Here is a 57,671-nt window from a genome sequence, read left to right on the forward strand (position 1 = left end):
TATAATTTGAAGGGAATGAGAGAATGGCGAAAGATCTAACTTTTCAGTAAAACCGGTCACTTATATGTATTTTCATCCTCAACCCAAACCGCTTTTCCACTTGGTGTCCGACGAAACATTTTGCACACCTCAATTTTTGTTTCTTGATGAGTTTTCTTTTTCATTAGATCTACTGTTGTCCATTGATTTACATAACTAGCAAGACCCGTTAAATCTGGGAACAAAGTAAATTGATTAATGCCGCTAAGCTCCAAAAACATTTCAACATCGTTTCTAAGGTCTGGACCAATCGATATATGTTTTAACACATGTTCTTTTAATAATATACCGTTTTCTTCTTCCTCAAGTCCTTGTTTAGTGTTGCCTTGTAAAGTAAAAAACCCTTTTTGAAACATGCTGCGATATGTATTCATCCGCGGACTTAGTGCCATCGATTTTGTAAAATTTTTTCTTTCCTCCAAGAACGAACTCGTTTTAGACATGCTTTTTAATTCATCCAAATTATGAAAAATTTCATTTAATCGGAGAGGATCTAACAGCCAAATTGAACAAGGGTTCTGACACTGCCAATTTCTTGTAGCAAAATATAAAGCAACTGCAAAGGATTCTGACCAATCCAACAATCTTGTTTTCACACCATATTGCTGCATTAAATAGAGAAGGTCCCATTGATTGTCCGTTTTATGTAGATCATAACCATTTTCTAAAAATCTTTTATAACTAATTTCTTCCCACTCCAATATTTCTTCCAATGAAAATGGCTGGCGAAAAAGACCGGAAAGCAAAGGGTAACGTTCATTACTGGCTTTATTATTGTTTTGCCCACGATACCAAACGAGACGACTTTTTTTCGAAAAAAAAGTGACTTCATCAATAATTTTCAACCATCCTTCTGAAAAGAAATAATGCGTAATATCTAACTCTTTTTCCATTTTTTCACCCACGATCTAAAAATCTACTACAAATTATTACCGAAAACGTTTGGGCTATACATAAAAAGAAAAACAATGTAATGTTTCTCTAACCTTTTGCTCATACTGAAAAAATAGAGGTGACTTCGATGAAAGTATCTAAAGAAGAAAATAAAAAATTGAGCGACGCCATTGATCAAATGCAATCGGCATTAGATGTTTTTATTGAAATGTACAACGATTCAGAAGAAGACAAATTACATATACAACTGGATGCAGATGTTATTGAATTAATCGAAAAAGCAAAAAATGTATATGGTTCAGAGGTCGTTAATGAAAAAGTGAATACAATCATTAAAGAAGTACTCACCTTTTTACCACTAGAAAATTTTGAAAGTCAAATTGAAGAACAGGCAAATTGAACACGTTAGCACTACTCGTTAAATACGAATAATAAAAGCCTCTAAGCAAAAAAAACACGAATAAAGTCTTCACCATTGAAATTGACCAATTCGTGTCTGCATAGAGGCTTTTGTTGTTTGGCATATTAATTTCAGCTTAAGAATCGTTTCAGACGTTGATCAAAAACTAATTACTCATTTGCCAATTTAACTATTTTAGCATTTTTGTTAAAGAATTTAAGTCTGTAGGCATATTATTATTTAAAATAGCTTTTACGATCATATCTTCTTTTTCTTTTGGTACTCGTTTTCCAGCTAACTGAGCTACTTGTTGTATGACTCTGCGAACAGTTTTTTCATCTTTAAAATTTGCGTTCGATAAGGAGTTTGCCAATCTTAAAATATCATTCATTTTGACGCCTGTTTTCTTTTCAATATTGCCAAACAAAGGATTTTGATTATTAGAATTTCGCATACATGTACCTCCATTTCCACTGCGTTACTAGCATTATATGGAGGAACATGTTATACCGTGTGGGCACTTTAAAATGTGTATGAAAGATCTTCGTTTTAAAATACAAAATTGGCATTGCATTTTTGTGGTAAACATACTGAAACTATAATAAACTTATGTTATGAAACTATTAAAGGAGCAGAAATTGTTTATGGTAAACCATTTGATTTTTGATTCATCAATTGGTGCACAAAAACCGAACAGCTTGCATAATAAAGATGCGAAATGCCCTTTTTGTGATCGAGAAGCGCTGACGGATCTCTTAGATACAGATGGACCAATCATATGGCTAAAAAATAAATATCCAACTTTGGAAGATACGTTTCAAACAGTTATAATTGAAACAGATCAATGCCAATCTGAACTTTCTGAATATAATAAAAATCACCTTTACCGGGTAATTTCGTTTGGACTTAAGCATTGGAAAGCGATGATTGAGAGCAAAAAATATAAATCTGTTATATTTTTTAAAAACCACGGACCATATTCTGGCGGTTCCCTTCGCCACCCTCATATGCAAATTGTCGGCCTCAAAAATATCAATTATTTGGATATGCTAAAAAAAGAACAGTTTATTGGAATGCCAATTGCGAAAAAAAATGGAGTTGAATTTAATATTTCGAAGTTTCCAAGAGTAGGATTTTTTGAATTTAATGTGTTGATGGATAATGAAAAAGAGGTAACGACATTTGCTGATTTTATTCAAATTGCTGCACACTATACGTTGAATCATTTTTATAAGAGTTGCAACAGCTATAATTTGTTTTTCTATGAACTCGATGAAAAAATTGCCGTTAAAATTGTTCCTCGCTTTTCAACATCGCCTTTATTTGTCGGATATTCGATCCCACAAGTATCCAATCGTATTGAACATGTCGTAGAAAAAATTAAAGACATTTATTTTTAAGAATTGTCTAATACATTCTACCAGATGCGCTTTATTGGGACACGCTGTAAATAAAAATGCGCAATCCCATTAAAGCGCCTTTTTTACAAACCAATTACATCTTGTTCATACATGACCCATAATTCGTCAAATAATTTTACAGCTTCAAGGGAGGTATTATTCATTTCTATATAACTACTGATTTCATCATAATCAGATGAATGTTTTGGAAAACTAAGATCTTGATAAATTTCTTCAGCAAACAGCCCAAACCTGTCACCTTTTTTTCCATCTCTAAACTTCAATACATATTGATAAAATGATTTTGTCATGAAATACTTCCTTTCTTCACATACTAATGATATTCTCTAATTTTATCACATAAACATGTTGTCTAATCGAAATATTGGGGTAATATAATAGTGTGATTAATATCACACTAAATGGTTATTTTATCTGATATATTTTAAATAAAAAAGTTTAGTTAGGTGATTTATGATGGAATTTAAAACGCCATACGAATTAATTGGCGGAGCAGAAACGATTCAAAAATTAGTAGAAGCATTTTATCCAAAAGTTTTTTCTCATCCTGATTTAAAGCCGCTGTTTCAAGGTGATATGAGCGAAATTATGAGAAAACAAAAAATGTTTTTAACACAATTTTTAGGTGGACCAACTTTGTACAGTGATGAATTTGGACCTCCTGCAATGCGGGCAAGACATATGCCATTTGAAATAACACCAACAAGAAGAAAAGCGTGGCTAGCTTGCATGAGGGAAGCGATGGATGAAATTGGATTAGAAGGACCAATTCGCAATGCTTTTTATGAGCGTTTAGAACAAGTGGCCACGATAATGGTAAACACGCCTGATCCGTCTTGATCAGGCGTGTTTTCTTTTAACTATATTCTTCAGCATACATTTGTTCCTTTTTCAATTTTTTTCGATAAACAATTTTTGATAACTGAATGCTTGCTTCATATAAAATACACAAAGGAATCATCACAATAATTTGTGACAAAAAATCAGGCGGTGTCACAGCTGCTGAGACAATCGCAAGCACTAGATAAGCATATTTACGTAATTTCCCTAATTTTTTCGGATCAATGATGCCAAGGCTTGTCAAAAACATGACGATCACCGGCAACTCAAATAAAATTGCAAAGGGCAAAGTCATTTTAAAAACAAAACCAAAATATTTCTCAATTGTAAACAAGTTTTGCATATTGTCGTTTGCTAAGCTTAATAAAAATTGAAAGACAAAAGGAAAAATAAAAAAATAACCAAAACAAAGACCTGCAATAAATAATATGAATAATGCCGGAATATAAGAAAGCGTCACCTTTCTTTCATTCGGCTTTAAACCAGGTTTTATGAATAGCCAAAGTTGCCAAGCAAAGACCGGAATGGTCAGGGCAATTGCTGCCACACCTGCAAGTTGAAAATAAACCCAAACAATTTCAGTCGGACTAAGGACTGCAAGCTTAAAATCTAGATCTTTCACGAAAAAATCATAAATATGTTGTACAAAAACGAATGCCGTTATAAAAAAAACGACGAAAGCTAAACCTGTAATAATTATGCGCATTCTCAACTCTTCTAAATGTCCGACGAGGTTCATACTTTTTTCTTCTTCCAATTTATTCCCTCCCATTCCACGAATGGTTTCGATATGTTCTATAACTAGAAAGAAGATGTAAGAAAGAATCTTACACCTTCTAGGCACACGTCAAACTATATAGTATCTTTCTTTTGAGTTTCAATTTTCTTTGATTCTTCTTCATCTTTCGTTAACTCTTTCGTTGCCTTTTTAAACTCTTTTAAAGAACTTCCTACCGCTCTGCCGATTTCAGGTAATTTCGAAGGACCAAAAATAACAAGTGCAATAATTAAGATTAATATCAAGCCAGGGAAACCTATATTTGAAAGCATAGTAATTCCTCCTAAATATCAATCCAGCAATAAAAAGCCTGTTTTCTTTTCCCAACTCTTAAAAAACGTTTATTTTTTAAGTGACTTTACTTCCTCTTTAATTTCATCAAACTCTTCAACAACATCACTAGTCAATTCTTTTGTAGACTTTTTGAATTCCCGTAAAGTTTGTCCAGCCGCTTTTCCAATTTCCGGAAGTTTCTTAGGACCAAATACAATAAGAGCTATAATAAGAATAAGGATTAATCCGGGAATTCCGATATTTGATAGCATTTCAGTTTCCTCCTACTTCAGTTTGTACATGTGCTTCATTTTTACATTAATCATTATAAAACATTTGTGTCTATTTTTGTATGAATTCTAAAAACTTCATAGTTATTTAACATATTTGCATTGGATTTTCTTACAAGAGGTATTATCCTATATTCTAAAAGCTAATTTTTATTTATGATTCCTAACCAACTTTTCACCTGTTCATAATCTGTAGGTTCGTTCATATTATAAAATATTTTTTCAATATTACCAACATAAATATTAGAAAGCTCTTTCTCATTTATATAATAAACGTTGAGTTCACCAAGCAAATCTCTCACGCGCAAATGGTCTAATTGTAAATATTGTTCGATCTTCAATAGAGTTTTTTTTCGGAAAACAGAAAATAGTGGATGCAATTTGTCGTTGATCTGCGGTACAACTGCTTCATAGTGGCCTAGAGCACATATTTGAACGAAGTGATGCGCCAATTTTCCTGAAATAAATGGCATATCGCAAGCAACAAAAAAATTAAAATCCGTGCAGCTTTTTTTTAATCCTGTATGAATACCGGCAAGAGGCCCTTTCCCTTGAAACTCATCTTTGATTAGTGGAACTTTTAAGAAATCGTAAGTTTCAAAATCATTTGTTACAATAAATAGATTAGGAAAAAATGGGATTAATTCATCTATAATTACCTCTATAATCCTTTTTCCTCTTATTGGCAATAGGGCTTTATTCACCCCCATTCTACTAGATTTACCACCTGCAAGAATAAATGCAGTTGCTTGCATCATTGCCACCTCTAGTTTCTTTAATTTATTAAGGCGAAAAGAAAAGCAAGCAGTGAAAACATCTTATTGCACTACTTGCCTCAATCTATTAACAATTATACAACTGATTAATTTGTTTCTGCAAAAACTTAAATAAATAAATGGAATAAATCCATATCCTTATTAATTTCTTTATATTTGAATCCTTTTTTATTCATTCGCTCAATTAGAGGTTCATAATCCTCACGGTGTTTTAATTCAATACCTACAAGTGCAGGACCGTTATCTTTATTATTTTTCTTTGTATATTCAAAACGGGTAATATCATCTTCCGGTCCTAATACTTCATCCAAAAATTCTCTTAATGCACCTGCACGTTGCGGGAAATTGACGATGAAATAATGCATTAATCCTTCATAAATGAGCGATTTTTCTTTCATTTCTTGCATTCGACTAATATCATTATTGCCACCGCTCACAACGCAAACAACGTTTTTCCCCTTAATTTTATCCTTGTAAAAATCAAGGGCAGAAATAGATAAAGCCCCTGCTGGCTCAACCACAATAGCACTGTCATTGTATAGTTCGAGAATTGTTGAGCAAACTTTGCCTTCTGGAACAATAAGAACATCTGATAAAATTTCCTTACATATTTCAAATGTGCTTTCACCGACTGTTTTCACGGCAGCACCATCAACAAATTTATCAATTTTATCTAGGGTGACAATTTCTTGTTGATCAAGAGAAATTTTCATTGAGGGAGCTCCTTCTGGCTCTACCCCAATAATTTTCGTTTTTGGGGATATTCCTTTCACATACACTCCAATGCCAGAAATCAAGCCACCTCCACCGATCGAAGCGAAGATATAATCAATGTCATCATCAATATCATTCATAATTTCCATTCCGACTGTTCCCTGACCAGCGATAACATGTGGGTCATCAAACGGATGGATAAAGATTTTCCCTTCTTGCTTGCAGCATTCCATCGCATTGTCAAAAGAATCATCAAAAGTATCACCAATCAAGACAATCTCCACATAATCCCCGCCAAATCGCTTTACTTGATTTACTTTTTGTCGAGGTGTTGTAGAAGGCATGAAGATTTTTCCTTTTATTTTTAAAGTATTGCAAGAATAAGCAACTCCTTGGGCATGGTTGCCTGCACTTGCGCAAACTACACCTTTCTTGCGTTCTTCTTCAGTTAAGCTTTGAATTTTATTGTAAGCGCCGCGGATCTTAAATGATCGAACCACTTGAAGGTCTTCTCTTTTTAAATAGACGTTGCATTGATACCGTTCGGATAAAATATCATTTTTTTGTAATGGAGTATGCGTGATAACATCTTTTAAAGCATAATTGGCAATAATGATATCTTCAATTTGGACTTTCTTCATTACCTTTAAACCTTCCATCTAGATTATCCTTCTTTCTAAATACTTAGTAGTCATCACTTATGTTATCTAATTATAACATGTTTTTCATTGGTGAAAATAATATTTTCAAAACTATTAAAATTTTCGGTAAAGTTGGGAGCGCTTACATTATTGCCTCATACCAAGTTTAATTTTTTTTTGGAAAAAACTAAAATATTACACACTATTGAAGCTTTTGTGTAGAGTGCTCAAGCTCCCGTCTCCACAACATCCAGCAATTTTTTTATCCTGATTCTTCTTCCATAGGAATAGTAAAACGAGGCCATAGTGGAGGCCCCGATTTCCTTAATATGCATTTCTTACTAAAGGTGTTGAAATATAATCGTCTCCAATAAACCTCCATGTTATTTGAAACAGATACTGATTAGATGTTTCCGGTACCTGAAACATTAAGCAACCCTCATGGTTTTTAAACCTTTCTTCTTTCATAAATCGTGAAATAATATTCATATGGGTTTTTCTCATTCTTAGGTCCTTTTTCTTTTGAAATAACTGTCCAATCTCCTTCATTAATTAGCGGAAAATATGTATCCCCGTCAAATTCATGGTCGATAAAAGTAATATAAAGTCGATCTGCATAGGGTAAAGCATCCTTAAAAATTTCCGCACCACCAATTACAAAAACTTCATCGTATTCTTTCTCAAAAGCAAATATATCTTGAATATTATGGATAATCGTACATCCTTCAGCTTTGTAATCTTTATTTCTTGTTATAATAATATTTTCACGACCCGGTAAAATTCTACCAATTGATTCATGAGTTTTCCTTCCCATAACAATCGGCTTCCCCATAGTTACTTTTTTAAAAAAAGCAAGATCAGCCGGCAAATGCCATGGGAGTGTATTATTTTTCCCTATTAATCGATTTTTATCCATTGCAACTATTATTGAAATCAACGAAGGTCACCGCTTTCAATGTATTTAATACTTTTTTATACAGCGACTGGAGCTTTAATCGCTGGGTGTGGATCATAACCAATTAATTCAATATCTTCTAGCTCAAAATCAAAAACAGAATTCACCTTGTCATTTAATTTTATAGTTGGGAAAGGTCTTGGGGTACGACTTAGTTGGGTTTGGACTTGTTCAATATGATTTAAATAAATATGAGCATCACCGAACGTATGTACAAAATCTCCAACGGAAAGCCCACATTCTTTAGCAATTAAATGGGTTAACAAAGCGTAGCTTGCAATGTTGAATGGAACACCAAGAAATACGTCTCCTGATCGTTGATAAAGCTGACAGCTTAGTTTTCCATCAGCAACATAAAATTGAAATAAACTATGACATGGAGGCAATGCCATGCCGGAAATTTCACCCGGATTATAAGCGACTACAAGCAAGCGGCGGCTATTGGGATTTCTTTTTATTTCTTCAATCACATTTTTCAACTGATCAATCGTCTCTCCCCTCGATGTCTCCCAAGAACGCCACTGCTTCCCATAAACAGGACCAAGTTCACCATACTTTTTCGCAAATTCATCATCATTTAGCACTCTTTTTACAAACTTGTCCATCTCTTTTTGATAAAGCTCATTAAATTGTTCATTCTCCAAACTTCTAAGACCAAAATTTGTCATATCGGGTCCCTCATATTCATCGCTTTCGACCCAATTTTTAAACGCCCATTCGTTCCAAATATGGTTATTATGTTGTAGTAAATAACGAATATTCGTATCTCCTTTAATAAACCAAAGCAACTCGCTCGCAACTAGTCGAAAAGGTATCCGCTTTGTTGTTAACAATGGAAAACCTTGTGATAAGTCGAATCGCATTTGATAACCAAAGATAGAAATAGTTCCAGTACCTGTACGGTCTTGTTTTTTTATCCCATTTTTTAAAATGTGCCTGCACATTTCTAAGTATTCATTCTCAGGATGAACCAATTTTTATACAACCCCTTTTCGTAGTCATAAACAATCAATATAGTTTATATTATCACAAATCCTAAAACGCTGTGACAGAACTAATTTTACTTCGTAAAAAATGGAAAAAACAATCAATTTACTTATTAATAACGAACATTCATAAAAAAAAATATAATTTTGTTCGACTTTTTTTAATAAACCCCTTTTCAATTATGTTTTTCTGCGCTATAATCCAAAGTGCCTTTATTAAATTATGTTACGATAATAGATATTGAAAATATTTTTTGCTTTACTTTCAAAATTTCATAATGAAACTCGATATAATCGCTGGAATAAGGCCAGCAAGTTTCTACCGGGAAACCGTAAATTTTCCGACTATCGAGTAAGCTTCGTTTGGATTTATATGTATGATTGACAATTTCGGTCGGTCATTTCCAAATAATTATTTTCCATTCTCCCAAAACTGTTGCTTGCTCGTACATAGAGACAACGGTTTTGGGTTTTTGTTTATTCATTTCATCAATTTTAGTCTTTGAAAAAGAATGTAAAATTTTTCCCTCAAATTATGAAAGGAGACGAAAAATGCAATTATTATTAGAAAAAATACGGCAACAAGGAATAGTATTACCGAACAATGTATTAAAAGTCGACTCATTTATTAATCACCAAATGGATCCACAATTAATGAAAGAAATAGGCAAGGAATTTGCACGTAGATTTCAAAACGAAGGTGTTACAAAGATATTAACAATTGAATCTTCCGGAATAGCTCCGGCCATTATGACAGCATTAGTAATGAATGTACCTGTCATTTTTGCTAAAAAAAGAAAACCATTGACTTTAACTGAACATGCGTATACCTCAAGTGTTTATTCCTATACAAAACAAGAAACAAATATAATTTCCGTTTCAAAAGACTATTTGAAAAGCAATGATACCGTTCTAATAATAGATGATTTCCTTGCAAATGGTGAAGCCGCTCTTGGTTTGATCAACATCGTAAACGAAGCTCAAGCAAAGGTTGCAGGAATCGGCATTGTCATTGAAAAATCATTTCAAGAAGGTGCGAAAAAAATTACAAATAAAGGATATAGACTGGAATCATTAGCAAGAATTGCATCTTTAGAAAATGGCACTGTTACATTTTATCATGAACATAGTTTAAAGGTATAGGCAAAAAATTGCATATGTTTACTTGGTTGGAGGTTAAATTATGAACAATCCTTTAAAAACATTTTCACTAGGTTTTCAACATGTATTAGCAATGTACGCTGGTGCTGTCATCGTACCCCTGATTGTCGGCGGCGCTTTGGGCCTAACGTTCGAACAATTAACTTACCTTGTATCTATTGATTTATTAGCCTGCGGAATTGCAACACTATTACAAGTTTGGAAGAACCGCTTTTTTGGCATCGGCTTGCCAATAATGCTCGGTTGTACATTTACAGCAGTTGGACCAATGATTGCCATCGGAAGCCAATTCGGAATATCTTCTATTTATGGAGCAATCATCGTATCAGGATTAATCGTCGTAGCCATTGCTAAATATTTTGGTAGTTTGCTTAAATTTTTCCCTCCGGTCGTCACAGGGTCTGTTGTTACGATTATCGGAATTACTCTTATCCCAACAGCAGTCAACAATATGGCGGGTGGTCAAGGTAATCCTAAATTTGGAGACCCTTCCTACTTGATGCTTTCATTTGGAGTTTTGGTCATTATTTTATTATTGAATAAATTTTTTACTGGTTTTGTCCGTTCGATTTCAATTTTATTAGGTATGATTATCGGTACCATTGCTGCTTCTTTTATGGGTCTCGTCGATTTCTCTAAGGTAAATGAAGCATCATGGTTCCATATGGTACAACCTTTTTATTTCGGAACACCAACATTTGAAATAACACCAATTTTAACGATGACTTTAGTAAATATAGTAAGTTTAATTGAGTCTACAGGCGTATATCTTGCATTAAGCAATATTTGCGGACAAAAATTAACCCAAGACGATTTAGCAAAAGGATATCGTGCCGAAGGATTGGCGATTTTTTTAGGCGGTGTATTTAATGCCCTTCCTTATACAGCTTATTCACAAAACGTTGGTCTTGTTCAATTATCTGGCGTTAAATCAAGAAATACAATTGTGATGGCTGGTATCATTTTAGTTGTACTAGGTTTGGTACCAAAAATTGCAGCAATCACAACGATTATTCCTGAACCAGTTCTTGGAGGAGCAATGGTTGCAATGTTTGGAATGGTCGTTGCTTATGGAATTAAAATGTTAAGCAATGTTAGTTTTGATACAAATGGCAATTTGCTAATTATCGCTTGCTCAATCGGCATGGGCTTAGGTGTGACGACAGTGCCTGAGTTATTTGGCCAACTACATCCATCTGTACAAATTATTACTAGCAACGGAATTGTTGCTGGAAGTTTAACAGCTATTCTATTAAACATTATTTTTAATGTTATCCCAAGCGGAAAAGCTAGTGAGAAGAAAAAGATGCTTGGGTTGGAGCAAACAAAAGTCTCATAAAGGAAAAATGATTGGCCAAAAATTACACCCCTTCCCTCCATCCACTTGAAATGGAGGGTATTTTCTTGTAAAATACTATAGTTTTTTGATAGAGTAACTTTATGACAATTTTGAAGGTAGATGGAGGATTTTATGGATTATCAGCAGTTTAAAGAAATCATTTTAGGTAGAAGGAGCATCCGAAAATATGAAGAAAGAGAAGTATCTAATGAAGATATTTTCGAATTAATCGATTGTGCAAGGTATGCTCCAAGTGATACAAATTCACAAACATGGGAATTTATTGTTATAAAAAATAAGGAAAAAATAAAAAAGATTGAAGAAATGACATGGGAAGCACTTCATGAAAAGGCAAAAGATGCAGAAGAACGCGGATTTGATAGACCTGCGAAAATGCTTGTGAAATCTTTTGGGCCTTATGCAACTGCTTTTTCAGATGCACCCGTACTCGTTATATGCTTGGCTACCCCTTATGAATCAAAATTCAGGGAAAAAGTGTTCGATCCAATTCAACTTGTTCCTGATGAAATATGGCGTGAAGAAGGGATTAAAAGCAGTTGTTTAGCTGTGCAAAATTTTATGCTCGCTGCACATGCCAAAGGATTGGGAACATGTCCAATGACTGGACCTGTGCTTCTTGCTGAAAAAAAATTACGCGAATATTTACAAATAGAAAATGAAAAAACGATTAATATGGTTGTTGCTTTAGGATATCCGAAAGAAACACCAAAAAAATTGAGCCGAAAAGAAGTTTCAGAAATAACAAAGATCATAGAATAAAAATAAATGCATTAAAGCGAAGAAGCTCACCTGAATCCAGGTGAGCTTCTCCATTATTTTTTATCAAATATATGTACTTTAGAAGTACTAAGTAACTATTTTGTAAAGCTTTCAGTAAGTGGAGGTATAATTTGCTTTTTACGTGAAACGACACCTTTTAATGTTGCCATATTATTGTCTAATTTAACATTAAATGCTTTTTCAACATTTTCTGCAGCTTTTCCTAATGCAAGAGCAATTGAATCGCTATTTAAAATATCTGTAACAACAAGTACGAATAAATCTAAGTTTTTCTCATTAATAAATGCATTCATTGCTTCTTCTAGCTCTTGTTTTCTAGAAAGAATATCGTTTGGATCAATAGCATTTACTTGAGCAACTTGAACTTTAGCAGTTCCCATCGGAAATTCTTTTGAGTCTAGAGAAATTAATTCAGCTGCTGTTTTATCACTTAAATCAGCACCTGCTTTTAACATAGCAAGTCCGTACTCTTCCGCACTAACTCCTGCAATTTCTGCTAATTCTTTTGCAGCCTGCACATCTTGTTCTGTGCAAGTAGGTGATTTAAATAGAAGCGAGTCAGAAATAATCGCAGATAACATTAATCCAGCAATTTCTTTGTCAATAGCAATTCCATTTTCTTTATACATTTTATTTAAAATGGTTGCAGTACAACCGACTGGTTCAACACGAAAATATAGTGGGTCTTTTGTTTCAAAATTAGCGACACGATGATGGTCAATAACTTCAGCAATGCGCACTTCAGTAATATCATCTGCACTCTGTTGGCGTTCATTATGATCGACCAATATAACTGTATTTACCTCAGAGGATACTTTTTCTACTAAACGAGGAGCTTGAACACCGAAATAGTCAAGTGCATATTGCGTTTCTTTATTCACTTGGCCTAAACGGATTGCTTCAGTGTTGAAGCCTAATTTCTTTTTTAAATCATTGTAAGCAATCGCTGAACAGATTGAATCTGTATCCGGATTTTTGTGTCCGAGAATTAATATCTTTTCCATAAACTCTCTCCTTTTCATCAATGATCATAATAAATTCTGGTTGACATAACCCCATTTTCATACATAAGCTATTTTACTGTAAAAAAAAGAGCAAGAAAAGACAAAAATATTTGCTCTTTTTTTAATTTTTGTTCATTGATTTATTGTATTGAAACCTCATAAGTATTTGATTTAGTTCTTCTGCCCTATTTGAAAGTGTATTCGCAGAAGCAGTAATTTCCTGCATATAAGCCAATTGTTCTTCTGTTGCTTGTGCTACTCTTTCTGCTGTTAAGGAATTATCTTTTGCTATTATTGCGAGATCTGTAATTGTTTTAGATACTTGAGTGACAGCAGCGGACATTTGCTCAATAATGGATGAAACTTCCTCGATTTGCGGAGCGATTTCTTCTGCGCTTTCCAAAATTTGCTTAAATTTTTGAATCGCTTCATTAGAAACTTGTACACCCATCTGAACGCTTTCAGTCACACGTGCCATAATCTGTACAGAGCTTTCGGTATCCTTTTGAATACCTTCAACAATCGCTAAAATTTCTTGCGCTGATTGTTGAGATCTTTCAGCAAGTTGGCGTACCTCATTGGCAACAACAGCAAAACCTTTTCCATGTTCCCCTGCTCTTGCTGCTTCGATCGCTGCGTTTAAAGACAATAAATTCGTTTGCTCAGCAATTCCTGTAATCACATCAAGAATTGAACTAACTTCTTTGGACCGCTCATAAAGTGATTTAATTTTATCATTAGATTCTTTTACAATTTCATGGATGAAATTCATTTGTTGAACCGTATTATAAACGGATTGTCCCCCAATTTTAGCAAAGCTAGATGTATTAGAAACTAACTCAGAAACTTTTTTTGTGCTGTTAACGATACGGTAAACTCCTTGAGATACTTCTTCAAGAGCTTTGGCGTTATGATCGACTTCAACCGTTTGTTTTTCGGCGTTTCCTGCAACTTCTTGAATAGCTGCAACAACTTGTTCTGTAGCGGTATTCGTTTGGTCTGCATTTGCAGAAAGTTCTTCAGATAAGGCAGATACCTCTTCTGCTGTTTGGGCAGCAATTGCCATTAATTCCCTAGAATTAACAATCATATGATTAAAACTTTCTGCCAATTCACCTATTTCATCATTCGTTTTGACAGCCATATTTTCTACTGTTAAATCACCTTTAGCAACTCTTTTCATTCCAATCGAAACCTTGAGAATCGGTTTTGTGATTTTATTAATAACATAATATGTGAGAATAATTGTTATTAATGAGGTTAGTAATATGATGAAATATGTATATTTTTGAAGAGATTTCGAGTCTTTTAGAACTAAATTTTCTGGCATAGCTATACTAATTCCATACCCAACCGTTTTGATCGGTGCATAGGCAATAAGAAAAGATTCATCAGACTGGGTAAAAGAAGCAATGCCTCGTTCTAACAAACTTTTTTCAAGAGTTGACTTGAATGATTGATCTAGGTTAGATTCCTTAATGGTCAATCCTACCGCTTCTTCTTCAGAAGTTACTTGCAAACGTTTTTCCGCATCAACTAATGTAAGAAAAGCAGATTTACTGATGTCCTCTTTTAAAAACGTATCAACTAGTACTTCAAAGTTTGCTGACCCTGCAAGTACACCAACAACTTCACCAGTAACCGACCGAATTGGAGTCGCCACAACTACAATCCTATTTCCAGTCGCTTTTGAAATTAATACTTCCGAAAAAGAAGATTCACCTTTCAAACCAGCTTGAACATAAGATCGGTCACTATAATCTGACCCAATACTTTTTGAGTTTGTATGGGAAATTACTGTACCAGTCTTATCAACAACGAAGTTTGTTTCAAAGACATCAGATCGTTCATTAAGAACTGTTATTAATGGAAAAATACGGTTATTATCCATCGATTTTAAAATTTCTGTTTCAGCAACAATGGAAAGCTTGTCCATTTGCGTTTGAAACCATTCATCAACTGCTTGTGCTTTATTTGCAACAAGCATACTCATAGCCTCTTTTTCTTTTTCAATTAAAGTATTACTGCTAAAATAACCTAACATTAATGAAACAATTAAAAGAGGAATTAAAGATAAAAGCAAAAATAAGCTAATATACTTGGTGCGAATGCTTCTTAGATGAAATCGTTTCTTTTCTGTCATCTTTCCTAAAAGTCCCCCACTTTATTAAATACCTAAATAAAAAGAAAAAATATATGAAAATATTTAATAAACTAAAGCAATATAATGGTATTACTTTTCTCATAAAAATACAATAATAAAAGTGCCACCCTTAAAATCAGGACAAATCAATAGGTTTGGCCAAAAAGTCGTATTTTATCGAAGAGTTAGTTATTTTTCCATCTTTAACCCTGTCGATGAAACTCCTTTTGTTCATTGGTTTTAATAGTGTTTGTTATGAACCAAACGATTAAAAAATATTTTATTCGTAACGGAAAGAGATGTTGGCATACCGAAATAAAAACCTTGCCCAAATGTTATCCCAATTGACTTAGCTGTTTCGAGATCAATAAAAGTTTCGATCCCTTTTAACACTACTTTCATTTCTTTTCCACAAAAATACAGCAACCTTTTTATTCTGTTTTGTTTTTCAATTGATTCTGATAACTCATGGGCAAGACTTTTATCTATTTTAATAATGTCTGGTTTTACCCAATTTATTTTTGATTGTGACAAAGGAAGTGAACCAACATCATCTAAAGCAATGCAATACCCGGCCTTTTTTAAAAAATGGACTGTTTCTTTGAACTTTAAAAGGTCATTGATCGGTTCTTTTTCACTAATTTCAATGACTACCCGTTCATGGACTGTAACTGGATTTTTATGAATAAATTCTAACAAAGATGTGCATGATGAATGTGTGAGAGTTGATGGAAAAAGATTAATAAATAATAAATAGTCATTGCTTTTCATAGATTGGGAGAAAGTATTGATTGAATGTTGTGCTGATAGTAGATCTAACCAACATTTTTGATTTTTTTCTTCCGCGTTCCTAAATATTGTTACTGGGTCATGTTTATTTGACCGTAAGAAAGCTTCAAAACCAAAAAAGTCTCCATCTTCTAAATGAATAATTGGTTGAAATACATGATAAAGATGTTCATCTGGTTGGATTACCAAGTTGGAAGTCAATCTTTTTTCCAAAAAGCGAATAGTCATTTTTATTCACTCCATGTAAAATAGTGTTATTTCAACTTTTTTTAACAAAAAGCGACAATTTTTATAAAATAAAGACCACCCTAATAGCAAAAAGGTGGTCTTAAAAACCATCTTTCGGGAACCCGGCGACCGTAGTTTTTAACCTTAGGCCCGTAGCTTTGCGTCCCTACCTTTCGATAGGTTTGCCATTTCGAGAATGTTCTTTATTCAATTATTTGCATTTTAATTCATTACAATAATACTAAAATTTAGAAATTTTGTCTATAAATCGACAAAATTCAACCTTAAATCTACAACCCGTCCATATTACAAATATTATAAATTACATAAAAAACTTTTGAATGGATGTCGTTAAAAAAGAACAGGTAGTCAAAACACCGGAATTACGAAGCTTCGATTGAAATTGATTAAGGATACTTGTTAGTATCGTTCTTTCATTTTCACTAATGATAAATTGAAGCCCATACTGTTGAATATTATCTTTTTCTTTCATCCAAACTAAAATGCCGTTCACCTCTACTTCTTGTCCTAAAATGACCGTTTTAATTTTTAATATCAAATCCTTTCTAGCTGGGAGTTTAATATTTGATAGAAAACGAAGTCCTCCCGGGCCGATATCCTCAATTAAAATTTTTGTCATCCCAAGTTGGACAGATTTACCTGCAATGGAGGTAATCGTCATTTCACCAATAAGGGGACGTTCGAGTGCAATTCGAAAAAATTTGCGGCGGTTTTGCACTGGTTTAACTGTTTTTTGTAATGCGGCTTCTGGTGAGCAAATGCCTTTCTTTAAAAGCAATTTAAATTCATCAGCAGGAATTGGTTTGCTAAAATAATAACCTTGGAGCTCGTTACAATGGAGATTACATAAATATGAGGCTTGTTCTTTTGTTTCAACCCCTTCAGCAACTACTTTCACATTTAATTTTTTCGCTAAATTAATAACGGCAGTTACAATTTCCGTATTTTCTAAATCATTAGGAATCTCTTGAATGAATGATCTGTCAATTTTAACGGTATCTGGTCTTAACTTTTTTAAGTAGCTCAGTGAAGAATAGCCTGTCCCATAATCGTCAATTGCGATGCCAATGCCAAGCGACCTGAGCTGTTCAATTTTCGCAATCATTTCTGATTCATTTTTTAACCATGCAGTTTCTGTTATCTCCAACTCCAGCCATTGAGGAGAAAGACCCGTCGAAAATAGTACGTTTTCTACATGATTAACAAAATCTGGGTGCAATAATTGTATCGGTGATATATTGACAGAAACTTTGATTGGTGGAAATCCTTCTTCTTGCCACTTTTTATTTTGCTTACAAGCCTCTAGTAATACTTGATTCCCAATTGTATGAATGAAACCAGTTTTTTCAGCTAATAGGATAAATTCCATCGGTGATATCATTCCCCATTGCGGGTGCTTCCAACGGGCTAAAGCTTCGGCACCAATAATGGTATACGTTTCGCTCGAAACTTTTGGTTGATAAACAACGACAATTTCATTTTCTTGGACCGCTTTCCGAAGATCATTTTGCAAAGTAAATTTTTTATAAGCTCCAACATTCATCGTTGGCGAAAAAATTTCAATATTATTCTTACCAATTTCCTTTGCCCGTGCTAAAGCCAAATCTGCATTTTGAATGAAAGTATAGACACTTTCTGCGCCGTATGGGTACAGACAAATGCCAGCAGTAGTTGTCAAAAAAATTTCATATCCATCAATGATAAACGGCCACTGAAATATGTTGATATATTGCTGACATATATCGTTAATTTCTTCCATATTATTAATATTAGTAATAATTATCGCAAATTCATCTCCACTAATTCTGGCAACAAAGTCATCAAGCATTCTCGCTCGCGTTAAACGAATCGCTACATCTTTTAACAATTTATCTCCAATTTTTGGACCGAGTGTATCATTGATAAATTTAAAATCATCTAAATTGAGGATCATTAGTGCTAATAAACTTTGGTTCATTTTTGCTTTATGTAGGTTTTTCTCCAGTTGCATTTCAAAAAGGAGTCGGTTAGGAATTCCAGTCAAATAATCACTATAAGCAATCCGTTCAATTTTATCTTTTTGGTGTTCAAGTTCTTTTTCCATCTTTTTTATTTCTGTTATATCTCGAATAATTGCAACATACCCAGCAATTTTGCCGCTAGAATCAAACCATGGCAAAGGAAAGACAGATGTATCCAAGAGCGAACCATCTTTCCTCTTCCTTTTTCCTTCCAACCCCATAATTGATTGACCATTCAAAACTTGCGCAAAGGCTTTTTCGAATTTTTCTTTTTCGAAATCTGGAATAATTGGATAGGGCTTACCTATAACTTCGTTCAATTTCCATCCAAACATGTTTTCTGCTGCTTCATTCCAATGAATGACATTCATATTTTTATCAAGAATGATAATAGGCAGTGGATTGTTTTGAATTAAGGATTCGTAATTTTGTTTTACTTGTTCCCAATCTGACATATTATCAAATCCCCTTTCTTATCATGAAAGAAAAAACCATTTCCCGAAATAAAAGGGAAATGGTTTTTGCCCTTCATAAAATTTCGGTAACTGGCTGACATTCCAAAAGATTGGAGAAGTCCCTATAGCTTTGCGTCACTGCGTTTCCACAGTTTTGCCTTTATCGTTTTCATTTGTATATAATTTAGACGGAGAACAAATAGATTTTATATCAAAATTATATTATTGTATAGTACAAAAGTACTAATGTTTGTTATTTCCAGGAAAAATATTTTAATAATTAACAAAATTTAAAGTTTTATTACATTGTAACATTTTTTTTACTTTTACATGTACTATAAACAAATGAATTTTAAAAATTTTATCCATTCATTTGCAATGTTCTATTCAACTTGCACGTGTGTAAGGAAGTCGAAATATGTTAATTAGAAAAGCTTATGATTATGAAATAAAAAGTTTGTTTTATTGGTCCGTTGCATTAACGGAAGAACTTTCAGCTGGTTATATGAAAAGAAATGCAAGAATGACACACGAAATGGTTACACGCGTACTTAGTAATGGAGGATATTATTTAGTTGCGTCTAACAATCTAGAAATAATGGGCTGGATTTTACTAGGGATTGATCAAAATTATTACAAAAATGAAAATGTTGGTTTCATTTATGAACTTTACGTTTTTCCGCACTATCGGAAGCTTGGAATTGGCAGGAAATTAATGGAATACGGATTATCCCAATTGAAAAAATCAGGAATGAATAAAGTGCAATTAAATGTGTTTAACAAAAATGGTGCCAAAAAAATGTATGAAAAACTTGGATTTAAAGATGTTGCCACCCTAATGGAAAAGGAAATTTAAAAAAAGTTATTGATAACGACAATCAGCATTAGGCTATTGTCGTATTTTTCTTTGCAATTACGTAAGTTTATAGAAAAATAATATTTCACTGAGCATACATATATATAATAAATGATTTTCAAAGAGGGGGTGAGTTGTCATGTTCCCTTGGAAACATTTTGAAACATTTAATGATTATATCAACTATTTAATGAATGTAAGACCAGAACAAGTTGATGAATTTATAAAAAAAATTCTTGATAGTCATTTTCCCCATTATTCAAATGTCCCTCACAATGAAAAAACAAGGGAGCAGACAGCATCCGCCTATGTTTCAAATGCTGATAATAAAGAATTAAAACATAATCATAATGTAAAGCAAAAAAAAGATGAAACAAACGAACAAAAAGAACCATTTGAAATAAAAGTATTTGAGTCCCATGAAGATGTCTTTGTCCATTTCCCAGTAAAACAAAAAAAGGATTTACAATCAGGCAAAATTTATTACAATTCCAATCAACTTATTATAAAAGACATACCAGCAATTGGAGCGAAACATAAAGTGTTGTTGCCGTCGATCGTCCAACAGCGAGGAGCAAAAATTCATTATAAAAATGGAATTCTGCAAATTAAAATACCAAAGGCTGATGATATGCAATTTACTGAAATTGACTTAAACTTTTGATAAATTTTTTAAAAAAGGTGGTTCTGTATGGCAATTTCAATTAATTTTGTATCCATTATTATTAATTCTCAAGATACAAATGCCACCGTATCGATGGGAGAAGTAACTCAATCAGGCTGGAACAGTCATCAAAAGCAAAACTTAGGAAACGGAATTTATTATGGTAATACCGCTTCACCAAATAATGTAATCAATATTTTAGACAATGATTTCATCGATATGCCGGTTCATGACAACGATCTTGTTCCTACGAATCAAAATCAATCTCTATAAATTTAGGAAGCTGGGAGGGAGTTAAAATTGAAAGTAAAACTTGAAATAGGACCGATCCAAGTAGAAAGTATCGAATCTGCCTCAGGTATTTTTATTTCACAAATGAACATCGTAAAAGGCTGGCATTCACAAGAAAAAAATAATTATGGGTTTGGAGATTTTGGGGATCAAAATGTCATTGAAAATTGCATCAGCATTGTGTCCGACGATGATTTTATTGATGCCCCCATGAATGACAATAGTATTATTATAGAAAAAAAATTAAAGCCTCAAAACACCAATACCGATATTTCACTAGGAGACATTCAAGTGGAAACAATGGATACAAATTCTTCAATTACTATTGGCGACAGCTTGCAAACAGGTTGGAGATCGCAATCAAAAATTAACAGTGGAATTGGCGATTTTATAGGAGACAATCTCACAAAAAATAATCGTATATTTCTATATGATAATGATATTATTGATAGTCCTGTTAAAAATGTTCAAACAGCAAGTGTTGAAAAACATAAAACAGAATAAATATTTTTGTTTTACCTAAATGCAAAGGTGATTACGATGAGTGATAAAAAAGAAGAAAAAATTTGTAAAAGATGTTTATTTAAAGCCGATGAGAAAGACCAATACTGTATTCGTTGTGGAGCACCTTTAATTAACCGTTGCACCGACTTTAAAACTGGAGGAAAACATTACTGCGGATTTGTGAATCGGCCTGATGCTCGTTACTGTGCAAAATGCGGTCATGAAACGGTTTTTAAACAGTATGGGTTAGTATAGCACTTTTTCGATTTCCGATCCGAAAAAGTGCTATGGATTCAATCGTTTATTTCTCTCTTTTTTCTTTTCACTATTATGCATATGTCTTTTGATAGTAAAATCGCTAAATTGTGTGACTTGATTTCGTCCTTTTTGTTTCGACTTATATAATGCTCGATCTGCTAGTCTAATTAAATGCATCGGTTTTTGATCCGCAATGGACGGAAACATAGTTGCAACCCCTATACTTGCTGTTACTATTTTAAAGATGGGCGAATTTTTGTGAGGAATTTTCAAGTCCATAATCGCATTTCTCAACTTCTCGGCTTTTGTATAAGCCGTTTTTTTATGATGGTTTGGCAATATAATCGCAAATTCTTCACCACCATACCTTGCGACAATTTCCCCATTCGTTCCAAATAATTCATTCAACTTATTTGAAATACTTTTTAAACAATGATCCCCTTTTAAATGCCCATATGTATCGTTATACAATTTAAAATAATCAATATCAAACAAAATAAGCGATAAAGGGCTTTCATTTTCTATTGCTTTCTTCCATTCCACCTCAATTGCCTGATCAAAATATCTACGGTTATAAACTCCTGTATTGCCATCCAGCTCTGCCAATGATTCAATCGTAGAAAATTTTTTATTAAGTTCTAATCTCATAATGTTGACGTTTTCTATTAATTCAGCTAATTCATCTTCTTTTTTGTATTCGGGGATACTTGCAGAAAAATCTTTTTTCGTGTAAGCTTTTACACTTTTATTCAATAATAAAACCGGTTGAACAATCGCTTTCATTTGCCGTTGTATGATCAAAGCATTTAATAAAATTAGAAAAATAGCGATGATAATAGTAATCCATTCAGTTTGCTCAATTTTTGAGATGTAGGTATTACGTGATTCTTCACGTAAACTTCCAGTTAATTTTATTGTTTCCTGAACAGCATTACGAAAATCATCAAATACAATTTTGGCTTCTTCAAACAGAACAACATCTAGTTTTTGTCCTTGTTTTGTCATTTCGATAAGTTTTTTTCCATATTGTTCTTGCCAAAATCGCCCTTTTTCGATAACGTCTTCAACTTTTTGTTTAATGTTAGGTTTATTTTCAACTTTTTGTTGGAGAAAATTTGCGGTATCATTGAAGGTCTTTGTCCCGTGTTGAAAACTTTCTAAAAATAACGGATCACCAGTTAAATTATAACCACGTTGTCCACTTTCTTGGTTTAAGAGTGATAAATACAATGTATGAAGTGATGTCTCTATTTCATCTGCTTCTACCTGATATTTTGAGTTCATAGAAAATTGGTAATCAAGTTCCCACAAACAAAAGATCACAAATACTATAAATACAATTCCTGAAATTGAAGAAGTAATGAGTAAATTCCTGCCAATTCTTCCAACCTTGAAATTTTTCATCCTCTTTTTCTCCTAATTCCAATAATTATCCAAAAATAAATAAAAGAAGATTGGTCAGTCAGTAGAAAACAACTAGATTTTATTAACAGTTCGTATTACTAAATTTACTATAAAACTTTTTTTATTATATTACCATATTCTGGTCTTTATGCAAAGAGGACGTGAGCCCTTAAAAACCTTAGTTTCTCAACTTTTTCTATTAATAAATTGTGAAATTTTTGTGAAATTTTTGTGATAATTTTGTGACGTTTATTACAGATTAGGTGTTCTTTCTTTTATATCGTAAAAATCGTAGGAAGATTCAAAATCTATTATTTATCTTTGTTAATTATTGCAAACAAAGAAAACTAAAAGTAATGAAGGAGGTTTTAAAATGTATCAACAAGCAGCATGGTTTACTACAATAATTTTTATTGCTGGTATCATTGGTGTCTTTCTTTACATCATCAACAATAGTGACCAAAAGGAAGACTACGGTACTGTAAAGCATAAAGGACACCAACTGCAAAAGTTTTATTTTCTAGCTTTAATCGTTGTGTTTAGTATTGCAACTGTGATTACACTGAAAGATCTTCCATTTGAACGGGCAAAAGCACAAGAAAATCAAATTATTGTTGATGCTATTGCATCCCAATTCGCATTTGAACTTTCACAAAACGAATTTGAAGTAGGTCAACCAATCGAATTTAGAGTTACTAGTAAAGATGTAAACCACGGGTTCGGTATTTATGATGAAAACATGCAATTGATAGCTCAAACTCAAGCGATGCCAGAATACACAAACCCAATTTATATTACGTTTACGAAACCAGGAACTTATAAAGTTCTTTGCTTAGAATATTGTGGGATTGCCCACCATGTCATGCAAGCAACTATATCAGTATATTAATAAAAGGAGGAACGGCTTATGAATACGATCATTTCTGATAATGTCGATCGTTCAACTAGAAAAAGTGTCATCTTTCCTACATTATTAGGAGCCATCGTCATTTTGTTGATGATGTGCATGGGGACGATCATGCTTTTGAATCAAGGAAAATTGATTTCAATTTCTGATGGATTTTTTTATAAAATCATGACACTTCATGGTACTGGTATGGTTGGCGCAGGAGCGATTGCAGGTTCAGCAATCATTTACTATTTCGTAAGTCAGTATGTACGTTTAAGCAAAGCTATATTTATGACAAACGTCATTGCTTTTCTAATCGGTGTTGTAATGATATTGATCGGGATTTTTGTTTTTGATTTTGCAGCAGCTTGGACATTTCTCTACCCTCTGCCAGCTATATCAGGAGGGATGTGGGGAATTGCTGGAGCATTCTTCTATTTAGGAGGAATGACAATTATTGGTACCGGTTTCCTACTATTCTTTCTTGATGTTGGCAGAGCAATTATAAAAAAATATGGAAACCTTGGAAATGCCTTAGGATGGCCAATTATTTTTGGAGGAAAAATGAAAGAAGAGCTTCCTCCTGCAGTTGTTGCAGCAACAATGGTAACGATTGTAAATACTGCTGCGTTAGTAACTGGTGCGGCTGTTCTTATTATGAGTATTATCAATCTTTTTAATCCGAGCTTTACAATTGATCCACTTTTAGCAAAAAACTTAATATATGCTTTTGGTCATATATTTGCTAACTCTATCATTTATATGGGGGTAATCGCAGTTTACGAAGTGTTTCCTAAATATACAGGAAGACCTTGGAAAACATACGGGATCTTTTTAATCGCTTGGAATGCTTCAACGTTGTTTACAATGATCATTTATCCTCACCATTTGTTGATGGATTTTGTCATGCCAAAATGGATGCTGATCATCGGTCAAGTTCTTTCTTATGCAAATGGGCTTCCGGTACTTGTTGTTACTGGATTCGGTGCTTTACAGATCATCTATAGATCTGGAATTAAATGGGACATGGCATCCTTGTTATTTTTTGGTTCAATATTTGGCTGGGTACTTGGTGTTGTTCCAGCAATAGTTGACGCAACGATTGTAATCAACCATGTCATGCATAATACAAAATGGGTACCAGGTCATTTTCATCTTTACATGGGACTTGGGGCTTGTGCGATGATTTGGGCGTTTATGTATTATCTTCTCAGAGTAGAAGGAATCAAACTAGTCTCTTATTTTGATAAGGTAAGCTTCTGGATTTACTTAATAACTTTTATAGGTGTTGCTGGCTCCTTCCTGTATAGTGGAAAAGTAAGTGCACCAAGACGTTGGTCCCAGCATTTTCCTGAATGGGTACCAGCAGACCAGTTTGGAGCAATTGCTTCATTTGGAGTTATATTCGCAACTTCAATTTTTATTATACGCTTTGCTGTATCGTCTAGATACATTGGCTCCAATGAAGAGAAAATGAAAACAAAGGATCAATTATATGCGTAATCATATTTCCACAGTCATCATTTTTATTGTTGGATTATTCATCCTTTGGGAAGGAACTGACGGGCTTCGGGCTTTTACTGCAGAAAAAGCCCGTCAAATTAATATTATGGAGAAAAAACCATTGCTTCCCAATGTAAGCTTGGAGGACGGGAATGGGAAAGCGTTGCAGCTTTACGATTATAAAGGCAAAATTGTTCTCGCAACCTTTATGTATACAAGCTGCGGAGATGTTTGTCCAATATTGGAAATGAAATTTAAAGAAGTATATGACCAACTCCCAAAAGAATTAATAGGTAAGGAAGTTGTCTTTTTGAGTTTCAGCTTTGATCCATTCCATGATACACCTGAACGTTTGAAAGTATATGAAAACCATTTTGGAGCAGATGGTATCACTTGGAAAATGGTCCGTTTTTCAAATGAAAAACAGCAACAACAATTTTTAGATTTGGCCGGTGTTATCGTCATACCAAAAGAAGATGGCGGGTTTGAACATAACGCTGCTATTTATTTAATTAATGAACAAGTTCGTCTCATAGAAATTTTTGATTACCAACATTCACAAAACGTCGTAAATAAAGTTCGTGCTATGATAGAAAAACGCAACAGATCTTGATTGCGGGGGAAAAAGATGAGTAAAAGATATGCTAGTTTCGGTTTCGGTTTGATATTTTTTTTAGCGCTCCCACCAGTAAAACAATTCACAGAATCTTTTATGATAGGACAAATGCTTGTACAAATTCCTCTGCTCGTTTTAGCTGGTTTTTTCTTAGGAAAAACTATTTTAGATATATGGCCGAATTTAATAAGTAAAAAATATAACGGGATTGCAGGTATTTTACTAGCCGTATTTACTATTTCATTTTGGATGTTACCCCGATCTATTGATGCTTCCATTAATGAGATGTGGTTTGCCATTGCCAAATATAGTTCATTACCATTATTGGCCGGAATACCTATTAGTTGTAGCTGGAAGAAATTACATCCCATCGGTCAAAATTTTATTTGGGCAAATTTAGTTTCAATGTTCATCATCATGGGATGGCTTTATCTAACATCACCGGTACGGCTCTGTAATAATTATTTGCTTGAACAGCAGCATTTACTTGGAAAATCATACCTTTTCTTAAGCGGATTAATAATTATTTCCGGGATTTTCCGTACTTTTATGATGGATCATGGTACAAAATATTAATTGAAAAAACTAGGTATCCATTTTGGAGCCTAGTTTTTTATTAAAAAAAGAGGTGGGATATGATGGACAGAACTAAATTTGTTCTTCCTATTACAACAATAGCAATGGCCATTTCTTTTATGACTTGGTCGGTTTTATCACCTTTAGCAAGCACATTTGAACAAATATATAATCTTTCCACAACACAAAAAAGTATTCTTGTTGCTATCCCTGTCCTTCTAGGTTCAATTATGAGAATTCCTTTAGGTATCTACACAGACCGTGTTGGCGGCAGAAAGATGTTTACAGGATTATTATTATTTACAATTATTCCATTAATCGGTGCTGGTATTTCCAATTCCTTTGCAGCCTTATTATTCTGGGCGTTTTTTATAGGGATGGCGGGAACTTCTTTTGCAATATCAGTTACATTTGTCTCAAAATTGACACCACCTGAAAAACAAGGTACAGCCTTAGGAATAAATGCAGTTGGTAATATAGGTACAGCTCTTGCAGGATTTGTGATTCCGTCAATTGCCGTCGCTTTTGGCCTCCAATGGGCTTTTTGGATTTTAATTTTTCCTACTGTCATTATGGCAGCCCTGATCTGGTTTGGAACACCAGAGACAGCCAAACCGACTGAAAAAAAGACTGTTCTTGGAGCTTTGTCCGTATTGAAATTTAGAAATACTTGGATGTTATCATTATTTTACTTTGTTTCGTTTGGTTCGTTTGTTGCCCTTGGAATTTATTTGCCGACGATGTTAATTGATATTTATGGAATCAACGCAGTTGATGCAGGATTTCGTGCTGCAGTTTTCGTTGTAGCGGCGACTGTATTCAGACCTGTTGGAGGATATTTTGCCGATAAATTTGGAGCTGGTCGTGTTCTAACCTATGTATTCATTGGAATAACAGTGATGGCATTCGTAATTTCGTTTGCTTTGGAAAACATTATTATTATGACAATTGCCTGCTTACTCATAGCCGTTTTTGCAGGTCTTGGAAATGGATCTGTTTTTAAATTAGTCCCAACATTATTCCCAAAAGATACAGGTACTGTAACAGGAATTGTTGGTGCTTGGGGAGGTTTAGGAGGGTTTTTTCCACCTATTTTAATGGGGATCGTGAAGGATATGACAGGGAGTTATTCGCTTGGCTTTGTATTATTCGCTTTGCTCGCTTTTGTATGTCTGTTCATTAATTGGTTAAATTTTGACAGAAGGAAAAGTCAAGTATTATATAAAAGAATTGCTTAGATACCGGATCGCCTCGCATTTATCGTTACGAGTAAAACAAAAGGAGCGGGGCGATTACATGAAATAACTTTTGTTTAAACCATAATCATATTATGTAAACTTTTAATGACTTTTTAATTATTAAAACTTTATTTTCTTATATAAAATTACAACCTTTTCATCATCTTCTACTTGATCAATTGGCTCATAATGTACTCTCTCTTCTAAATCAATCAAATACCATAGTATTGTAAAAGTAAAAATTATAATTGCTAACAATATTATTTCCATATTTTTTACCTCCAACTATCTATCAAGAGCAGTTGTTATCTTCGCCAGGTACATATTAATAGGATTATGGTTTCAAAAACATTATAGACAAAATAAAACCCATTCATACCTTATCTTAAAAATTAATAAAAAAACCACCTGTTTTTTTAAAGGTGGTTTAAACGCCTCTTTTATTTCCCCATACGAGTGCGTGAAGCTGAGGCAAAACTTTGATATCGTTCATTTTTGGGCACATCATTGTTTTGTCGATAAGCCATTCATATTTTTTCAGTAGATTTTTTACTAATATGTCATCGTCTTTTAAAGTTGTATCTGCGTTTCCAACTTGCAAATAAAAAGGTATATTGGGATATCTCTCGTGGATATCTATAGCAAACTGGAAATCAACATCGTCAAAAACGACAACTTTTAAACTTGCATTTTTCAACACCTTAACATTATCTACAATTAAATCTAACATTTTTAAATCCGTTTCCATGTGAGAACTCGGCGGCTTCGGGGAAAGAGTTAAATCATCAACATCCTTCATCCATTCCTGCCATTTGGATCCTTGCGTTTCAAGGGCCACTTTGATTCCCTTTTCTTTTAAAAGGTTTACGAGGTTCCCTATGGAAGAGTATAAAGCTGGATTCCCTCCAGATATTGTCACATGATCAAAACAATCTTGCCCCAATTCATATAATTGATTCCAAATTTCTTCAGCAGTCATTTGTTTTATCTCATCTTTCGCTGATCCATCCCATGTAAATGCAGAATCACACCAACTGCAACGATAGTCACAGCCAGCGGTTCGAACAAACATTGTTTTGCGTCCAATTAACGCTCCTTCACCTTGAATTGTGGGCCCGAAAATTTCCATAACTGGAATCCTTGTCATTTAACAATCACCTTGTACTGTCCAATATTTTTCCGAAGGTCAAAAATAGCAGCTTCTAAAAAAATTATGAAAGTTCCATCCACTCCCGTCTTGCCTCAGCATAGCTTGTGGGCGTTTCATATAACCGTACAAATTCCACTCGTGCACCGTTATATTTATTACGACGTTTTTCTATGGCTTTTTCCATTTTTTCAAAAATCCAAACAACCATGTTTTCAGCAGTTGTATTCATTTTCGGAAGTGTTTCATTTAGGTAGCGGTGATCTAAATAAATCTCTATTTCTTCCTTCCAAATTTCCTTTAATTCTCCAAAATCAATAACTATACCAATTTCATCTGGAAATCCACTAATTCCAAAAACGACTTTATACGTATGGCCATGCAAGTTTTTGCATTTTCCTTCATAGCAATGCAAATGATGTGCAGCATCAAAGGTGAATTCTTTACTAACGAGTACTCGTTTTTGATGGTATTTTAATTCACTGCGCTGTATGTCTCGATCAATTTTTTGAAGGTCTTCAACAATTCTAAAACCAAAGAAAATATTGTTATTGTCCATATCTATTCAATCCCCTCTTTCTCGGGAGTTTAAATATTGCTCCAATCCAGCTTTACGTAACTTACAGGCAGGGCAATCTCCGCAACCATCAGCAATAATTCCATTATAGCATGTTAATGTTTTTTCACGGACAAAGTCAAACGCTCCTAGTTCATCAGCAAGCTTCCACGTTTCGGCTTTATTCAGCCACATAAGCGGCGTGTGAATGACAAAAGACTCATCCATCGCTAAATTTAATGTAACATTCAACGATTTTATGAAAATATCCCGACAATCAGGGTATCCACTAAAGTCAGTTTCACAAACACCTGTCACAATATGTTTTGCTTTTATTTGATTCGCCAAAACTGCAGCAAAAGATATAAATAAAAGGTTTCGTCCTGGTACAAAAGTGGATGGCAACTCTCCTTTTTCTCCCTCTTTTACTTCAATATCATTTCTAGTTAGAGCATTAGGAGCCAATTGGTTCAATAATGACATATCTAAAACGTGATGTTTTACACCAAGTGTTTTTGCAATATCTTTGGCAACATCTATTTCTAAGCGGTGACGCTGATTATAATCGAATGTAACGGCTTCGACTGATGCAAATTGTTTTAAAGCCCAAAATAAACAAGTAGTGCTATCCTGCCCGCCACTAAATATAACAAGTGCACGTTCATTTTTCATTAATTCCAAACTCCTTTCAATTTAAAAAACACAACATTTCAAGTTAAATTAGTAGAGATGTTTGCCTTTCAATTAAATATCACTTATAAAGTAAAATTTATTTAATAACAAAATATCTTGAATATTCCTTTCATCATGAGTTCACGAATCCAAAAAGAAAATTATTATGAAGGAAAATCAACTCTTTGCGTATCTATTTCAAAAAAAAGAAGAATTCTTCCTATATTTATATAGAAATATGTTAAGCGTAGTCATATTCATTTTTTGATGTAATAATGGAAAAGCGTTGTCCACCTTAATATAAAGTGAATAAAATGGACAAAAAAAAATAGCATTCCTAAGAAAGAATGCTGTTCCTTCTTAGTTTTTTATAGAGGGTAGCTAAGAACCTCTACCGTAACAAACGGATTTTCTTTTATCTATTTTACTATACCATACCTTCGCCTTAGTCTGTCAACAAATCACGGATTGCCTTTTCTATTGTCGGGAAATTATAATTAAACCCATAATCAAGTACCTTTTTAGGTAATACCTTTTGCCCCTTAAGAACCATTAAAGCCATTTCACCTAGTAATAGTTTAAAAACAACCGATGGAACCGGTAGAAAATGAGGCCGGCCTAAAACACGTGCGATTGTACGTCCAAATTCATCATTTGTAATTGGGTGGGGTGCTGTTGCATTAACTACTCCATTCATTTTATCATTTAGAATGCAAAATTCAATTAAACGGGCAAGATCCTCTATATGAATCCAAGAAAGCCATTGGTTTCCGGTACCAATTCTCCCTCCAGCAAAAAGTTTATAAGGAAGAACCATTTTCTGCAATGCTCCTCCTTCTTTTCCGAGAACAACTCCGATGCGCAATTTGACCAGCCGAACTGCCTTATCACAAGCATCGGCTTCTTTTTCCCACTCATTTGCTACTTTAGCCAAAAAGTCCTCCGTAGAGGTCGCCGAACTCTCATCAAACGATTCTTTATCAGACATCCCATAAATACCTACAGCAGAACCATTTATCAGAACTTTTGGCTTATCCTTTAATCTAGCGATAATTGCTATTATTTTTTTCGTAGTATCTACTCTTGATGCTAAAATTCGTTCTTTAGACTTTTTTGTCCATCTCTGGTTGATCGTTTCTCCTGCAAGATTTATAAAAACATCTGATCCTTCCAACGGTTCGATATTTTCTTCGAGATCTTTCCACGTCACCCGACGTATTAAAGAATTTTGTACAATACCCTTAGAACGGGATACAATTATGACATCTTTTCCTATATTACTAAAATATGTGCATAAATATTTCCCGATAAAACCCGTTCCACCAAAAATGACGATCCTCATCATTTCACACCCCAAAATATTTTGGAAAACAAATTTTTTCAAAACTGGATAAAGACAAAATGAAAATACATTAGTAATTTGTATTTCTAATCTTTTCTTTCATATACTTGTAAAATATCACGCTCCACTCTTTAGCTTCCATTTCTAATTTTTTCCTAATAAATATGATTCGATCACTTCATATTTTTGAAGTCTTTCTGGGAAAATTCGATAAATAACAACTTGATCAATATGGAGTTTTTGCTTATCATGAAGAAATTTGCTTTTTAGTTTTTCTATCTTTCCATGATCCGGATTACCCGTCCATTTTTTCCCAAGTGTAATATGAGGTCGGTACTCCCTATTTTCTTTTTGAAACCCGACATTTATGGCACAATTCTCAATCTGCTGTTGTAATGATGCTAATTCTTTCGTTTTTTCAACACCAGCCCATATTACGCGTGGCTCTTTAAGATTGCCAAATGTACCGAGCGTACCAATTTCGACAGTAAATGAAGGAATTTTTTCAATAATAGTAAGCTCCTCTTGCAACTTTACAAGTCTTTGTTGATCAACAGGACCAAGGAATTTTAATGTAATATGCAAATCCTTTTTATATGTCCATATTTTATATGACACTTCTTCCTTTAAATACGTTTGCCATATTGAAAAGAAATCTTGTAAATATTCCGGAAGCGGGATCGCGATAAAATAATGTGGCAGTTTGGTCATCATAATCCTCCATTCTAATAGGACTATTGATTTTTTAATAATTTACAAATCTAAATAATCATTTCATAAAAATGTATGTATAGTAATTAAAAATTTTATATTATAATAATGATGAACGATGGAAAGGAGTGGTCTAATTGCCAACAATTTTTGTACATGCTTCCTTTTTCTTCTTTACCCTTGTCGCTTTGTCGGGTGTTTGGATGCGACTGCAGTTTTTACATCCAGTTCCCTTTCTCCCTTATACGAATATATTACATGGCCATTCCCATTTAGCAATACTTGGCTGGGCTTTTCTAGGCGCCTTTTTCCTATTTTTAACATATTATTGGCGAACACTCAAACAAAAAAAGCAAGGAATAATTTTATTCTTTTTATTAATGATCGTATCGGTTCTCATGTTCATTTCTTTCTTATATCAAGGCTATGGATTATTTTCAATTATTTTCTCAACTACCCATATTTTTCTTGAATATTGGACAAGCTTATTCATTTATCAACAAATAAAAATCGAAGGAAATGAACTAAAATCGGAAAAATTATTTATTTTTTCCTCGTTGTTTTTTTTAGTCCTCTCATCTCTAGGACCATTTGCCCTTGGATATATTTCAGCTATTGGACAAAAAGAATCATACTGGTTTGATATGGCAATGTATTTTTATTTACATTTTCAATATAATGGCTGGCTAACATTATTCTTAATTGGAATGTTTATTCTTATTTGTAAAAAACAATCGATTCGTTTGGAAGATCGGTTATTAGAGATTGGTTTTTGGATCTATGTTCTATCACTTTTCCCAGGATATTTTTTAAGTGTTCTTTGGGTCGATTTAGGAAACCTCATGATTTTTCTTGCTATTCTTGGCAGTATTGGCCAATGGATTGGTGTTATCTTTATTTTACTTGCATTTTTAAAAAGTTGGAAAGATATAAGTTCTCAATATGCAACACTAATATCTGTTATTCTTGCACTTACATTTTTATTTCTTTTCATTAAAAGTACCACTGAGCTTGGATTAATCATTCCAGACCTGTCAATTTTGATTTATGAAACGAGAAGTATTGTCATCGGATACTTGCATTTAACATTGTTGGGTTTCGTTAGTATTTTTATTCTTGCCCAAAATTTCATGTTAAAGATTTTACCAGTAAAAAGATTATCTATTAAAGGTATGATCCTGTTAATAATCGGCTTCTTATTGAACGAATTGCTTTTATTTGGACAAGGGTTGCTTGAATGGACTACTCGCGAGCGTATCCCATATTTGAATGAAGGACTGTTTCTAGCTAGCGGACTTTTGCTCCTTGGAATTATCATTCTTTGGATGACTATTACTAGACAAAAATGTTATAGATAAAAAATTTCTACTATTGGATGTTTTACTTCTTCATCATTAATGATGAAGATATTTTCTTACCCGGTAATATTTTTACACTTTTATCTATATCTACTTGGCAAAAATGCTTCTTTCCTTTCTTTGGCCAATTGTACTTATTCTTGTGCTGCATTAACATTCAGCAGTTCTAACTGCATCAATAAATTACAACAAAAGAGGTACTTAACTAAAACGGATATCGTATACAATTAACCATGAAAAAAGGCGCCATAAGTCAAGAAATGACTTAATGGACAGCCTTTTTTCGCATGCATTATATTTTTCCATTTTTATTTACTATTCTTTTATTCTTGCAAAAGTTCCTGTAGCCATGGCAATTAAGTTTCCTTCACAATCATACATCCTTGATTCCAAAAATAATATATTTCTTCCTTTTCTCAAAAATTTAGCAACACATTGAACCTTTCCCGATTTCACTGACTTAAAATACTGAACTTTCATTTCAACAGTGACAGAAGGCCCAATAACTTTTTTACATAAATGTCCCATAGAAACATCAAAAACAAAACCGATTACTCCACCATGTAAAACATTGTGCGGATTATGCATAAAATCCTCAACTTCAAATTCTACAGTACAAGTATCATCAGTATATGTAAATTGTAAATCAAATAATTTCGCTAAAAAGTATTTTTCATAATCACTTTCACATTGGTCTGCTGCCTTTGAAAATTTTTCGTGCAAAGCTGTTTTGTTCATTTCTTTCACCTTTATTCGTTTATATTTTCCTTTTAGTCGGTTTAGTAACAATATTTATATCAAATTTTATTTCTTCAGCATCATTTTTTAAGTTTAGTAAATTTTCGTACACTGTAAATATTTTTTTGCTAAAATATCTGTATCCTCTGTATACCGTATACCCATTTTCCTTGTAGTCTCATTATCGCGACTTCCAATCCAAGCAATTAAGTGAAGCCTTCTCATCATAATAAATGTAGAAATTTCTTGTTCCTCCTCTTTTGATAGCGGACGAACTTTTCGATATCCTTTTAACCATGCTTCAATTAATTCCGGAACAAAAGGTTTATGTTCAATAAAACTTAAAGAAGCAGCTAAATCAAATAAATAATAACTGAAACCACAATCATCAAAATCAATGACTTTAATTTTATCCTGACCATCAACCAATAAATTTGCTAAACGTAAATCGCCATGGATGAGTCCAAATTTATCAGGTCCGCTGCCAAAATGATCAAGTCGTGTTTTTATTTTTTCAGAGACTTTTTCAAACAATTCCACTCTTTCAGGAGTCATTCCTAATCCATCTTGCCATCTACCCCATTTTGGATTAGGACCAAGGATCGTTTCATAATTCCATGAAAAGCGAGTAATATTTCCTAAATAATCACGATTATTGATTGTATGATCATGCAACTTGGCAGTAATTTCACCAACATTTTCAAAATGTTTAATTAAAATCTTTTCATTATCTTCACTTAGTAATTCACCTTCTAGGAAATTAAACATAATGCAAAAATAATGTTGCCCTTGATCCCATATGTCTTGAATATAAATACCATTATTCCCCAATACAGGCAATGGAGCTTTTACAACTTCTTGAGCGGCAATTAATTTTAACCATGTCAGTTCACTTTCAATCTCACTTTTTGTGTGATAATTTGGTCGGCAAACACGTAAAATATATTTTTGATCTGTACTCAAATCTTTTACTAGATATGTAGCATTTTCTGAGTAATTTAGTAATCTTATATTTGATTTATGGGAAAAAGGATAGAATTTAATTGCAGCCTCTGCTATGTTATCGTATTTTTTTACTACTTCGTAAAATAATTTACTATGATTGTTCATTTTATTGGATCCTCACCGTATATTAAAAATTTATGAATAGGTCAAATTTGTGACAATATTATGTACCAATTACCAATTATACAATAGAATGTCATTTTTGAGAGAAAAAATATTATACCTATTATTACAGGATATAAAATCACTATTTTTCATTAGTGTTGGTATCTCTTCCGTTCAAATATTCGCACAAAAACAAATCTTATGAAAAATAAGTTTTTTCAGTAAAAAAAGGGGATTTTAATCTTTCACAACCGGAATACAATTGTAAAAAAATGGGGTGATTTATAAAGTATAGAAACAGAAAAATTCTCCTATCCGATTATTCAAGTATTTATTTCCACACTTTATATTTAAAATTTTTTTGTAAGCCACCACAATTTACAAACGGAAGAATATTTAACCCCCTTTTGGAAAACATTAAAAATGTTATTTTCACAAAACTTTCAAATTAAAATAGGAGGGGTTTAAATGGATTGTCAACGTGCAAAAGAAATTTCCCAATCACCAGTAATGGCTAATGTTACTTATAACGGTGTTCCCATTTACATTCAAAATGTCGATGAAAAAAGAAATACAGCAAGAATTTATCCGCTTCATGATCCAGAGAATGAACAAGAGGTACCAGTGGCTAGTTTAATTGAACATTAATTTAGACAAAAAATGTAAGAATAACTTGTAAATGAATCGTTATTACAAGGATGAATAGTAGTAAGTGGATCCTCTCTTAGATGTCTTTTTCCACGTATATTTTTTTAAATCTCATCTAGAAACAGAATTCAGACTGAAAATCAAACGGCTTTCACATGTTTAAGTCCGAATCAAATAAGATTCGGACAAATTTTATTTGTTGTGATAAGTCATAGCATTTTTAAATGGTAAATAATATTAATCCTTAAATTTATGGAAAATAGTACTTTGTTATTTAGGCCTCTACTAGTTTTACATTATTTCTTCCATCTCTTTTTGCATAATAAAGGGCTGTATCAGCAAGATGATAACTATTTTGGAAAGAACCAGAACCTTTAGAGATACCAATACTTACAGTAATATTTATGATTTGGCCTGCTGATTGAAACAAATGTGTTTCAATCATATGCCGGATATTTTCAGCAATTTGTTTTGCTTCTATTATACTCGTATTGGGGAGTAGTATAATAAACTCTTCTCCCCCAAGTCGGGCTAAAATATCAGATTCACGAATTGTATTGGAAAGAATTTTTGCCGCTTCGCATAAAATATAGTCTCCAACTGGATGTCCGTAGTTATCATTAATACTTTTAAAGAAATCGATATCAAGTAAAAGAACCCAAACTTCTTCATTCTTTTGACGTGAATATTGCAGTTCTTTTTCAAATAATTCAATAAAATGTTGACGATTAAATAGACCTGTTAACATATCATGTGTTGCAATAAATTGTAAATATTCATTCTTTTCTTGGAGAATATTTTGTTGTTTTTTAATAATATTTTCTTGTTTAATGCGAAATTTATAATTTTTCCACATAATCCAAGAGATAAAAAAACCTATTCCTGCTGCAGTAACACTATTTATACGGACATGGTCAAGTAAATGAGGGATATTTTGTGTCAAAGGAACCATGTTGTAAAATATTAATAAAACGGCTAAATAAAATAACAATCCATATAACGGCGGAATTAAAAATACTACACTAACACCTATACAGGCTACTAATAATGGATTTATATTCGTCGTAACCAATTGGTCGCTTACACAAAGAAGTATGCCGAATAACAGATTTACTGAAATTGAAGTAAATTGCACAAAATTTATAAGCATTTGATGATGGACTCTATTTTTATCAATCTTATAAGCTAATAAACTTAATGAACCATTAACAACGAGCATGACTGTATGAATTAAAATAACCAATTTATACCATAGAACAATAATGCCCGGGCCTTTTGGCATATACAATAAAAATAAGACGATATGGACAATATTAATTGAACCCATCATCCAACCGATAAGACAAATACGATGAATATTTACAATACTCGCTTCCCTGAAAAAATCTTTATCACTTTTTAAAATTTTCAAAATATTACTTTTGATAAATACCATATTATTCCCCTAATATTAATTATTATTAATATCTTATATTTTACTAATTTACGATGCAATGAAAATTTATTTTATAATTTCTCATAGGCAAAAAGAAACCCGCTCCTCAATGTTAAAAGAGCAGGTTCCATAAAATTTTATACGAATGGGTAAAATTGATGGGTATCATAGAAATAGTTAGGTACAACACCAGGATACATGCTATAAGGAGCAATTCCTGCAAATGGAAAGCCAACTGGTGGTCCACTTTTGTAAAAGATACTATGTGGGATACCTAAATCAATGGTTGGTGGGCCTCCCATCCAAAAGTTTTTAGGTAGAGCTCCCAATAAGCCATCTAGTTGTTTGGCCATTGCTACAATATTACTTAAACTATACCCGTTTCCGTATAATCCCTCACCTATTCCATTCAAAACACCAATTTTAGGCAATGTTCCAATGAAACTGTCCAATTGTTTAGCAATGGTAAAAAGATCCCCAAACCTAAATCTGTCAAACCCTAGATTTTGATATGGCATGATCGTTTCCCCTTTTATTAAAAAATACGGTCTACTATCATTTTATGGTGTCATTTGAAATTAGGAAGTTGTCCAGTATGTAAAAAGGGGCCCTTCTACCATCCAATGTAAAATGATAGGTTTAAATCTTTTTAACATAATTTTTGCTTAATGTAAAAAAATCCTTCTAAGCATAATACCTGTAAACACTTTGTTCTATTTTAGAATGTAAGCCTACTCATCTTGCCCGTAACATGTTTAATGAATTTTTCCGTTGTTTTAAAATTCTGTTCAATTGTTGCCATAGAACAACTGTATAATTTAAAACATCCCATAAAAAAACTGTGATTGATCCCACATCTATATAATGTAAATAAAGGTAAGCTTCACTCATTTCAATCGTCATGTCAACATATACAAATATAAGATAAACACCCCTACATCTCTTCCTCCTAACATTTAAAACATATTATATTTTACACTTTACAAATGTTGTTTTAAAATAGTTCAAGAGATTATTACGGCCAAAATATTCATGTTATATATTAAGGAGGGTTTAAACAAAATGAACAAAATTGATATTATCGCCCGAAGAATATTAGGGTGGAAACTCAATAGATGGGATCGATGGTATGACCATGAAAAAGGAGTTTTTATTCATGAATCCGAATTTCAACCAGAGGAAAATCTTGAACATGCAATGATTATAGTTGAAAAATTAAAACAATTTGGTTTTACATTTACGAAAAAAAGCAACACCGAAGTTTGCTTTGATCATATTTGTGCATCTGGAAATACACTGTCACAAGCAATAACAAATGCAGCATTCGAGATTGCGGATAATCGTTCCATCGATCCAGGTTGGCTTTAGTCTTTATGAAGATAATATTTTTATAATAAAAATACCTACAGACTTTTGCTCGTCTGTAGGTATTTTTTCAGTTTTAACAAAATTCCATAAGTTTATTTCTAATATAAGTGACCAAAATCGTAATCTTTGCCAATTCTGTTTGAAAACAAAATAGAAATAGCAAACTTGTAACTAAATTGAAGGCTCATATCAACAAATTAAACAGAACCTAGACCTTAAACATTTTTGCAAATAAACAGTATTATTTTAAATTTTTAGTACTTATTTTTTGAAAATTTCCAATATTAAATATATATTATTAATACGAACGTCAATAAAAGATAATAAGAAATTACTAAATGATGGGAGAGATAAAAATGAAATTGAAAGCTTCAAAATATGAGTTAATTGAAGTAGCACAAGGCCGGAGACCAGCTGATATATACATTAAAGGTGGAACTGTTATCAATGTATATTCAGGGGAGTTTTTACAACAAAATGTGGCTGTTTATAAAGACTGTATTGCTTACGTTGGTGAGGCCGAAGATTCAATTGGTGAAAATACTGAAGTCATTAATGCTGAAGGGATGTATGTTTCTCCCGGATTTATTGAAACACATGCCCACCCGTGGGTTGTTTACAATCCAATCAGCCAAACTGAAAAAGTATTGCCTCTTGGTACAACTACTACGGTAAATGATAATTTATTTTTCTATTTACATATGGGTCCAAAAGGATTTAAGGAAATGGTCAATGATCTTAAACAACTTCCGGGTAATTTTCTCTGGTTAGTTCGACTTATTTCCCAATCTGATTATGATGGTGAGCGAGAATGGTTTAACCAGAAAGATATCCAAGATCTTCTCCAACTTGATGAAGTCGTTGGTTCAGCTGAAGTTACCCGTTGGCCGCTACTATATAATGGGGATCCCTTCCTTTTAGAAACTGTTGAATATATAAAAAAGATTGGAAAAATTGTAGATGGCCATAACGCTGGTTGCTCTTTTGAAAAATTAAACTCAATTGCAGCATCAGGAGTAAATGCTTGCCATGAAGCGATCACCGCCAAAGAAGCATTTGACCGGTTGCGTTTGGGACTTTGGACAACATTGAGAAATAGTTCGTTACGTCCGGATTTAGCAGAAATTATCAAACTTGTGACGGAAGGAAATGTCAATACTAGCCGTATATTGATGACAACTGATGGGCCGCAACCAGCTTTTATTGAGAAGGAAGGTTTTGTTGATGGGCTAGTTCGTCAGGCAGTTCAACTTGGTGTTCCAGTAATGACCGCTCTCCAAATGGTAACACTAAATGCTGCAACTTATTTACATCTTGATGATTATATTGGCGGAATCGCGCCGGGTAAAAAAGCAGATATAATTCTATTGCCGAACCTTATTGATTTTCGCCCCGATGTTGTTATTGCCGACGGAAAAGTCGTTGCAGAAAAGGGACAATTGGTCGTTTCATTGCCAGAGATCGATTGGAGTAAATATGTAATACGGAAACCTTTTGCTTTTAAAAAATCATTTTTGGAAAAAAAGGAGCTTTACCTTTACCCACATGATGACTCAAACAAACCTGTTCCGGTCATCCATTTTCGCAGTAATGTAATTACTCAAAGAAAGGATATGATCCTACCTACAATGAATGGATATGTAGATTTGACAAATCATGAAGGAATTGTTTATACAGCTTTAATAGACCGAAATGGGAAGTGGATAACAAGAGGATTTTTGGAAAGGTTTGCCGTGGATTTAGAAGGAATGGCTTCCACTTACAATACGACTACTGAATTATTAGTTGCCGGAAGAAATCCAGAAGCAATGGCAAAAGCTGCTGTACGTGTTTATGAAATGGGTGGAGGAATTGTCATCGTTGATAAAGATGAAATAATACTAGAAATTCCATTACCTTTGACTGGTATGATGACAACAAGTCCATCTTTTAAAACAGCAGTAGAGTATCATAATCAATTATTAGCGGCTGTTCAAGAACGAGGATTTCCTTTCCATGATATTTTATATACATTATTATTTTTAACCTGCGACTTCCTGCCTGGTTTACGATTAACTCCTTACGGATTATATGATGTTAAGCCTGATCAAATCGTTAAATATTCGACTCCTCTATATGATGTTTTTATATGCTAAATTTGTCTTGAATATTTAAAAAAATTTAAGACATGAAACTATCTATCAATTATAATCAAATCATCGTAAAATTGTTTTTTAATATTTTATTAGGAAAAGATCGAACCATTTAAAACCCAAGAGTGTTAAATTTAACATTCTTGGGTTATTGATTATTAATTTCCAATCTAAATTAGCAATTGTAGATTCTGCATCTTAAAAATTCTAATTATTAAAATTTATACGTCCAAAACCTTTCTGTGCTAACCCATTTCATAATTTCAGGATTTTTACTCAATAACTTTTCCGGCAAACGATCCATAACAGCAGATGCTTGCGTTTCATGTGCTAAAATACACGCAATTTTTTTATCCCGAACAGGTGTTACATCAATAACTACATCTGGCTCACCTAATTTTTCTACACAATCATGAGAGAATGCCAAACAATGCAATTTTGGACGAGTTTCTTCCGGCATTTGTTTTATTGCATGAACGACAGCGAATCCAGTTGCATCATGATCAGGATGTACAGCATAACCTGGATAAAATGTAATAACCAACGAAGGTTTCACTTCTTCAATAATACTCCTAAAGCGGTTCGCAAGTTCATCAATATCTTCAAATTCTAATGTTTTATCACGTAACCCAAGCATTCGTAAATCAGTTATATCGATAGCCTTTGCAGCATTCAACAATTCTTTTTTTCGAATGAATGGGAGTGTTTCCCTGTTGGCAATTGGCGGATTTCCCATATTACGGCCCATTTCCCCAAGTGTGCAGCAAACATAGGTCACTGGCGTTCCTTGTTCCCGGTATAAAGCGATCGTTCCCGATACACCAAAGGCTTCATCATCCGGATGTGGTAAAATCACTAGCACATGTTTTTCCATCATAACACTCCTTTAGCAATCTATCGCTCGAAAAAAAATTGGCAATATATAAAAATAATAATTAAAATGGTTCTGTGCTTATCTGACAAGCAACTGCCAGTTTTCCATTGGAATCATGGCCCGCTAATAAAAGCCGATTTTTTTCATCTACTGTAAAATGTGTTAAACCTTCTGCATAAACCCAGCCATAATCCATCTTCATCCCGATTCGATAAGGTCCATTACCGGTAATTTTGGCGTGTTTATATCTGATTAAGCCATTTCGAATATAAGCTCCAACTGTCATTACAGTTTGGTCTTTATGGGAAGCATAAGCTCCATTTGTTGTTTCTAAATGCAAGTACAAATCTTTTCCTTTAAATTCATCTAGTTTTTTTTGTACAGCAGAAGGGTTGATGGGTTCCAATACAAATCCTCCTTCAAGCAATTGTTGTACCTTTTTTAATTGTACATAAAATTTCTTTGAAACTACAACGATTTGGTTTTGGGGGCAGTCCATGAAAAAACTTTAAGAGACATTAAAAATGGTATATACCCTAAATTACAACATCAATAAAAAACACAATAATCATAATTAGTTGAATGACCAATTTAGCAAAAGTTCCACTTAAAAAAGCAATTACCGTAGCAAAAGCTACTTTACTTGAATTGTTAACTGTTTTTTTCTGGACCATTTCGGTAATGAAAACAAACAGAAAAGGGAGAATAATAACACCAAAGGGAGGAATAACAAAACTTCCTAAAATAAGGCCTAAGGTGGCCGCTCTCATCCCCCACTTAGAGCCACCCGCTTTTTCAACAAAGTGTAAATTTGCTAAATAATCTGCTAAAAATAATAATAATGTTAATACAGCAAGCATTGCCCATGTCATCCAAGTTAGTTCATCTGTGTGAATTCCAAAATTGTATAATAAAACACCCGCCCAAATCATTAACACTCCAGGAATAATAGGATAAACAAGGCCAATGAAACTAATGATAAAACAAGCAATAATGATGATCCAAAAAATAATGTCTAAAATGATAACCACAACCTTTTTAATGTAATGAGAAAACTCCCAAGTTAATTCGATAAAAATTTCTCTATGCTTGAAATTATTAAACTTTTTATTTCTTGATAAATGAATTGGCATCAACCCTTTTTGGACCAAGTTTATTGCAGGAAATTTTCACAAAAACACAAAGCACAAATACCTATACATTCCTTATTACTAAAAAATTCATGTTGTAAACCGACAAACACACTATTTTCCCCAAATGGTAAATTATAGACTACAAAACATATATTGTCAAAAATAACATTCACAATGTTTGCGTCAAGCGCTTGCAGGAAATTTTTTCCTTCCAAATCGAAAGCGAATTCACTAATTGAAGGTACTATCTTGATTGATATTTTTCCTGTATAAACCTGTCAACTCTAGTAATGTCTTATAAATTGGAATATTGGCCAAGTTTTTCAAATAAAAGGGATTGTCTCTAGTTGTTTGTTAAATCACTCTTTCAAATATTTGGATTCCTTACTTTTTAATGTTTAATTATTTTCGTTCACCAAGTCCCTCAGCTTTTGTATTACCGATAAATTTCATTTTCAATATAGGGTGTTCACTCCAGCGATTTACATTTTATAATTATTTACGATAAAACCCACTCGATGGTTTCCAAAGTTGATCAAGAAAATATTTTATGAAGAATTTTATGAACCTTCATTGTTCGTTCATTATTTTTTTTATTTGATCTTTAACTAATGGATAAAAATATTTGGTAGCACTTTTTGTTGTATTTCCCCCAAAAAATGCTGTTCCGGGACATGTTTTGACCGCAAAGCTTTTTCCATTATCTAGTACCCTCTCCCCTGTTCGCAAATCCCACCAATGGTGATAAGTTATAGTATCAATCGAAGGAGTTAACCCAAATTTTAAGCAAAGAAGTGCTGTAATGTAAACAATTGTTTCTTTTTGTTCTTTCGTCATCACATCAAAGCCTTTATCAAAATTACCTATGTTTTCAATCATAATTCCTGCATGATTCGCTTTCCAACCAATGGAACCTTCTGGAGGTATATCAAAAGGTCTTGAGACGGCAATTTTTCCATCTGGGAATGTTGTAATGTTTTGTGCAATCATTTTCCAACCTTTTTCCTTCACATGAAAATTTTCCATTCCTTTTAACAATGCAAAATGATTAGTGCCATTAAAATGTTTATAGGATGGTGTCCATGTATGATGCTGCTGGATTAATCGAATTTTTCTTTTAAATTTATGGTGAGAAAGCCATTCTTTAAATTCTTCTTTCGTCATAAGAATGTGATTGCCTTTGATCAACATTTTTTTAGGAGGAATTTTCAATTTCTGTCCTTCGTAAAGGATATTTGTTGAAAGATTATTTGCCGCTTTGATCAATTCAACTGTAGAATGATAAGCTGATGCAATATTATCAAGTGTATCTCCAGCTTTCACCTGATAAATAATAGGCACCCACAACTTTTGTCCAACGAATAACGAATTTGTCTGCAAACCATTTGCAATTTTCAGCTCTTTGACAGTTGTATTAAATTTTTTTGCAATTTTCACTAACGTATCTCCTGCCTGAACAGAATATAAATTGGTTGAATCACTTGCTTCAGCTTGAACAACATTAAAGTTTATCGATACTAAATATAGAAAAAACAAGATGAAGATATTTTTCATCTTTCAACGTTCCTTTCTACGTTCTTTTACATTTTAGTCTGCAATATAGAAATCAATTTTTTTCAGTAAAAAATTTCAAATTCTTTCGTTTAATTGACATTTCTTTAGAATAACCTTTGATTTATACGATAGAGGTAATATTTCTATTTTAAAAGAGAATCATAAAGAATGAATTTATGAAGATAGCCCAAAATATTCTTAAGGAGGTCGAGTAAATGAATCATTTAATGGTTATCTTTCTTAAATTTGGAATTTGTCTAATTGCATTTGGAATTGGTCTAGATTGGTTTTTTGAAGCTGAATGGACACATATTCTTTGGTTCAGCGGGGTCACAACTATTATCTCCTATATTGTTGGGGATCGAATTTTGTTAGAACGCATTGGAAATAGAAATTCATTGATTGCTGACTTTCTCCTGTCTTATATGATTGTTTGGCTTTTCGGCAGTGTGTTATTAGAAAATTATTTACAAATCGGTTGGGCAAGCATTATTTCTGCAAGCATCATTACTGCAGGTGAGATATTTGTACATCGGATGTTATTAAGGTCTACCCAAGCAGAAAAAAGTGATCGTCGTAATCCAACTAAAAATTTTTCCTATGCAATGGAAGCTGCTGAAGAAAATGAACCTTTTAAAGAAAAGTAATAATGTTTTTTTACTAGTGCCTTCAAAATTCATTGGTTGGATGACTTTTCATCACTTTGAAGGCACTTCTATTATATATATATGTAATTCAATTAGTTTTTTCAAAAGTACATATTCCAGATTTGGTCATCATATTTCCTCATAGTTGATTTCTTCTTCCAGCGATTCTATTGATTTGGGATTACCAAATTTTTCATAAATATCTTACAGATTTCCTCTATTCCTTTACCAGCAACAGACCTCGTCTAAAGAATGACAATCCCCTCAGCCCAGCCATATGTCTGCGCAATAATACAATACTAAATAATTATCACCCCTTTTCACTTTTTGATTAAGAAGTAAAAAATGATGAACAAACCTAGGTGCGGACTAGTTTACAACTCTTATGCCTCGGAGTATGATAATGAAAGTGAAAATAAAGATATTGAGAAGGAGTTGATATTTTTGTCTATTCAAACTTGTTCTGAACCAGACCCCAGTTTGAATTACGAGGAAATCAACTGCCCAGTTCAAAAAGGGTTGAGTGTTCAAAAATATCAACTCTTAAAAAAACTGGGAAATCAATGACTTCCTCTTAAAATAAGGAGGATTCATGATGATAAAAATTTACATGACCGATGAGGTAGGGCATATCCATGAAATATCTGAAATAACTAAAGGATGTTGGGTGAATATAATTAATCCGACTGAAGAAGAGATTGAACATGTTACCAAACGCCTCCAACTTCCATTAGACTTTTTGCGTGACCCATTGGATGAAGAGGAACGTTCAAGAATCGAAAAGGAAGATAACCACGTATTAATCATTATCAATATCCCATTAGTAACAAAAGATGAATACGATCGAGCGATTTATGACACCATTCCTCTTGGAATCATCATAACTGATGAATGTTTTATTACAGTTTGTTTAAAAGATAATCCTATTTTTCATCTGTTTGCCCAAAACAAAGTGAAACAATTTTTCACATACAAAAAAACAAGGTTTGCTTTGCAAATCCTTTATTTAATCGCAACTTCTTATCTCAAATATTTGAAACAGATTAACAAAAAAACTGATGAAATTGAAAATGAACTTCATCAGTCAATGAAAAATAAAGAGCTTTTTTCTTTATTAAATTTGGAAAAGAGTTTAGTCTATTTTACAACCTCATTAAAATCTAATAATATCGTGATGCAAAAAATGCTCAGAAGCAACTATTTAAAAATGTATGAAGATGATAAAGACTTGCTGGAAGATGTAATCATTGAAAATCAGCAAGCAATTGAAATGGCGGAAACGCATATGTCAATTTTAAGCGGCATGATGGATGCTTTTGCATCAGTCATATCGAACAATGTGAATATTGTAATGAAATTTTTAACTTCTTTTACTATAATTTTAGCCTTGCCAACAATGGTAGCAAGCTTTTATGGTATGAATGTTGAATTACCTTTTCAAAACTATCAACATGCATTTTATATTCCGATTATCATCTCGGCGATTTTTGCCATCATTACAGCGTTTATTTTTTGGAAGAAAAAGTTTTTCTGACTGCTTAAACTAGTTATACATTAAAAAAGGTTTATGTCTACTGGCTTTTTCCCCATTCATTTTGAACATCTCCGCATACATTGTTATGGAAGTATAAGGACAAGGAGATGTTTTAACATGGTAAAAAGAACTTATGATGATTTAGGCAACCAAAATTTTTTGCATATTTTTAAACGGAGAGAAAGTTGGACTGATCATCGGGATGAAAAAAGAGATGACTTTGAAGAAGCAGAAATGGAAGTAGAGTTCAAAGGCTCAAGAAGGCGTAAAACTGGAAACACATTACGGCCAACAACGTGCCAACAGCTAGCAAATATTATTGGCGGTGAAGTTATTACGACAACTCCAGCTTGTGTTGTTCAACGCCTCCGAAATATAAATGCTACTATATTAGGCCGCAGAACTCGCTCTCCACTTGCATTACCATTTGCTCTTTCCTTTGAAAATAAACGGAATGGGAAAACCTTGAATTTAGGTGAATCAGTAGTTTTGGAAGATGAAATCAATCCATTATTAACAGCATTACGGAAAAGGGGAATTATAGTTACAGCAATTCACAATCACTGGCTCTTTGATAATCCTCGTTTGATGTACATGCACTGGGAAAACGTCGGAGATCCATTCGAATTTGCCAAAAATAGCATTGATGCGGCAAAAGAAGCAGGTCTTTTTAAATAAGTTCAAAAAGCCATTTGATGATCCTTTCGATCACAAATGGCTTTTTACTTTGTTTTATAAATATATCATTTGATAATTTTTTATTTACTTGGATAAACTATTTAAAAAAGAAAGGACTTTGCGTGAATGAAAAACACGTTGAAAAAGATCCTTTATTTTTCAATAGGACTCAATATCCTTCTTCTCGCACTTTTAGTAAAACCTTACTGGAATGATTTTCTCGTAGACGCAAATATTCCCCCTTACTTAAAGAATAAAATATACGTAATGAAAACAAGTAATTACAAGGTTTATAAAACTACAAAAGCATATATTGTCATGCTAGGGGATTCCATCACTCAAGGTGTTGACTGGCATGAATTATTAGGTAGAAACGACATCATCAATCGAGGAATAGCAGGGGATTACTCAGAAGGAATGTTAAATCGCCTTCATTATATTTACAGTTTACATCCCAAATATGTTTTTATTATGGGAGGAATTAATGACATTCGACATCATGTTCTTACTCCGAACGAAATTGCAAAAAATTACGATAAAATGATTTCTGCATTAAAGAACCGAAATATTAAGCCAGTTATAACCTCAACACTTTACGTTGCACCTACTGAAAAAAAACATAAAAAAATAAATGGGAATGTTGACCAATTAAACGCTTTATTAAAAGAAATAGCTAATGAAAAAGGAATTCCATTTATTGATTTAAACAGCAAGTTAGCTAAAGGAAATAGTTTAAATCCAAAGTATACAGTAGATGGCATTCATTTATTAGGTAATGCTTACCGTATCTGGGGAAATGAAATTGAAAAAGTGCTTAAAAAAATGGAAGCTGAAAGCGACATATGAAAATCTCCCAAGACACAAAATGAGCAATTCCCTATTGGAAATTGCTCTATTAAAAGAAAGAAAATTTTATATGCAATAAAGTGGAGCGGGTGACGGGAATCGAACCCGCGACATCAGCTTGGGAAGCTGAAGTTTTACCACTAAACTACACCCGCATGGTGCCGGCAAGAGGACTCGAACCCCCAACCCACTGATTACGATTCAGTTGCTCTACCGATTGAGCTATACCGGCATAAATAAAATTAATTATTAAATGAAACAACGTAAGTCTCAAATTCTAAAATATACTTTTTAGTCGGTCAATTTACATAAAATATTATAGCACCGCTTATTTAGAAATCAATAAAGAATTAATTATGAAAATACAATCTTGCTCGTTTACCAATAAAAGTTTGTTAATATATTCTAATCACATCTTTTTCGCATATTTCATTAAATTAATAAAAAGATATAGACCAGTAAAAGGCAAAGGATTGTAAAAATCCGTATCCACAAAAATACATCCTTTGCCTCTAATAAATTTTGTTAGACTAATTTAAATCGGCAAATTCTCTCGCAATTCTTTGAAAAGCTTCTTGAATCATTGGCCTAGGTGAGGAAACACAAATTCTTTGAAAATCCAAGCCTTCCTCCCCAAACATTTTTCCATCTTCCAATATGACATTTGCTTTATTATAGATTCGTTCATGAACCTCACTAGGAGAAATACCATAGCCTCCGAAATTCATCCACATCAAATATGTACCTTCTGGAATCCTTACTTTCACTTTTGGCATTTTTTCTGCCAAAAATTTTACTATCCACTCCATCGTTATATCAATATATTCCTTTAATTGTTCAAGCCAATCTTCACCTTCGTTATAGGCAGCAATGAGAGCAGAAATTGCAAATGGCGAAGCTAAATGCATCCCCATTTCATTCGTCAATTTTCTCCTCAACTTTTTATTTGGAATTACTAAGTTTGTACAATGAAGCCCAGCCACATTAAACGTTTTGTTTATGGCAGTGCAAGTAATAATATGTTCTGTATTGTTTGTGACTTTCGCAAGCGGTACAAATTTTTCATATCGCCTAATTAAATCACCATGGATTTCATCAGCAATAATTAACACATCATTTTCAAGACAAATAGTTGCCAATTTTTGAAGCTCCTCTGGCTTGAATATTCTCCCTGTCGGATTATGTGGATTACAAAGAATAAATAGCTTTGTATTTTTTTCTTTTGCTTTTGCTTCGAAATCGGCAAAATCAATCGAATAATAGCCGTTTTCATCACAAACAAGAGCATTATTTCGAACTCTTCTCCCATTCCCCTCAATAACTTTTGTAAAAGGAGGATATACTGGGCGTTGAATAATCACTCCATCTCCTGGATTTGTAAAAGCTTTAACAGCCATATGTAAAGCATGAACTGTTCCGGGACTATAAATAATTTCTTCTTGATTGATTACCCAATTATGACGTTTATGAAACCAATATTGAATGGCTTCATAATACTCTTTAGGAAAAATTGAATATCCGTAAATACGGTGATTAACCGTTTGATGAAGTGCATCGATAATCGGCTGAGGTACAGAAAAATCCATATCCGCTGTAAATAAGGGCAAAGTGTTTTCATCATAACGTTCTGTAATCCCTATTCGTTTAATAAAATCGCCGCCATCCCATTTCATCGAATATGTATTTCGCCGGTTAATAATTTCATCAAAGTTATATTTCATAACAACTTCCTCCTTTTCTTTTCACTATAATAGTTACAGAACGTTGAAGCAAAGATTATACAATTTATTCCTTTAAATTAATATTTGACCAATTTATTATGAATATTTACATGAATAAAAGGCATACCCATGGAGGCTTTAATAAAACAAGCAAAACCGTTAGTCCTTTAATTATACAACTAAATTTAAAGAATTAAGTTTCTAGCCTAATGACTTTTAATTTGTAGTTATTTCCAAAAAGAGGTAATAATTCTATTTAAGCCATAGGGGTTATTGTAATTTGAGTATTTATAAAGAAAGAAAAAGACCACAAAGATCATGATACTTATTATTTAAGGGAAAATTATACTATAATATATTTTGTAGAGGTTATTCACTACAATCTTGTCGTTTTTAATAATAAAAAATAAACTAAGTTCTTGACAATGAAATGTGCACCCTCGTTTATATGGCTCAATTTATTCATTAAAAACCTTCCAAATTTAATAATCATAAATTTTTTGTAATAAGAAAAATACATAATAATCTTGTTTAATGTAAATAATGGTAATACACATTTTTACGGGGGTGTCATTTTGGTTGATCGAAGATGCTTCTATTAGACGGCCTCGAGCGTACGTTTCCCAGTTTGGAACGACTGCGCTTCATTTAAGAAATCCCTTCATTGTTGCTTTTTGGTCGTTTGCTTTTCCTGGTTGTGGCCATCTTTTACAAAAAAGGTTACTCAAAGGTATTGCCTTTATTTGTTGGGAGACTATCGTGAATACGAACGCAAAGGTAAATTTATCTATTATGTATACCATGCACGGAAAATTTGAGGAAGCCATCCAAACGATAAATATTAAATGGTTTTTATTATATATGGCAATTTACGTTTTTACAATTTGGGACAGTTACCGTGGGACGGTCGAACTAAATAAACAATATCTACTAGCCAACCGTGAGGATGGATTAATAAGACCATTGACATTGAACCTATTCGATATAAATTTACTTGATAAAAGGTTACCATTGATAGCTTTACTATTTTCTTTTTTAGCACCCGGAATGGGTCATTTGTATGTTCAAGATGTTATCCTCGGGCTATTCATAATTGCTTTGATAATCGTTATCCTTTATTTTTCAAATGCATTACCTGCTGTCCATTATACATTCACCGGAGATTTCAGCCATGCAATCGAAATTATTGATATGCAATGGTTTATGTATCTCCCATCATTTTATTTATTCGTTATTTACCATGCTTATGTATCGACAATTGAATACAATAAACTTTTTGAAAAAGCCCAATCTAAATATTTACGAGTAACTTACCAAAATCCAAATTTTGCATCGAACTTGAGAGAATTTTTCGATAAACAATAAAACTTTTCCTTATCCTTTCTCATTTAAGAAAACTTAACAAAATACAGTACTTGTTGAAACAAAACTGCAAATGTGATTTTTGAATGGCTCCATAGGGTATTGTTTTTGCCTGGGCAAAGTTTTAAAAAATTAACTTTTAGCTGCCAAATGAATGAAGTCCACCTTCATTTTAAATGTGGACATGTGATAGTAAAATGCCATTATGAGGAGAAAGAGTGAATCGAATGTACGTTATTGCATCCTTTGAACACTCTATTGATCTAGAATTAGCACTGACGGCATTAGAGCAGGAAGAAATAAGAAAAAACCAAATCCTAGCAATCCCTCTAAATAAACGGACAGAAAAGAGAAAACTTTTTGATACGATCCATCGCTCAGATGGCCTTAGCCTTTTTGACGTTGGTGCAATTCTCGGTGCCTGCTGTATGCTTTTAGGAGCCATTTATGGAATGGTATTAAAATGGGGACCAATATTATGGGGATTGATTGGTTTAATTGGAGGTTTAACTTTAGGCATTTTACTAAAAGTATTATTTGTAAAAAAGCAAAATAAAAAGCAAGCAAACGATGAGATTCGCACCGAAGTTTTTGTATTGATCCAATGTAGAGAAGACCAAAGTAAAATTGTTGAAAACATTTTATGGAGCCATGAGGCGTTAGGTGTGGCCAAATTAAAATTTCAAGATAATTGATCCAATGGGTAAATATACTTACCCATCGGATTAATTAAATGTTATTAAAATTTTTTATATAATGATAATTGCCAAATTCTTTTGTTGCATGAACCATCGTTTCAATAACCTCTAATGGAACATTGAAAGGGATTTCTGGTCCTTGAGAAGATAAAACATAGCCGTATCCATCTGCTGCTTTATTAATTGCTTTTTTCACCTCTAATAGCGTTCGTATTCTATTCCAATATAACATTTCAATATTATTAAAATTTCCCATGATAGCAATTTTACCTTTTGCTATTTTTTTGCATTCACCTAGGTGGTCTGAATAATCTAAAATTGCCAATACTGCTCCAGTTGTTGCAATTAAGTCTAAAATTCCTTGGGCACTGCCAACCGCTTCATAAACAACTGGGACGGGAATTTCCTTAATAGTCTCTTTTAGCAATGGTAATACATATTTTTCAAACAAGCGTCTGCTAATGACCGTTTGTGAAGCAATTCCATCAGCCATTACTATCATATCTGCTCCTTGGTCTACCATTTTTTTAGCCCAAGCAACAACGAATTGTTTACATTTGTCCAACAATAACTTCAAATATTTATCCCCATTTTTATCTTCATTAATAAGAATTTCCATAAAAGGACCTGTACCCATCAGCATACTTGGCAAACTGAATGGTGCAATGAGACCACCTATTACAGGGGTATGATGACCAACTTCCTTTGCCAAGATATTGATCGCAATTAGTGTTTCTCTCGTTTCCATCGAATTTGCCGGATCAGGAACTTTAATCTCTTTGATTTCCTCTGCTTTTCTAATCACAATTTTTGAAAGTGTCGGGGAACCATTCTTATAATAAGTCAATGGAGAACCCCAAGGTGTCAAATCTTGAACGATATGAGGAATACCAATAACCGCATCATGTTCGAGCCTTTCTAATAATTTTAATTGACCTTTGGCAATGTTTCTACCGCTCTTTTGATAACTTGGCAAATCAATGTTCAACAATTTTGAACCCTGTGTTAATAAAAGAGGAATAACTGGCACTCTATCAACAGGTTGAAACGTTACAGCTCTTATTAACCTTTCTTTGGAGTTCATCAATATACCTCCTTTCTGTCTATTAATCCGAGCAATTCTTTAGCCACTTTGATCGCTTCAACTCCATTTTTTGCCATCGCATCAGCATTGACAGCTTGTACAAGACGCGGTTCAAAATTGAAAGGTGCACCACCAACTAAAATTTTCACCTGCTTCAATCCATTTTCGTTTAGTAGCGTTCGCAATTGTTTAATTTCATCAGCTGTATGAATTATTAGTGCGGAAACACAAACTAATTTTGCATTTTTTTCTTTAACAGCAGCAACAAATTTTTCATTTGGTACAGACAAACCTAAATCCATTACATCAAATCCGGCCATTCGTAAGAAAGTGACGACAATTTTCCTTCCCAATGCATGGTAATCTCCAAATGCATTGCCAATAATAATACTTCCTAAATTTTCCCTTTTACTTTCCTTTTCTAAAATAGGAATTAAAAGATTCATACAAGCTTCAATAATTTTTCCATTTACATATATTTCACTCAATGGAACAAGTCTATCAATTTGTTCTTTGCCAATTGTTTCTACGGTTCGCTCTAAAATATGTGTAGTTAAAAATGTGGGCTCTATCCCTTTCTCAAGAGCGTTTTGGAGAAGCAAGACACAAACTTCCAAATTTTCATTTTTAAAATTTTGATAAAATTGCTCATATAAATTAGACGTATTAAAAATTTGTACACTATTCCTCTGTATACCTAACTCTTTGTATATGTCATCAAGCATTTCTTTTGTCGATTCTAAAAGATCTTTCAAAATCTTTTTTATATTTGCAAAGCTAATCTTATTATACTCAACCATAACAGAAACTTTTTCAATCAAGTCATAGATCTCTTTCAATGTTTCATCAAGCACGATAGATTCGTTTACAATTTTTTCACTATCCCTAAACATGGAAGTAAAACTACCTTTTTCTTGTTCTAATTCCTGAACAACATGGGATAAGGTTTGATTACTATCTTGTAATATTTTCGTCATTTCAGAAGTTTGAACAGTCAATTTACTTGTGGTATCGGTTATGTTCTTTGATGAATTGCTCGTCAAATTAGATAATTTTCCTACTTCTGTTGCAATTACTTTAAAAGCTGTCCCTTGCTGGCCAATCCGGTGCGCTTCAATATTGGCATTAATTGCAAGAATATTTGTTTGGAGGGATACATCTTTCAATACTTCAAACGTTTCTTTTAGACGTTTTCCCACTTCCAAATTTTCCTTATTCAGTTCAATGATTTTTCCATTCATTTCACTGTAATTTTCTTTTAATAGAATCATTTTGTTTAAGTTATTTAATAGCAAATTTAATTGCTGGTCAATTTTTTGTTTCGTTCGTTCAGCAATTAATGTAATATAATTTTCGTTTCTAGTATAGCTAAAGTAAATCCTCTTAATTTGATTTAAATAATCACCTAGTGCACCCATAGATGTTTCTATATCTTCACAGTAATTAAACTGTGACAAAAGTATACTCCGCTGATTTTCCAATTTCTTCTTTTGTTTTTCTAAGACCTCTTGGGTTGACATTGAAATCACCCTACCTATGAAAAATTAGTAGACTTATTTTATTACTATTTCGAATATTTCTATATTAAAATATAATAAAATAAAAGTGAATTTATATTTGTGATAAAAATCACTAAAAATTTAAATAAGTGGAAAAATTTTTGATTTTTTTGTTATTATAGAAAATAACAGTAAAAAATGTATTTTACTAGATTTAAAAAACTGTTTTATTTGAAATTTTCGTATATTCAATGAAATTATATAGATAAATATTCCAATTAAATTTATAATTTATTAAAAATAGATTAAACAGAAAGAAAGAAGGGCTTTTTATGAAAATAAAACTTAAGTCTAATGAAAACGGATTCAATAATACACGGAGATTTCTTATTGATAATAAAGAAGAAATTTTGAAATTATGGGGAAAAGAGTTAAAAGTAAATACTAATTCGAATGAAAAAGAATCAATTCGAAAAAACGGAGCTCTGTTGTATGAACTATTATTACGTTCTCTTGGGAACAACATCTCAGAAGAAGACATAAAATTATTGGCCTACAATGTTGCTAAAGAGCGCGCAGATATGAATATAAATATTGGATGCTTTATATATAATGTTAATCTTGAAAGGAGTATGATTCTAAAATATATTAATCAATCCGGTTTACCTTTGGAGGAAATTATTCCAACCATCGAAATTATTAATAAACAATTTGATTTATTTTGCTATTTTGCGGTGACACGATATACAGAATTGATCGATTTAAAATTACAAGAAAAAAACTTAATTATTTCACGATCACACAATGATAGACTTGCAATTCTTGGACAAATGTCTTCCAGTTTTGTTCACGAATTTCGGAATCCTCTAACTTCCGTAATTGGATTTGTTAAATTGCTTAAAAATGATAATCCAGATATGCCATATCTTGATATTATCAGCAAAGAACTTGAACAACTAAAGTTTCGAATTACACAATTTCTTCACATTTCAAAAATGAATATTGTTAATGAAAGTAAATTTGAAATGATTTCAATGAAGTCATTAATAGAAGAAGTAGCAGACTTCCTATACCCAAGCATTGTTGATGGAAATATCAATATTTCTTCACGTATCGATCCTGAAGCTATTGTATTCGGCGATAAAAATGAATTAAAACAAGTGTTTCTAAACATATTAATGAATGCCATTGATGCTGTAAGAGAAAATAAAGGAGAACGAAATATTACAATACATACTGATATTAATAAAGAAATCGTTTCAATTAGTATTATCAACAATGGTCCACCAATTAGTGCTGAAACATTAAAATTAATTTTCGAACCTTTTTATACAACGAAAAAATTAGGTACAGGAATAGGATTATATGTAAGTAAAAATATTATTGAAAATCATAATGGTAAAATCAGTTGTTTTTCCAATAACGAAAAGACAATGTTTCAAATCAAGTTACCTATTTATAAAGATCAAGAAGAATCTATCCTTTAAGCTGGTCCTACCCTATCCCAATAATACAGGACATAGAGTTTTTATTTGGTTCAAAAATGTGCCGTCTCCCGAAATGACCCCTTAGGTTTTACATCAAATTTCAGAACACTGTTTTGTCTCAACGGAAATGTTATTATTCTAATAGCTTTATTGCCTCAAATGTAAGATTTACTGCATTATGTGTTAAAAGTATTCCAGGAAAACCTCTTTAACTTCTAAAGACAATAATTATAAAAGGGCTTTCCAGAAAGTCGAAAATCGACCATGGATCGCCCTTTCTTTATCTATAAATGTTGAATAATCGACGTTTTGCAAATACTTTTTATGAACTTTTTTCTATCAAATTTTCAATAATTTATTTATAAATTCCGTACGTTTTATTTACATCTTGGATAAAAATAATCCCCATTCCTGGTTCATCAATTTTGAGTTTTTTTCTAATCGCAGACACAATTGCTTCCGTGCTTTCTTTTTCAGACAATATTAAAACAATTTCTTTTTCAGGTTCAATTGCCATTGAAAACAATTTACTTGTTTCATGAATCCCAGAACCTCTTCCATTGATGACTGTTCCTCCTTTTGAACCCGCTTCGACCGCTGCATCAATTACTTTCTCGGCTTTCCCTTTATCTACGATTACCGTTATAGCATGGTACATTGAGTTTTGAACCTCTCTTTCTTCCTGAATTTGTTCATTGTTGCAACTTCTTGCTCCAATGATTTGCAACACAGAAGTTGTAAATGCAATACCATGATTCGGTTTAGAAAATTTAAATTTTTTTTCAAGGTGTTCCAATGCATATTCTGCAGTTTTTTTATTAGTAACCATTAATACAATTTCTTTTCTAACATCGTTAATCGCTAATAATTCTAATAAGCGATTTTTAATGGTACCCTTTCCTAGCAAAACCGTTCCACCAGAAACCCCACATTTCTTAGCTGTTTGCAAAATTTTGCTGCCTAAACCATTATTGACAATGACACATATGAGTTCAAAATCAGATGTTTCTGAATTACTCAGCATCATTCATTACTACTCCTTTTTTTGTTGATTTTAATTTATAAATAAACCCTAATACTTGCAGTGCAATTAATGGTGTCAAAGCAACCATGGCAATCATTCCGAACCCGTCTACTAACACATTCGCTCCTTCTATTGCCTCCGCTGCACCTTGGATAAATGCTAAAATAAACGTTGCAGTCATCGGTCCTGATGCGACCCCACCTGAATCAAATGCAATCCCAACAAACAGTTTTGGTACGAAATACATCATCGCAATGGCAATGATATACCCCGGTAATAGATAATGCCACAACTGCAAATCAGGAACTAAAATTCTAATCATAGATAATCCAACCGCAATACCAACACCAATCGATAAAGAAAATAAAACCATTTTTCGCCTTACATATCCGCTCGTAACATCTTCAATTTGATGCGTTAACACGTGAACAGCAGGTTCAGCCAAAATTACTACAAATCCTAAAATAAAAGCGATAATAATTACGTAAGCTTTATTATTCATGGATGCAATTTGATATCCTACAGCTGTTCCTACATCCATGAATCCAGCATTTACACCAAGTAAA

The 57,671-nt window shown here is 33.0% G+C and carries 61 protein-coding genes, 2 tRNA genes and 4 riboswitches (1 of these 67 only partly in view); of the genes, 27 read left to right on the forward strand and 36 right to left on the reverse strand.

Going from position 1 to position 57,671, the window contains the following annotated elements; genetic code table 11:
• Positions 1–56: 56 nt before the first annotated feature.
• Positions 57–932: an FRG domain-containing protein gene (locus tag HR057_RS03860; RefSeq protein ID WP_173730106.1), complete on the reverse strand. Its 876-nt coding sequence runs from the start codon at positions 930–932 to the stop codon at positions 57–59.
• Between the two features lie 128 nt (positions 933–1,060).
• Here HR057_RS03860 and HR057_RS03865 point away from each other — a divergent pair, with 128 nt between their 5' ends.
• Positions 1,061–1,333 (forward strand): atypical membrane-integrating protein (Mistic protein), encoded by a 273-nt coding sequence (locus HR057_RS03865; protein WP_173730107.1) that lies wholly within the window; start codon positions 1,061–1,063, stop codon positions 1,331–1,333.
• A 190-nt stretch (positions 1,334–1,523) separates the two neighbouring features.
• Here the strand turns inward: HR057_RS03865 and HR057_RS03870 are convergent, their stop codons facing one another.
• Positions 1,524–1,787 (reverse strand): stage VI sporulation protein F, encoded by a 264-nt coding sequence (locus HR057_RS03870; RefSeq protein ID WP_173730108.1) that lies wholly within the window; start codon positions 1,785–1,787, stop codon positions 1,524–1,526.
• Between the two features lie 190 nt (positions 1,788–1,977).
• Here HR057_RS03870 and HR057_RS03875 point away from each other — a divergent pair, with 190 nt between their 5' ends.
• On the forward strand, positions 1,978–2,733 hold the full coding sequence (locus HR057_RS03875; protein WP_173730109.1) for a DUF4931 domain-containing protein: 756 nt from the start codon (positions 1,978–1,980) through the stop codon (positions 2,731–2,733).
• 83 nt (positions 2,734–2,816) lie between these two features.
• On the opposite strand, the gene HR057_RS03880 is transcribed toward HR057_RS03875, so the two are convergent.
• On the reverse strand, positions 2,817–3,044 hold the full coding sequence (locus tag HR057_RS03880; RefSeq protein WP_173730110.1) for a YozE family protein: 228 nt from the start codon (positions 3,042–3,044) through the stop codon (positions 2,817–2,819).
• Positions 3,045–3,210: 166 nt separating this feature from the next.
• On the opposite strand from HR057_RS03880, the gene HR057_RS03885 reads away from it, so the two are divergent.
• Positions 3,211–3,594, forward strand: a complete 384-nt coding sequence (locus HR057_RS03885; RefSeq protein WP_173730111.1) for a globin domain-containing protein — start codon at positions 3,211–3,213, stop codon at positions 3,592–3,594.
• 16 nt (positions 3,595–3,610) lie between these two features.
• Here HR057_RS03885 and tatC read toward each other — a convergent pair whose 3' ends face one another.
• The 7 genes from tatC to HR057_RS03920 all read right to left on the reverse strand — a co-directional run bounded on the left by tatC (position 3,611) and on the right by HR057_RS03920 (position 8,995).
• Positions 3,611–4,366, reverse strand: coding sequence for a twin-arginine translocase subunit TatC (gene tatC, locus HR057_RS03890; protein WP_173730112.1), 756 nt, complete (start codon positions 4,364–4,366; stop codon positions 3,611–3,613).
• Between the two features lie 80 nt (positions 4,367–4,446).
• Positions 4,447–4,644 carry a twin-arginine translocase TatA/TatE family subunit gene (gene tatA / locus HR057_RS03895; RefSeq protein ID WP_173730113.1) on the reverse strand — a complete coding sequence of 66 codons (198 nt, stop codon included), beginning with the start codon at positions 4,642–4,644 and terminating at the stop codon, positions 4,447–4,449.
• 69 nt (positions 4,645–4,713) lie between these two features.
• Positions 4,714–4,917 (reverse strand): twin-arginine translocase TatA/TatE family subunit, encoded by a 204-nt coding sequence (gene tatA / locus HR057_RS03900; protein WP_173730114.1) that lies wholly within the window; start codon positions 4,915–4,917, stop codon positions 4,714–4,716.
• 161 nt (positions 4,918–5,078) lie between these two features.
• Positions 5,079–5,690: a molybdenum cofactor guanylyltransferase gene (gene mobA, locus HR057_RS03905; protein ID WP_173730115.1), complete on the reverse strand. Its 612-nt coding sequence runs from the start codon at positions 5,688–5,690 to the stop codon at positions 5,079–5,081.
• 128 nt (positions 5,691–5,818) lie between these two features.
• Complete coding sequence (ilvA, locus tag HR057_RS03910; protein WP_173730232.1) at positions 5,819–7,066, reverse strand: threonine ammonia-lyase IlvA; 1,248 nt, start codon at positions 7,064–7,066, stop codon at positions 5,819–5,821.
• Positions 7,067–7,514: 448 nt separating this feature from the next.
• Positions 7,515–8,003, reverse strand: coding sequence for a dihydrofolate reductase (locus HR057_RS03915; protein ID WP_173730116.1), 489 nt, complete (start codon positions 8,001–8,003; stop codon positions 7,515–7,517).
• 35 nt (positions 8,004–8,038) lie between these two features.
• A complete protein-coding gene (locus HR057_RS03920) occupies positions 8,039–8,995 on the reverse strand; it encodes a thymidylate synthase (RefSeq protein ID WP_173730117.1) in 957 nt (318 codons plus the stop codon).
• 278 nt (positions 8,996–9,273) lie between these two features.
• A riboswitch (purine riboswitch) is annotated at positions 9,274–9,375 on the forward strand.
• A 184-nt stretch (positions 9,376–9,559) separates the two neighbouring features.
• On the opposite strand from HR057_RS03920, the gene HR057_RS03925 reads away from it, so the two are divergent.
• From HR057_RS03925 to HR057_RS03935, 3 genes are all read left to right on the forward strand, one after another.
• Positions 9,560–10,150 (forward strand): xanthine phosphoribosyltransferase, encoded by a 591-nt coding sequence (locus HR057_RS03925; RefSeq protein WP_173730118.1) that lies wholly within the window; start codon positions 9,560–9,562, stop codon positions 10,148–10,150.
• 40 nt (positions 10,151–10,190) lie between these two features.
• Complete coding sequence (locus HR057_RS03930) at positions 10,191–11,507, forward strand: nucleobase:cation symporter-2 family protein (RefSeq protein ID WP_173730119.1); 1,317 nt, start codon at positions 10,191–10,193, stop codon at positions 11,505–11,507.
• A 132-nt stretch (positions 11,508–11,639) separates the two neighbouring features.
• Positions 11,640–12,287, forward strand: coding sequence for a nitroreductase family protein (locus HR057_RS03935; protein ID WP_173730120.1), 648 nt, complete (start codon positions 11,640–11,642; stop codon positions 12,285–12,287).
• Between the two features lie 95 nt (positions 12,288–12,382).
• On the opposite strand, the gene HR057_RS03940 is transcribed toward HR057_RS03935, so the two are convergent.
• The 4 genes from HR057_RS03940 to HR057_RS03955 form a co-directional block, all read right to left on the reverse strand.
• A complete protein-coding gene (locus HR057_RS03940; RefSeq protein ID WP_173730121.1) occupies positions 12,383–13,312 on the reverse strand; it encodes a manganese-dependent inorganic pyrophosphatase in 930 nt (309 codons plus the stop codon).
• A gap of 121 nt (positions 13,313–13,433) precedes the next feature.
• Positions 13,434–15,455: a methyl-accepting chemotaxis protein gene (locus tag HR057_RS03945; RefSeq protein WP_173730122.1), complete on the reverse strand. Its 2,022-nt coding sequence runs from the start codon at positions 15,453–15,455 to the stop codon at positions 13,434–13,436.
• Between the two features lie 240 nt (positions 15,456–15,695).
• A complete protein-coding gene (locus tag HR057_RS03950; RefSeq protein ID WP_173730123.1) occupies positions 15,696–16,472 on the reverse strand; it encodes an EAL domain-containing protein in 777 nt (258 codons plus the stop codon).
• 113 nt (positions 16,473–16,585) lie between these two features.
• A riboswitch (cyclic di-GMP riboswitch) is annotated at positions 16,586–16,669 on the reverse strand.
• 125 nt (positions 16,670–16,794) lie between these two features.
• Positions 16,795–18,948 carry an EAL domain-containing protein gene (locus HR057_RS03955; RefSeq protein WP_173730124.1) on the reverse strand — a complete coding sequence of 718 codons (2,154 nt, stop codon included), beginning with the start codon at positions 18,946–18,948 and terminating at the stop codon, positions 16,795–16,797.
• An 82-nt stretch (positions 18,949–19,030) separates the two neighbouring features.
• Positions 19,031–19,117: riboswitch (cyclic di-GMP riboswitch) on the reverse strand.
• 249 nt (positions 19,118–19,366) lie between these two features.
• On the opposite strand from HR057_RS03955, the gene HR057_RS03960 reads away from it, so the two are divergent.
• The 5 genes from HR057_RS03960 to HR057_RS03980 all read left to right on the forward strand — a co-directional run bounded on the left by HR057_RS03960 (position 19,367) and on the right by HR057_RS03980 (position 21,518).
• Positions 19,367–19,804 (forward strand): GNAT family N-acetyltransferase, encoded by a 438-nt coding sequence (locus HR057_RS03960; RefSeq protein ID WP_173730125.1) that lies wholly within the window; start codon positions 19,367–19,369, stop codon positions 19,802–19,804.
• A gap of 139 nt (positions 19,805–19,943) precedes the next feature.
• Positions 19,944–20,468 (forward strand): hypothetical protein, encoded by a 525-nt coding sequence (locus HR057_RS03965; protein ID WP_173730126.1) that lies wholly within the window; start codon positions 19,944–19,946, stop codon positions 20,466–20,468.
• 27 nt (positions 20,469–20,495) lie between these two features.
• Positions 20,496–20,741, forward strand: a complete 246-nt coding sequence (locus HR057_RS03970) for a hypothetical protein (protein WP_173730127.1) — start codon at positions 20,496–20,498, stop codon at positions 20,739–20,741.
• Between the two features lie 27 nt (positions 20,742–20,768).
• Positions 20,769–21,263 (forward strand): spore germination protein, encoded by a 495-nt coding sequence (locus HR057_RS03975; RefSeq protein WP_173730128.1) that lies wholly within the window; start codon positions 20,769–20,771, stop codon positions 21,261–21,263.
• Between the two features lie 36 nt (positions 21,264–21,299).
• The gene (locus tag HR057_RS03980; RefSeq protein ID WP_173730129.1) at positions 21,300–21,518 is read left to right on the forward strand and encodes a hypothetical protein; all 219 of its coding nucleotides are present in this window, start codon (positions 21,300–21,302) and stop codon (positions 21,516–21,518) included.
• A gap of 30 nt (positions 21,519–21,548) precedes the next feature.
• Here the strand turns inward: HR057_RS03980 and HR057_RS03985 are convergent, their stop codons facing one another.
• Entirely contained in the window at positions 21,549–22,925 is a 1,377-nt protein-coding gene (locus HR057_RS03985) for a sensor domain-containing diguanylate cyclase (RefSeq protein ID WP_173730130.1), read from the reverse strand.
• Between the two features lie 373 nt (positions 22,926–23,298).
• Between HR057_RS03985 and HR057_RS03990 the strand changes: the two genes are divergently transcribed.
• The 5 genes from HR057_RS03990 (at position 23,299) to HR057_RS04010 (ending at position 27,747) form a co-directional block, all read left to right on the forward strand.
• Positions 23,299–23,814, forward strand: coding sequence for a cupredoxin domain-containing protein (locus HR057_RS03990; RefSeq protein ID WP_173730131.1), 516 nt, complete (start codon positions 23,299–23,301; stop codon positions 23,812–23,814).
• A gap of 18 nt (positions 23,815–23,832) precedes the next feature.
• A complete protein-coding gene (locus tag HR057_RS03995; protein WP_173730132.1) occupies positions 23,833–25,317 on the forward strand; it encodes a cbb3-type cytochrome c oxidase subunit I in 1,485 nt (494 codons plus the stop codon).
• On the forward strand, positions 25,310–25,930 hold the full coding sequence (locus HR057_RS04000; RefSeq protein ID WP_173730133.1) for an SCO family protein: 621 nt from the start codon (positions 25,310–25,312) through the stop codon (positions 25,928–25,930). The genes HR057_RS03995 and HR057_RS04000 overlap by 8 nt, the downstream gene beginning before the upstream one ends.
• Positions 25,931–25,945: 15 nt before the next feature.
• A complete protein-coding gene (locus HR057_RS04005) occupies positions 25,946–26,509 on the forward strand; it encodes a hypothetical protein (RefSeq protein ID WP_173730134.1) in 564 nt (187 codons plus the stop codon).
• 62 nt (positions 26,510–26,571) lie between these two features.
• Entirely contained in the window at positions 26,572–27,747 is a 1,176-nt protein-coding gene (locus HR057_RS04010) for an MFS transporter (protein ID WP_173730135.1), read from the forward strand.
• A 120-nt stretch (positions 27,748–27,867) separates the two neighbouring features.
• Here the strand turns inward: HR057_RS04010 and HR057_RS04015 are convergent, their stop codons facing one another.
• From HR057_RS04015 to thpR, 6 genes are all read right to left on the reverse strand, one after another.
• Positions 27,868–28,017 carry a hypothetical protein gene (locus tag HR057_RS04015; RefSeq protein WP_173730136.1) on the reverse strand — a complete coding sequence of 50 codons (150 nt, stop codon included), beginning with the start codon at positions 28,015–28,017 and terminating at the stop codon, positions 27,868–27,870.
• Positions 28,018–28,174: 157 nt separating this feature from the next.
• Positions 28,175–28,894: a 7-carboxy-7-deazaguanine synthase QueE gene (queE, locus tag HR057_RS04020; protein ID WP_173730137.1), complete on the reverse strand. Its 720-nt coding sequence runs from the start codon at positions 28,892–28,894 to the stop codon at positions 28,175–28,177.
• 64 nt (positions 28,895–28,958) lie between these two features.
• The gene (gene queD / locus HR057_RS04025) at positions 28,959–29,453 is read right to left on the reverse strand and encodes a 6-carboxytetrahydropterin synthase QueD (RefSeq protein WP_173730138.1); all 495 of its coding nucleotides are present in this window, start codon (positions 29,451–29,453) and stop codon (positions 28,959–28,961) included.
• 6 nt (positions 29,454–29,459) lie between these two features.
• On the reverse strand, positions 29,460–30,122 hold the full coding sequence (gene queC, locus HR057_RS04030; RefSeq protein WP_173730139.1) for a 7-cyano-7-deazaguanine synthase QueC: 663 nt from the start codon (positions 30,120–30,122) through the stop codon (positions 29,460–29,462).
• Positions 30,123–30,476: 354 nt separating this feature from the next.
• A riboswitch (PreQ1 riboswitch) is annotated at positions 30,477–30,520 on the reverse strand.
• Between the two features lie 47 nt (positions 30,521–30,567).
• Positions 30,568–31,464, reverse strand: a complete 897-nt coding sequence (locus HR057_RS04035; protein WP_173730140.1) for a TIGR01777 family oxidoreductase — start codon at positions 31,462–31,464, stop codon at positions 30,568–30,570.
• A 144-nt stretch (positions 31,465–31,608) separates the two neighbouring features.
• Positions 31,609–32,175, reverse strand: a complete 567-nt coding sequence (thpR, locus tag HR057_RS04040) for an RNA 2',3'-cyclic phosphodiesterase (protein WP_173730141.1) — start codon at positions 32,173–32,175, stop codon at positions 31,609–31,611.
• A gap of 137 nt (positions 32,176–32,312) precedes the next feature.
• On the opposite strand from thpR, the gene HR057_RS04045 reads away from it, so the two are divergent.
• On the forward strand, positions 32,313–33,533 hold the full coding sequence (locus HR057_RS04045; protein ID WP_173730142.1) for a hypothetical protein: 1,221 nt from the start codon (positions 32,313–32,315) through the stop codon (positions 33,531–33,533).
• 315 nt (positions 33,534–33,848) lie between these two features.
• On the opposite strand, the gene HR057_RS04050 is transcribed toward HR057_RS04045, so the two are convergent.
• Both HR057_RS04050 and HR057_RS04055 read right to left on the reverse strand, forming a co-directional pair.
• The gene (locus tag HR057_RS04050) at positions 33,849–34,271 is read right to left on the reverse strand and encodes a PaaI family thioesterase (RefSeq protein ID WP_173730143.1); all 423 of its coding nucleotides are present in this window, start codon (positions 34,269–34,271) and stop codon (positions 33,849–33,851) included.
• Between the two features lie 93 nt (positions 34,272–34,364).
• Entirely contained in the window at positions 34,365–35,381 is a 1,017-nt protein-coding gene (locus tag HR057_RS04055) for a phosphotransferase enzyme family protein (RefSeq protein ID WP_173730144.1), read from the reverse strand.
• A gap of 468 nt (positions 35,382–35,849) precedes the next feature.
• On the opposite strand from HR057_RS04055, the gene HR057_RS04060 reads away from it, so the two are divergent.
• Positions 35,850–36,029 carry a small acid-soluble spore protein H gene (locus HR057_RS04060; protein ID WP_173730145.1) on the forward strand — a complete coding sequence of 60 codons (180 nt, stop codon included), beginning with the start codon at positions 35,850–35,852 and terminating at the stop codon, positions 36,027–36,029.
• A 274-nt stretch (positions 36,030–36,303) separates the two neighbouring features.
• Here the strand turns inward: HR057_RS04060 and HR057_RS04065 are convergent, their stop codons facing one another.
• Positions 36,304–37,464 carry a GGDEF domain-containing protein gene (locus HR057_RS04065; protein ID WP_173730146.1) on the reverse strand — a complete coding sequence of 387 codons (1,161 nt, stop codon included), beginning with the start codon at positions 37,462–37,464 and terminating at the stop codon, positions 36,304–36,306.
• Positions 37,465–37,601: 137 nt separating this feature from the next.
• The gene (locus HR057_RS04070; RefSeq protein ID WP_173730147.1) at positions 37,602–37,982 is read right to left on the reverse strand and encodes a hypothetical protein; all 381 of its coding nucleotides are present in this window, start codon (positions 37,980–37,982) and stop codon (positions 37,602–37,604) included.
• 544 nt (positions 37,983–38,526) lie between these two features.
• On the opposite strand from HR057_RS04070, the gene HR057_RS04075 reads away from it, so the two are divergent.
• Entirely contained in the window at positions 38,527–38,832 is a 306-nt protein-coding gene (locus HR057_RS04075; protein ID WP_173730148.1) for a BC1872 family protein, read from the forward strand.
• Between the two features lie 356 nt (positions 38,833–39,188).
• Complete coding sequence (locus HR057_RS04080; protein WP_173730149.1) at positions 39,189–40,967, forward strand: adenine deaminase C-terminal domain-containing protein; 1,779 nt, start codon at positions 39,189–39,191, stop codon at positions 40,965–40,967.
• Between the two features lie 211 nt (positions 40,968–41,178).
• Here the strand turns inward: HR057_RS04080 and bshB2 are convergent, their stop codons facing one another.
• From bshB2 to HR057_RS04100, 4 genes are all read right to left on the reverse strand, one after another.
• The gene (gene bshB2, locus HR057_RS04085; RefSeq protein ID WP_173730150.1) at positions 41,179–41,838 is read right to left on the reverse strand and encodes a bacillithiol biosynthesis deacetylase BshB2; all 660 of its coding nucleotides are present in this window, start codon (positions 41,836–41,838) and stop codon (positions 41,179–41,181) included.
• Positions 41,839–41,899: 61 nt separating this feature from the next.
• The gene (locus HR057_RS04090) at positions 41,900–42,244 is read right to left on the reverse strand and encodes a YojF family protein (protein ID WP_173730151.1); all 345 of its coding nucleotides are present in this window, start codon (positions 42,242–42,244) and stop codon (positions 41,900–41,902) included.
• A 130-nt stretch (positions 42,245–42,374) separates the two neighbouring features.
• Positions 42,375–42,971: a DUF456 domain-containing protein gene (locus tag HR057_RS04095; protein ID WP_173730152.1), complete on the reverse strand. Its 597-nt coding sequence runs from the start codon at positions 42,969–42,971 to the stop codon at positions 42,375–42,377.
• A gap of 570 nt (positions 42,972–43,541) precedes the next feature.
• A complete protein-coding gene (locus HR057_RS04100) occupies positions 43,542–44,525 on the reverse strand; it encodes a peptidoglycan recognition protein family protein (RefSeq protein WP_173730153.1) in 984 nt (327 codons plus the stop codon).
• A gap of 215 nt (positions 44,526–44,740) precedes the next feature.
• Between HR057_RS04100 and HR057_RS04105 the strand changes: the two genes are divergently transcribed.
• The 4 genes from HR057_RS04105 (at position 44,741) to HR057_RS04120 (ending at position 48,230) form a co-directional block, all read left to right on the forward strand.
• A complete protein-coding gene (locus tag HR057_RS04105) occupies positions 44,741–45,172 on the forward strand; it encodes a YndM family protein (protein ID WP_173730154.1) in 432 nt (143 codons plus the stop codon).
• 595 nt (positions 45,173–45,767) lie between these two features.
• Positions 45,768–46,706, forward strand: coding sequence for a magnesium transporter CorA family protein (locus HR057_RS04110; RefSeq protein ID WP_173730155.1), 939 nt, complete (start codon positions 45,768–45,770; stop codon positions 46,704–46,706).
• Between the two features lie 117 nt (positions 46,707–46,823).
• The gene (locus HR057_RS04115) at positions 46,824–47,384 is read left to right on the forward strand and encodes a DUF1259 domain-containing protein (RefSeq protein WP_329955835.1); all 561 of its coding nucleotides are present in this window, start codon (positions 46,824–46,826) and stop codon (positions 47,382–47,384) included.
• A gap of 126 nt (positions 47,385–47,510) precedes the next feature.
• On the forward strand, positions 47,511–48,230 hold the full coding sequence (locus tag HR057_RS04120; RefSeq protein ID WP_173730156.1) for a GDSL-type esterase/lipase family protein: 720 nt from the start codon (positions 47,511–47,513) through the stop codon (positions 48,228–48,230).
• A gap of 81 nt (positions 48,231–48,311) precedes the next feature.
• Here the strand turns inward: HR057_RS04120 and HR057_RS04125 are convergent.
• From HR057_RS04125 to HR057_RS04135, 3 genes are all read right to left on the reverse strand, one after another.
• A tRNA-Gly gene (locus HR057_RS04125) sits at positions 48,312–48,385 on the reverse strand.
• Between the two features lies 1 nt (position 48,386).
• A tRNA-Thr gene (locus HR057_RS04130) sits at positions 48,387–48,462 on the reverse strand.
• A gap of 298 nt (positions 48,463–48,760) precedes the next feature.
• Positions 48,761–49,951: a MalY/PatB family protein gene (locus HR057_RS04135; RefSeq protein WP_173730157.1), complete on the reverse strand. Its 1,191-nt coding sequence runs from the start codon at positions 49,949–49,951 to the stop codon at positions 48,761–48,763.
• A gap of 579 nt (positions 49,952–50,530) precedes the next feature.
• Between HR057_RS04135 and HR057_RS04140 the strand changes: the two genes are divergently transcribed.
• Both HR057_RS04140 and HR057_RS04145 read left to right on the forward strand, forming a co-directional pair.
• Complete coding sequence (locus HR057_RS04140; protein WP_230474348.1) at positions 50,531–51,316, forward strand: hypothetical protein; 786 nt, start codon at positions 50,531–50,533, stop codon at positions 51,314–51,316.
• 215 nt (positions 51,317–51,531) lie between these two features.
• A complete protein-coding gene (locus HR057_RS04145; protein ID WP_230474349.1) occupies positions 51,532–52,008 on the forward strand; it encodes a hypothetical protein in 477 nt (158 codons plus the stop codon).
• Between the two features lie 34 nt (positions 52,009–52,042).
• Here the strand turns inward: HR057_RS04145 and HR057_RS04150 are convergent, their stop codons facing one another.
• Positions 52,043–53,095, reverse strand: coding sequence for a uroporphyrinogen decarboxylase family protein (locus HR057_RS04150; protein ID WP_173730159.1), 1,053 nt, complete (start codon positions 53,093–53,095; stop codon positions 52,043–52,045).
• On the reverse strand, positions 53,095–54,615 hold the full coding sequence (locus HR057_RS04155) for a cobalamin-dependent protein (RefSeq protein ID WP_173730160.1): 1,521 nt from the start codon (positions 54,613–54,615) through the stop codon (positions 53,095–53,097). Before HR057_RS04155 ends, HR057_RS04150 begins: the two co-directional genes overlap by 1 nt.
• 311 nt (positions 54,616–54,926) lie before the next feature.
• Between HR057_RS04155 and HR057_RS04160 the strand changes: the two genes are divergently transcribed.
• A complete protein-coding gene (locus HR057_RS04160; RefSeq protein WP_173730161.1) occupies positions 54,927–56,081 on the forward strand; it encodes a histidine kinase N-terminal domain-containing protein in 1,155 nt (384 codons plus the stop codon).
• Positions 56,082–56,436: 355 nt separating this feature from the next.
• On the opposite strand, the gene HR057_RS04165 is transcribed toward HR057_RS04160, so the two are convergent.
• Together HR057_RS04165 and HR057_RS04170 are read right to left on the reverse strand one after the other, a co-directional pair.
• Positions 56,437–57,108, reverse strand: a complete 672-nt coding sequence (locus HR057_RS04165) for a P-II family nitrogen regulator (RefSeq protein ID WP_230474350.1) — start codon at positions 57,106–57,108, stop codon at positions 56,437–56,439.
• Positions 57,095–57,671, reverse strand: partial view of a DUF1538 domain-containing protein gene (locus HR057_RS04170; RefSeq protein ID WP_173730162.1) — the final stretch only. Its footprint extends 917 nt past the window's final position; 577 of the gene's 1,494 nt are visible here — the last part of the coding sequence; the start codon falls outside the window, past its right edge — the gene reads right to left on this strand; its stop codon occupies positions 57,095–57,097. The genes HR057_RS04165 and HR057_RS04170 overlap by 14 nt, the downstream gene beginning before the upstream one ends.

The sequence above is a fragment of the Calidifontibacillus erzurumensis genome, assembly GCF_013303125.1.
Taxonomy (GTDB): domain Bacteria; phylum Bacillota; class Bacilli; order Bacillales; family Bacillaceae_J; genus Calidifontibacillus; species Calidifontibacillus erzurumensis.

Excerpts from the sequence above, each read along its gene's own strand:
- HR057_RS03875 (WP_173730109.1), top strand. The coding sequence starts at position 1,978 with ATGGTAAACCATTTGATTTTTGATTCATCAATTGGTGCACAAAAACCG.
- HR057_RS03870 (WP_173730108.1), bottom strand. The coding sequence starts at position 1,787 with ATGCGAAATTCTAATAATCAAAATCCTTTGTTTGGCAATATTGAAAAG.
- HR057_RS04060 (WP_173730145.1), top strand. The coding sequence starts at position 35,850 with ATGGATTGTCAACGTGCAAAAGAAATTTCCCAATCACCAGTAATGGCT.
- HR057_RS03925 (WP_173730118.1), top strand. The coding sequence starts at position 9,560 with ATGCAATTATTATTAGAAAAAATACGGCAACAAGGAATAGTATTACCG.
- mobA (WP_173730115.1), bottom strand. The coding sequence starts at position 5,690 with ATGCAAGCAACTGCATTTATTCTTGCAGGTGGTAAATCTAGTAGAATG.
- HR057_RS03930 (WP_173730119.1), top strand. The coding sequence starts at position 10,191 with ATGAACAATCCTTTAAAAACATTTTCACTAGGTTTTCAACATGTATTA.
- HR057_RS04150 (WP_173730159.1), bottom strand. The coding sequence starts at position 53,095 with ATGAACTCCAAAGAAAGGTTAATAAGAGCTGTAACGTTTCAACCTGTT.
- HR057_RS04155 (WP_173730160.1), bottom strand. The coding sequence starts at position 54,615 with ATGTCAACCCAAGAGGTCTTAGAAAAACAAAAGAAGAAATTGGAAAAT.
- bshB2 (WP_173730150.1), bottom strand. The coding sequence starts at position 41,838 with ATGGAAAAACATGTGCTAGTGATTTTACCACATCCGGATGATGAAGCC.
- HR057_RS04075 (WP_173730148.1), top strand. The coding sequence starts at position 38,527 with ATGAACAAAATTGATATTATCGCCCGAAGAATATTAGGGTGGAAACTC.
- queD (WP_173730138.1), bottom strand. The coding sequence starts at position 29,453 with ATGGACAATAACAATATTTTCTTTGGTTTTAGAATTGTTGAAGACCTT.
- HR057_RS04005 (WP_173730134.1), top strand. The coding sequence starts at position 25,946 with ATGAGTAAAAGATATGCTAGTTTCGGTTTCGGTTTGATATTTTTTTTA.
- thpR (WP_173730141.1), bottom strand. The coding sequence starts at position 32,175 with ATGACCAAACTGCCACATTATTTTATCGCGATCCCGCTTCCGGAATAT.
- HR057_RS03945 (WP_173730122.1), bottom strand. The coding sequence starts at position 15,455 with ATGACAGAAAAGAAACGATTTCATCTAAGAAGCATTCGCACCAAGTAT.
- HR057_RS03935 (WP_173730120.1), top strand. The coding sequence starts at position 11,640 with ATGGATTATCAGCAGTTTAAAGAAATCATTTTAGGTAGAAGGAGCATC.
- HR057_RS03955 (WP_173730124.1), bottom strand. The coding sequence starts at position 18,948 with ATGTCAGATTGGGAACAAGTAAAACAAAATTACGAATCCTTAATTCAA.
- tatA (WP_173730114.1), bottom strand. The coding sequence starts at position 4,917 with ATGCTATCAAATATCGGAATTCCCGGATTAATCCTTATTCTTATTATA.
- HR057_RS04120 (WP_173730156.1), top strand. The coding sequence starts at position 47,511 with ATGAAAAACACGTTGAAAAAGATCCTTTATTTTTCAATAGGACTCAAT.
- HR057_RS03965 (WP_173730126.1), top strand. The coding sequence starts at position 19,944 with ATGTTCCCTTGGAAACATTTTGAAACATTTAATGATTATATCAACTAT.
- ilvA (WP_173730232.1), bottom strand. The coding sequence starts at position 7,066 with ATGAAGAAAGTCCAAATTGAAGATATCATTATTGCCAATTATGCTTTA.
- HR057_RS04050 (WP_173730143.1), bottom strand. The coding sequence starts at position 34,271 with ATGAACAAAACAGCTTTGCACGAAAAATTTTCAAAGGCAGCAGACCAA.
- HR057_RS04070 (WP_173730147.1), bottom strand. The coding sequence starts at position 37,982 with ATGCCATATCAAAATCTAGGGTTTGACAGATTTAGGTTTGGGGATCTT.
- HR057_RS04015 (WP_173730136.1), bottom strand. The coding sequence starts at position 28,017 with ATGGAAATAATATTGTTAGCAATTATAATTTTTACTTTTACAATACTA.
- HR057_RS03880 (WP_173730110.1), bottom strand. The coding sequence starts at position 3,044 with ATGACAAAATCATTTTATCAATATGTATTGAAGTTTAGAGATGGAAAA.
- HR057_RS04035 (WP_173730140.1), bottom strand. The coding sequence starts at position 31,464 with ATGAGGATCGTCATTTTTGGTGGAACGGGTTTTATCGGGAAATATTTA.
- HR057_RS03995 (WP_173730132.1), top strand. The coding sequence starts at position 23,833 with ATGAATACGATCATTTCTGATAATGTCGATCGTTCAACTAGAAAAAGT.
- queC (WP_173730139.1), bottom strand. The coding sequence starts at position 30,122 with ATGAAAAATGAACGTGCACTTGTTATATTTAGTGGCGGGCAGGATAGC.
- HR057_RS04055 (WP_173730144.1), bottom strand. The coding sequence starts at position 35,381 with ATGAACAATCATAGTAAATTATTTTACGAAGTAGTAAAAAAATACGAT.
- HR057_RS04010 (WP_173730135.1), top strand. The coding sequence starts at position 26,572 with ATGGACAGAACTAAATTTGTTCTTCCTATTACAACAATAGCAATGGCC.
- HR057_RS04135 (WP_173730157.1), bottom strand. The coding sequence starts at position 49,951 with ATGAAATATAACTTTGATGAAATTATTAACCGGCGAAATACATATTCG.
- tatC (WP_173730112.1), bottom strand. The coding sequence starts at position 4,366 with ATGGGAGGGAATAAATTGGAAGAAGAAAAAAGTATGAACCTCGTCGGA.
- queE (WP_173730137.1), bottom strand. The coding sequence starts at position 28,894 with ATGACAAGGATTCCAGTTATGGAAATTTTCGGGCCCACAATTCAAGGT.
- HR057_RS04000 (WP_173730133.1), top strand. The coding sequence starts at position 25,310 with ATGCGTAATCATATTTCCACAGTCATCATTTTTATTGTTGGATTATTC.
- HR057_RS04100 (WP_173730153.1), bottom strand. The coding sequence starts at position 44,525 with ATGAAAAATATCTTCATCTTGTTTTTTCTATATTTAGTATCGATAAAC.
- HR057_RS03990 (WP_173730131.1), top strand. The coding sequence starts at position 23,299 with ATGTATCAACAAGCAGCATGGTTTACTACAATAATTTTTATTGCTGGT.
- HR057_RS03865 (WP_173730107.1), top strand. The coding sequence starts at position 1,061 with ATGAAAGTATCTAAAGAAGAAAATAAAAAATTGAGCGACGCCATTGAT.
- HR057_RS03950 (WP_173730123.1), bottom strand. The coding sequence starts at position 16,472 with ATGACTATTCGCTTTTTGGAAAAAAGATTGACTTCCAACTTGGTAATC.
- HR057_RS03980 (WP_173730129.1), top strand. The coding sequence starts at position 21,300 with ATGAGTGATAAAAAAGAAGAAAAAATTTGTAAAAGATGTTTATTTAAA.
- HR057_RS04065 (WP_173730146.1), bottom strand. The coding sequence starts at position 37,464 with ATGGTATTTATCAAAAGTAATATTTTGAAAATTTTAAAAAGTGATAAA.
- HR057_RS04110 (WP_173730155.1), top strand. The coding sequence starts at position 45,768 with ATGATAAAAATTTACATGACCGATGAGGTAGGGCATATCCATGAAATA.
- HR057_RS03860 (WP_173730106.1), bottom strand. The coding sequence starts at position 932 with ATGGAAAAAGAGTTAGATATTACGCATTATTTCTTTTCAGAAGGATGG.
- HR057_RS03960 (WP_173730125.1), top strand. The coding sequence starts at position 19,367 with ATGTTAATTAGAAAAGCTTATGATTATGAAATAAAAAGTTTGTTTTAT.
- HR057_RS04095 (WP_173730152.1), bottom strand. The coding sequence starts at position 42,971 with ATGCCAATTCATTTATCAAGAAATAAAAAGTTTAATAATTTCAAGCAT.
- HR057_RS04105 (WP_173730154.1), top strand. The coding sequence starts at position 44,741 with ATGAATCATTTAATGGTTATCTTTCTTAAATTTGGAATTTGTCTAATT.
- HR057_RS04165 (WP_230474350.1), bottom strand. The coding sequence starts at position 57,108 with ATGATGCTGAGTAATTCAGAAACATCTGATTTTGAACTCATATGTGTC.
- HR057_RS04115 (WP_329955835.1), top strand. The coding sequence starts at position 46,824 with ATGGTAAAAAGAACTTATGATGATTTAGGCAACCAAAATTTTTTGCAT.
- HR057_RS03940 (WP_173730121.1), bottom strand. The coding sequence starts at position 13,312 with ATGGAAAAGATATTAATTCTCGGACACAAAAATCCGGATACAGATTCA.
- tatA (WP_173730113.1), bottom strand. The coding sequence starts at position 4,644 with ATGCTTTCAAATATAGGTTTCCCTGGCTTGATATTAATCTTAATTATT.
- HR057_RS03970 (WP_173730127.1), top strand. The coding sequence starts at position 20,496 with ATGGCAATTTCAATTAATTTTGTATCCATTATTATTAATTCTCAAGAT.
- HR057_RS03985 (WP_173730130.1), bottom strand. The coding sequence starts at position 22,925 with ATGAAAAATTTCAAGGTTGGAAGAATTGGCAGGAATTTACTCATTACT.
- HR057_RS03885 (WP_173730111.1), top strand. The coding sequence starts at position 3,211 with ATGGAATTTAAAACGCCATACGAATTAATTGGCGGAGCAGAAACGATT.
- HR057_RS04080 (WP_173730149.1), top strand. The coding sequence starts at position 39,189 with ATGAAATTGAAAGCTTCAAAATATGAGTTAATTGAAGTAGCACAAGGC.
- HR057_RS04160 (WP_173730161.1), top strand. The coding sequence starts at position 54,927 with ATGAAAATAAAACTTAAGTCTAATGAAAACGGATTCAATAATACACGG.